We start from the raw sequence: 57,671 nt of genomic DNA on the forward strand, positions 1-57,671 counted from the left end.
TGGCGGCGTTGACGGTCTCCGACGAGGTGCAGTTGATGGCCGGGAACGCGTACGCGTTGTCCTTGGCGCGTCCCAGCATCTCGGCGTAGACCTCGGGGGTGGCGATGGGCATGAATTCCTCCTGAAGACTTCAGTTGCCTCAGTATCGCAACTCGACGTTGACGGCGGGCAGCCCCCCGGGGGCCGGTATGTTTCACGTCATGAGCACCGCCGTGATGGCCCTGCCGAACATCCTCGACCCGATGTTCTGGATCGGCCCCCAGGGCCTATTCGCCTCGGCGGTGCTGCCGACCATCCTCGTCATCGTCTTCGTCGAGACCGGACTGCTGTTCCCGCTGCTGCCGGGCGAGTCGTTGCTGTTCACCGGCGGTCTGCTGGCCGCCCACGGCACGCTCAACATATGGGTGCTTTCCCCGGCCGTTGCGCTGGTGGCGATCCTGGGCGACCAGACCGGCTATTTCATCGGCCGCCGTATCGGGCCCGCGCTGTTCAAGAAGGAGGACTCGCGCTTCTTCAAGCAGCACTATGTGACGGATTCGCACGCCTTCTTCGAGAAGTACGGGCCCTGGGCGATCATCCTGGCCCGGTTCATGCCGTTCATCCGCACGTTCACCCCGGTGGTCGCGGGGTTGTCGTACATGCGTTATCCCGTGTATCTAGCCTTCGACATCGTCGGCGGCGTGCTGTGGGGCGGCGGCGTCACGCTGGCCGGCTACTTCCTGGGCAACGTGCCGTTCGTCCACCAGAACCTGGAAAAGATCATCCTGGTCATCCTGTTCGTGTCGATGCTGCCGGCGTTCATCGCGGCCGGGCGGGGTTACCGGGCGCGGCGACGCCGAACCAAGGAGGGCCCCGAGCCGATACGGGTTCCCGACTGATCGGCCGGCGCCTGAGAATTCACGCGACGAGGAAATCGCAGCCGGTTTTGGCCCGGACATCGGCGACCGTCACCTCAGGGTGCAGTTCGGTGAGGATGAGTCCGCGCTCGGAGTCGACCTCGAAGACGCACAGATCAGTAATGATCATGTCCACCACACCTTTTCCGGTGAGAGGCAGCGTGCATTGCTTGAGGATTTTGGGACTGCCATCTCTCGCGGTGTGATCCATCACGACAATCACTCGCTTGACCCCCGACACCAGGTCCATCGCGCCGCCCGGACCCTTGACCATCTTGCCCGGGACCATCCAGTTGGCCAGGTCGCCATTCTCGGCCACCTCCAGGCCACCGAGGATAGCCAAGTCGATGTGGCCGCCGCGGATCATCGCGAAGGAGTCGGCGCTGCTGAAGAAGCTGGAGCCGCTGATCGTGGTGATGGTCTGTTTGCCGGCGTTGACGAGGTCGGGATCCACTTGATCGTCGAGCGGATATGCCCCAATGCCGAGCAGCCCATTCTCGGATTGCAACGTCACGCTGATGTCGTCGGGGATGAAGTTGGCGACCAGCGTCGGAATCCCTATGCCCAAGTTCACGTAGTAGCCGTCGCGCAGTTCTTGGGCGGCGCGCTTGGCCATGAGCTCGCGGATGGGGCTGTCCTTCCCGACCACGGCGCCGTCGCTCGTGGTGCGGAATTCGATCCGCTTCTCGTAGCCGCGGCCCTCGGTGATGCGGTCCACATAGATTCCGGGGGTGTGGATCAGGTCGGGAGCCAGCTCGCCGACGTCCACCAGCTCTTCGACCTCGGCCACGGTCACCTTGGCGCAGGTGGCGATCATCGGGTTGAAGTTGCGCGCCGTCTTCCGATAGACGAGATTGCCCGCCGTGTCGCCCTTCCATGCCTTGACGATCGCAACATCGGCCCGGATGCCTTCCTCCAGAACATATTCGGTGCCGTCGAAGACCCGCATGTCCTTGCCTTCGGCGAGTTGGGTGCCGAAGGCGGTGCGCGTGTAGAAGCCGGGAATCCCTGCGCCACCGGCACGTAACTTCTCGGCCAGGGTGCCTTGGGGCGTGAGTGTGAGGTCCAGCTCGCCGGCCAGCACCTGGCGCTCGAATTCCTTGTTCTCCCCGACGTACGAGGCGATCACCTTCTTAACCTGCCGCCCTTTGAGTAACAGACCCATGCCGAAATCGTCGACGCCGGCGTTGTTTCCGACGATCGTCAGATCTTTGACGCCGCTGTCCACCAAGGCCTGGATCAGGTTCTCGGGAATACCGCACAGCCCGAATCCCCCCGCGGCGATCGTGATGCCGTCCCTCAGCAGGTCTCCCAGAGCCGACTCGGCGTCGGGACGGACTTTGCCGCCGGAAAGGGTCATCGAAAGCTCCTCTCAAAGCTAAGACTGCCACCGCCGTCGATGGCTCGAGACTGCCAGGACCGCGAGCCAATCACCCGTTACCTGATGTCACGGCGGTGACGTTACAGGCGGCCTCCATCAGCATCCACCCCGACAGCTGCACCGACAGGTCCCGCTCGGGAGTCTCGGAAGCGTTCACCGCACCCCCGACGAATTGCGCCTGGGCGCCGCCCGTCGTCGGCAGCTCCGCGTCGCGATCCCAAAACGCCCCGAACAGCGGCAGCCCGTCCACCGTCTGCCGGTAGTCCCACGCCGATTTGGCGCTGGACAACACGATCGCGCGGGCGGTGTCGCGGGCGACGGCATCGTCGGGGGAGTCGCCCGGCAGGTCGGTGGCAACCAGCGCGAGATAGCGCGCGGTGATGCCGGCGAACAGTCCGCCGTCGCCGCCGCCGGTACCCTTCAGCACGCCCGACGGCGCCATGTGCTCGTTGACCGCGGCGACCAGGCTGTGCACCCGCGTCGCATGCCGGGCCCGGACCTCGGCGCCGGTGCGCTTGGCGAGCTCGGTTTCCAGCCCGAGCACCACACCCTGGCAATAGGTGTACTGCGCGCGGACCAGCGAGCCGGCCTTGATGCCGTCGAACACCAGGTGCGTCTCCGGGTCGATCAGAGTGCGGTCGATCCAGTCGCCCATCTGCTCGGCGCGCTTGAGGTGGTCCCCATAGCGGGCCAGAAAGAGTCCCGCCGGCCCGTTGCCGGGAGCATTGAAGAACTGGTCTTGCTTGCGCCACGGAATGCCGCCGCCGTCCTCGGGAACCCACGCCTTGAGGAACTGGTCGGCAAGCTTGGGCAGGGCGCGGCTGCGCTGCACGCCGGCAATCCGGCCGGCACGTTCCAGCGCCAGCGCCAGCCACGCCATGTCGTCGTAATAGCTGTTGGTCCAGCGAAAGTTGTTGCGCAGCCGGTGTGCACGGACCTGCCGGTTGATCTCGGTGTGCCGCTGCGGCTGCGGGTCGCGCTGCTGCGCGTCGACGAGGCAATCCAGCAGATGCGCCTGCCACCAGTAGTGCCAGGTGCCGAACAGCCGGTCCCGCCGCGTCGCCGGCCAGGCCACCACGCCCAGCTGGGTTCCCGGCAGCGCCCACAGCCGTTTCAGGTGTCGTTGCGCGACAGCGGCTTCGGAGCTGGCCGCTCGGTTGGCCCATAGCTGATCCATACCTGTCGATCCTGCCTCATCCGCGCCACCGCCTGGCCTACTGTGAAATATGCGCTACCGGCAAACCATCTCGGGGACCACCTACGCGTTTGACGGGCTGGTCGATGTGATGGCAAAGGCAACACCGTTGCGCTCCGGTGATCAGCTGGCCGGTTGCGCCGCGGAATCGGACGCCGAGCGGGCCGCGGCCGCCTGGGCGCTCGCCGACATACCGCTGCCGACGTTTCTCACCGACGTGGTCGTGCCGTACGAGACCGACGAGGTCACCCGGCTCATCATCGACAGCCACGATCGCGAGGCGTTGCGCCCGATCGCGCATTTGACGGTGGGTGGCTTCCGCGACTGGCTGCTGGATACGGCGTCCCGTGAGGACAGCGCGGCGCGGATCGCCGCTGTCTCCCCCGGGCTCACCCCGGAAATGGTTGCCGCAGTGTCAAAGATCATGCGCAACCAGGACTTGATCCTGGTGGCCGCCGCCACCACGGCTACCGCGGCGTTCCGAACCACGATCGGATTGCCGGGCACGCTGGCCACCCGGCTGCAACCCAACCACCCCACCGATGACCCCCGCGGGATCGCCGCAGCGATGCTCGACGGTCTGCTGATGGGCTGCGGCGACGCGGTGATCGGCATCAACCCCGCCACCGACTCGCCGCACGCGGCGTCGGACCTGCTGCACCTGCTCGACGATATTCGCCAGCGGTTCGCCATTCCCGTGCAGTCCTGCGTGCTGTGCCACGTCACGACCACGATGGAACTGATCGAGCGGGGCGCGCCCGTCGACCTCGTCTTCCAGTCGATCGCGGGCACCGAAGGCGCCAATGCGGGCTTCGGCACCTCCATCGCGATGCTGAGGGAAGCCAACGAGGCCGCCCGATCGCTGCGCCGCGGCACAGTCGGTGACAACGTCATGTATTTGGAGACCGGGCAGGGTTCGGCCCTGTCGGCGGGGGCCCACCTCGGCGTCGGAAACAAGCCGGTCGATCAGCAGACGCTGGAGGCGCGGGCCTACGCGGTGGCCCGGACGCTGCAGCCGCTGTTGATCGACACCGTGGTCGGATTCATCGGACCGGAGTACCTCTACGACGGTAAGCAGATCATCCGCGCCGGGCTCGAAGACAACTTCTGCGGGAAACTACTCGGCCTGCCGATGGGGGTCGACGTCTGCTACACCAACCACGCCGAAGCAGACCAGGACGACATGGACACGCTGCTGACCCTGCTCGGCGCGGCGGGCACCGCGTTCGTCATCGCCGTTCCCGGCGCCGACGACATCATGCTCGGCTATCAGAGCCTGTCGTTTCACGACGCCTTATACGTGCGAAAAGTGTTGGGGCTGCGGCCAGCACCCGAATTCGAAGCCTGGTTGGCCAGCCTGGGTATGGCCGACGCGAACGGCCGGATCCTCCCCGTCGACCTCGCGACGTCGCCACTGCGCGCACTGGCAGCCGGTTGATGAACACCCCAAACCTGCCGGCGGACAACGACATTTGGGCGCCGCTGCGGACCACTACGCAGGCACGCATCGGACTCGGGCGTGCCGGAAACTCGCTGCCGACCCGGCATGTCCTGGAGTTCCAGGCCGCACACGCCGCGGCGCGCGACGCCGTCCACGACCCACTCGACATCGACCAACTCGTCGAGCGGCTGCACGAGATCGGCATCGACGACCCGCTGCGGGTTTGCAGCCAGGCAACCTCGCGCAGCGAGTACCTGCGCCGGCCCGATCTCGGTCGCAGCCCCGCCGACCTGTCCGTTCTGCCAAAGACGAAGGCGGACATCGGCTTTGTCCTCGCCGACGGCCTCTCGCCCCGTGCCCTGACCGACCACGGCGCGGGCATGATCGACGCGCTGGTCGGAGAATTCGACGACCGCTACCGCATCGCCCCGCTGGTCATCGCAACCCAGGCACGCGTCGCGCTCGGGGACCACATCGGTCAAGCCCTCGGCGTCGAAACGGTGCTCGTGCTCATCGGTGAACGCCCGGGGCTCTCGGTCGCCGACAGTCTGGGCATCTACTTGACGCATCGACCGGCGCCGGGGCGCACCGACGCGGACCGTAACTGCGTTTCGAATATCCATCCGCCCGACGGCCTCGATTACCCGACGGCCGCGGCAGTCGCCGCCGCGCTCGTCGCCGGAGCACGCAAACTCGGCCGCTCGGGCATCGCCCTCAAAGACTCCTCCCGCGCCGGACTGGCCGTCGACGGGTAATCGACTGCACGTCTACGGCTTTGGTTGTGCTACTACGGCGTTGGATGTGCTTCTACGGCGTTGAATGTGCGGTAGCGGCGGCATTTCGGCGATTTCTCCGCCCTGAGCGCACACTCAACGCCGTGGACGCACACTCGCCGCTGGCGAGGAGCGAGGGCGGGTTACCAGGCGCGGGTGAGGTCTCCATGCTGGCGGATCCAGGCATGCATCGCGATCCCGGCGGCGACGCCGGCGTTGATGCTGCGGGTCGAGCCGAACTGTGCGATCGACACCGTGATCGCCGCACCCAGCCGAGTATCGCCGGTGATGCCCGGCCCCTCCTGACCGAAAACCAACAGACACTCGCGCGGCAGCGAGGTTTCCTCCAGGCGCGCCGCCCCCGGCACGTTGTCCACCGCGACCACGCTCAAGCCGCCGGCGGTCGCGAAATCCAGCAGCTCGGTGGTGCTGTCGTGATGGCACAACCGCTGATAGCGATCGGTCACCATGGCGCCGCGGCGATTCCAGCGTCGCCGCCCGACGATGTGGACGGTGTCCACGGCGAACGCGTTGGCGGTGCGCACCACCGAACCGATATTGGCGTCGTAGCCGAAGTTCTCGATCGCGATGTGCAGCGGGTTCCTGCGGAGGTCGATGTCGGCGATGATCGCGTCCCGGGTCCAGTACCGGTAAGCGTCGACGACATTGCGAGTGTCGCCGTCGCGCAACAGATCTGGGTCATACCGCGGGTCGTCGGGCAGATCCCCTGCCCAGGGTCCGACGCCGGTGGCGGGCGCTGCCCATTCGGTGGGCCCGGGTTCGCTCATCGCTGCGTCCATACACCGGCGTGGGTTCCGACGATCGCCACCGTCGCATAGAGCAAAGCCTGGCTGATTTCGCCCTGAGTGCACAACGACGCGGCGACGTGCACCGCGTCCCGCGATGCGTCGGGCAGGATCAGCACCGACGACCCGTACGCCGCACAGGCCGGGTTCAGGCCGGGGCCGGGCAGCGTCGGCGCCGCGAGCAGCATCATCGGGCCACCGCGACGGGCGGAGTCGTCGCGGTACCGATCCGCAATCGCGTCGGCTTCCAGCCCTAGCAACATGTAGCCGTTGCCGGTGAACGCCGTGGGGTCACCGAGTTGGGCCTGGGTCACCGGTTTTCCGTCAGCACGCCATGCCGACAGGCTGGTGGTCTTGACCACGAGGCCGGTGTCGTTGACGTTGGTCGGCATCAGCCCCACCGGAAACGCCGCCGGATAGGCCGCCGAGGTATCCGAGATCCGGTCCCGGGTCGAGTAGCTGTACACCCCGCGCACCTGACTGCGGTCCTTCAACGGGCCCAGGCACACGGTGCCGGTCAGCCGACCGGGAGGCGCCGAAAGCGGCGAGGCGATATCGCGCACACTGGCCATCGCGGCGTCGCAGCTGCCCAATCCGGCCGATTCCATCGGATGGGCGAGCGCGCCGTAGAGCCCGAAGCGAATGTCCTCGGGTTTGGCATGCGGCGCTTTCGGATCCGACGGTGAGGCGTCGACATCGATCAACACGTAGTCGCCGTCCCAGCGCAGGTTCGACACCGCCATGTTCCAGCCCAGCAACGCCAGCGATTCGCCCAGCCGCGCGCCCTGGGCGCCGTAGGGCGCAGCGGCGTGGCTGGACCCCGAGCAGCCCACCAGGCAGGCGGCCAAGCAGGCGACTATCGCAATGAAAGTGCGCACAGCGATAACGGCCTAGCCCAGCCCCAGATCGGCCAGACCCAGCACGCTGCGATACAGCAGTCCCTCGGCTTGGATGGCCTCGGCGGCACCGGTGGCGCGGTCCACCACGGTGGCCACGCCGACCACCTCGGCACCCGCGTCCTGGACGGCGTGCACCGCCGTCAGCGCCGAGCCGCCGGTGGTGCTGGTGTCTTCGACTACCAGCACCCGTTGACCGGAAACCTCTGACCCTTCGATAAGACGTTGCAGGCCATGGGCTTTCGCGGACTTGCGCACCACAAATGCGTCGATCGGGCGCCCGGGCGCGTGCATGACGGCGGTCGCGACCGGATCGGCGCCCAGGGTCAGACCGCCGACGACCGCGTAATCCCAGTCTTCGGTGAGTTCGCGCATCATCGTGCCGATCAGCGCCGAGGCCCGGTGGTGCAAGGTAGCGCGGCGCAGGTCGACGTAGTAGTCGGCCTCTTTGCCCGAGGAGAGCGTGACCCGGCCGTGCACCACCGACAGGCGGCGCACCAGCTCGGCCAGCTCCGCACGGTTAGATTCGGACACGGCTTTGTGTACCCTTTATTTGTCTACCGTTGCAGCGCAACAGATTTCAGTGGTGGAAGTTCGTGGCCTGCTGGCCGTTGCGTCCGGTCGACGGGGGGCGCCGCACGGCTTCGGTGCGGCCCTCTTCGCGGTGGGCCGGCTCCGGGGCACGGCGGTTGGCGTCTCCGAGCAACCCGGCCACATCCTGGCCCGAGCGCCGGGGCGGCAACTCCGCCCTGCCGGCCGGGGCCAACGGACGGCTGGGTGCCGCGGTGCGGGGTCCCGCCGGGTCGTCGCTGTCGGCAGGTACCGGCGGCAACACCCGCAAAAGGTCGTTGAACTGGCGCACCGTGCGCAGACCCTCGTCCCACTGGGTGCGGGTGCTGGAGACCGGCAGCGCGACCAGCGTCCAGTTCTGCTCGTTCCACATGATCTCGGCGCAGTCCGGCGCGGTATGGGCGAAGGTGACCATGCGCCGGTCGCAGGCCCGTCGGGCCGCGTCCAGATTGGTCGAGTACACCATCCGCGGGCCGATAGCACCCAGTAGCCAGATGTCGCTCTCGCGCGGCTCTTTGAGTCCCTTGAGCCGCAGGTCGACCACGACGTTGGTACCCACCTTGCGGTGCAGCGCGATCACCGTGGCGACTTCCTCGAGATCGAAGATGTACACCGCCTCGCCGCGGATCTGCCCCAGCACGACGTTGTGGGCGGGGACATCCCCCACCGTCGACATCACGCCGCGCTTCCAGCGCTTGAGAATGTCGGTCGATTCGCGCTCGTAGTCGAACCCGTGCGAGCGTGCCCACGATTTACGACGTCTGCTGCGCCCCCGGCGTCGATCCACGTCGACGTACAGCAACACCACCGCGCCGACGAAGCACAGCGCGGAGAGCGTGAACCATAGGGGGACCATCCTAAGTAGCGTATCTGCTATCAGACCCGAACCGAGAATGCGACCTGGTCACAACCACATTAAGACTCGGCTCCCGTAGGGTTCCGCGCATGGTCTACGAGGGCTACCAGCTGATTCGCGTCGCCGCCGCTGACGGAGTTTGCCGGGCGACGATCGACAACCCACCGATCAACCTGCTGGACGTGCCGCTGCTCTCGGAGATCGACCGGCTGGCGCGCGAGGTCGCGGCCGACGACGACGTGCGGGTGCTGATCGTCGACTCGGCCGACCCGGAAGTCTTCATTGCGCACGCCGACGTGGGGCTGATCTTGCACCTGCCGCCCGACGACATCGGGCCGCACGACGAGCTGTCGTTGTTCCACGCCGTGACCGAGCAGGTCCGGACGCTACCGAAGGCCACCATCGCGGTCATCGACGGCGTCTGCCGTGGTGGCGGCTGCGAGTTCGCGATGGCGTTCGACATGCGCTTTGCCGCGCTCGGCGCGACCGTCCTGGGCCATCCGGAGCTGGCGGTGGGGATCATCCCGGGCGGCGGCGGCACGCAGCGGCTGCCCCGGCTCGTCGGCCGGGGGCGAGCCCTCGAAGTCATCCTCGGCTGCATGGACATCGACGCCGCGACCGCCGAAGCCTGGGGATACGTGAACCGCGCGCTGCCGGCCGATCAGCTGCGGCGGTTTGTCGACAAGTTGGCCGCCCGCATCGCGTCGGCCCCCGCCGTGGCCATCGCGAACGCAAAACGTGCGGTCGACGCCGCCGCAGGCGATTTGGCGACCGGCTTGCGCATCGAGGATCAGCTGTTTCGCGAAACCCTCGCCCAGCCGGCCGCCCGCCAACTGCTGCAGGCAGTGATCGACGCCGGCGCCCAGACCCGTGACTTCGAGCTGGGCAACCGGCGCCGGTAGAGCTAGCCCAAGATCAGGCCGTCGCCGTCCGGGCTGACGTTGACCGGAATGGTGTCGCCGTCATGCACGTCGCCGGCGAGCAACATCTTGGCCAACTGGTCACCGATGGCTTGCTGAATGAGCCGGCGCAACGGACGCGCGCCATACACCGGGTCAAACCCGCGCTGCGCCAACCAATTCTTGGCCGGCGACGACACCTCCAGCAGCAACCGCCGCTGGGCCAGCCGTTTGCCCAGCTGCTCGAGCTGGATGTCGACGATCTGCACCAGCTGTTCGGGGTCCAGGCCCTCGAAGATCAACACGTCATCGAGCCGGTTGATGAACTCGGGCTTGAACGCGGCGCGCACCGCCGCCATCACCTGCTCCTCGCTGCCGCCCGAACCGAGATTGGACGTCAGGATCAGGATCGTGTTGCGGAAGTCGACCGTGCGGCCCTGCCCGTCGGTCAGACGGCCCTCGTCGAGCACCTGCAGCAGCACGTCGAACACGTCCGGGTGAGCCTTTTCCACCTCGTCGAACAGCACGACGGTGTAGGGCCGCCGGCGCACCGCCTCGGTCAGCTGGCCGCCCTGGTCGTAACCGACGTAGCCGGGAGGAGCGCCCACCAGCCGGGCCACCGAGTGCTTCTCGCCGTATTCGCTCATGTCGATGCGAACCATCGCCCGCTCGTCGTCGAACAGGAAGTCGGCCAGCGCTTTTGCCAGCTCCGTCTTGCCGACGCCGGTGGGACCGAGGAACAAAAACGATCCGGTCGGCCGGTTGGGGTCGGCGACCCCGGCCCGGGTGCGGCGCACCGCGTCGGAGACGGCCTGGACGGCCTTCTTCTGTCCGACCACGCGCTTGCCCAGCTCGTCTTCCATCCGCAGCAGCTTGGCGGTCTCGCCTTCCAGCAGCCGTCCGGCCGGGATGCCCGTCCACGCCGACACCACATCGGCGATGTCGTCGGGACCGACCTCCTCCTTGAGCATCACGTTCTCCCGGGCCGCAGCCTGCGGCAGCGCCGCGTCGAGCTTCTTCTCCACTTCGGGGATACGCCCGTACCGCAGCTCGGCCGCCTTGGCCAGGTCTCCGTCGCGCTCGGCGCGCTCGGACTCACCGCGCAGCGTGTCCAGCTGCTCCTTGAGTTCACGGACGCCGTCGATGGCGTTCTTCTCGTTCTGCCAGCGGGTGGTCAGCTCGGCCAGCTTCTCCTTGTGATCGGCCAACTCGGCACGCAGCTTCTCCAGCCGCGCCTTGGATGCCTCGTCTTCTTCCTTGGCCAGCGCCATCTCTTCGATCTCGAGCCGGCGCACCAGCCGCTCGACCTCGTCAATCTCGACGGGTCGCGAGTCGATCTCCATCCGCAGCCGGCTGGCCGACTCGTCGACCAGGTCAATGGCCTTATCGGGAAGGAAGCGGGCGGTGATGTAGCGGTCCGACAGTGTGGCCGCGGCCACCAGCGCGGAGTCGGTGATGCGCACACCGTGGTGCACCTCGTAACGGTCCTTCAGCCCGCGCAGGATGCCGACGGTGTCATCCACCGACGGCTCGCCGACCAGCACCTGCTGGAAGCGGCGCTCCAGCGCGGCGTCCTTTTCGATGTACTTGCGGTATTCGTCGAGCGTGGTCGCACCGACCAGCCGCAGCTCGCCGCGGGCCAGCATCGGCTTGATCATGTTGCCGGCGTCCATCGCGCCTTCGCCGCTCGCACCGGCGCCGACGATGGTGTGCAGTTCGTCGATGAACGTGATGATCTGTCCGGCGGAGTTTTTGATGTCGTCGAGCACGGCCTTAAGCCGCTCCTCGAACTCGCCGCGGTACTTCGCGCCGGCCACCATTGATCCGAGGTCCAGGCTGACGACGGTCTTGTCCCGCAGGCTCTCGGGCACATCGCCGGCAATGATGCGCTGGGCCAGGCCCTCGACGATCGCGGTCTTGCCCACGCCGGGCTCGCCGATCAACACCGGGTTGTTCTTGGTTCGACGGGAGAGCACTTGCACGACGCGGCGTATCTCGTTGTCCCGCCCGATAACCGGGTCGAGTTTGCCTTCGCGGGCAAGCTCGGTCAGGTCGGTGGAGTACTTCTCCAGCGCCTGATAGGTGGCTTCGGGGTCGGCACTGGTGACCCGGGCGCTGCCGCGGACCTTGACGAACGCCTCCCGCAATGCCTGCGGGGATGCGCCGTGCCCGGTCAGCAGCTTGGCGACGTCGGAGTCGCCGGTGGCCAGGCCCACCAGCAGGTGTTCGGTGGAGACGTATTCGTCGTCCATCTCGGTGGCCAGCTGCTGGGCGGTGGTAATCGCGGCCAGCGATTCGCGGGCCAACGGTGGCTGCGAACTGGCGCCGCTGGCCTGGGGCAACCGGTCGAGCAGGTGCTCGGCCTCGGTGCGAATGGTCGCGGGCTCGACGCCGACAGCCTCGAGCAGCGGCGCGGCGATCCCGTCGTTCTGCGTCAGCAGCGCCAACAACAGATGCGCGGGCCTGATCTCGGGGTTTCCGGCAGCGGAGGCCGCCTGAAGGGCCGACGTCAAGGCCGCTTGCGTTTTGGTGGTCGGGTTGAAAGAGTCCACGACACCTCCGTTCGGGTACGTAGGGAAAATGCTTGTCGCGTTATTCAACGCCGTCAAGGTTGAGTCTGTTCCGCTCAAGTTTAGATTTTATGGAAGCATTTTGCCTAATGGGATCCGTTGACCCCGGTCTCGCGCCGCCGCCGCGCAGGATTCCGGTTGCTTTCCGGCTGGCCGAGGTGCTGCCGTTTCGCTGGTGGTACGTGTGGACGCTCTTCATGGTCGCGATCGCACCGATCGCGCTGTGGATCCAGCTGCCCGTCGCCTTCGCCGCGGCGGCGGTGCTCACCCTGGCCGGGGTCTATGCCGCGCAACTGTGGGGCGCGCGCATCCGGATCGGACTACTCAAGTGGGGCCGGGTCGCAACCGTCACCGGAGCCGAAACGATTTCGCGCGCAACGTATTACAGCGGAACGACCTGGTACAACGTCAACCTTCCGATGGCACACGGGTGGACCGTCACGCGGCAGCGTTGGAGCGGACCCAACATCAAGACCAGGGTGTCCTACGCGCTCGACGGCCACCGGGGAGACCTCGTGGTGCGCGGGCGCGAATACGCCGATGGGGTGATCCTGGCCGACGAGCGCAATCCGGCGCGGGCCCGCTGCGTGACCGCTTTTGCCTATGACCTCGACCGCGACGAGACCGGGAACTGGGTCGGGAAGGTGCGCCCGCGCCTGCGGGTGGGGATGGCCTGCTGGTTGGTCATCGTGCTGGGCTGGCTCGTCCTGGCCGGCCTGGCGGCCACCGGGTCGCGAACGACCCCCACCGGCGACAGCCCTGCTGCGCCCGTGCCGCAGGCCGGTACGTTGCAGGTCAGCGGGACGCGAACGACGAAAATGGTCCCCTGCAACGGGGGTTACCTCTCGGTGAGCGGCGTGGACAACACCGTCACGGTCACCGGCCACTGCACCAGCGTCAGCGTCTCCGGCAAGGGAAATCGCGTCACGATCGACAGCACGGACGCGATCAGCAGCTCGGGCACTGGCAACGTAGTCATCTACCACTGGGGCTCGCCGCAGATCGCCAACGCGGGAACGTCGAACACCGTCCAGCAGGGCTGACGCGGGCGCTGTCTACCTGGGGGAGCTTAGAATCGGGCTCCGTGGGCTTAGAGGACTCCGATGCGCTGCGGGTGCTGCGCGACGCCTTCGCCCCGGACGACTCGGGTGCCGGCAGCGAACTCGTGCACCGCTTCTACGACCACTGGTTTGCCCTCGACGTCTCGGTACGCGACCTGTTTCCACCCGAGATGAGCGCTCAGCGAGCCGCTTTCGGCCACGCAGTGCACTGGGTTTACGACGAGCTGGTAGCGCAGCGTGCCCAGGAGCCGGTGACCTTTCTCGCCCAGCTCGGCCGTGATCACCGCAAATACGGTGTGCTGCCAACCCATTACGAATCGTTGCGGCGCGCGTTGCATGCGACGCTGCGCACGCACCTGGGCGATGCCTGGACCGACGCCGTCGACGACGCGGCCGGTCAGTCGCTCAACCTGATCACCGGGGTGATGAGCGGCGCCGCCGACGCCGAACAAGGACCCGCCTGGTGGGACGGCACCGTGATCGAACACCATCGGGTCTCACGCGACCTCGCGGTCGTTCGGCTGCGACTGGACCGCCCGATGCACTATCACCCCGGTCAGTACGTCAACGTCCACGTTCCGCAATGCCCGCGCCGCTGGCGATTTCTCAGCCCGGCCATTCCGGCCGACCCCGAGGGCGGGATCGAGTTTCATGTCCGCCAGGTTCCCGGCGGCCTGGTCAGCACCGCCATCGTCAACGAGAGCCGAGCGGGTGACCGGTGGCGGTTATCCAGCCCGCACGGTGGCCTGCACGTTGACCGCGGTGGCGGCGACATCCTGATGGTGGCCGGCAGCACCGGCCTGGCGCCGCTGCGGGCGCTGCTGATGGACCTCAGCCGCTATGCGGAAAACCCACGAGTGCATTTGTTCTTCGGCGCGCGCTATCGCTGCGAGCTCTACGACCTGCCCACGCTGTGGCGGGTCGCGAGCCACAACCCCTGGCTATCCGTCTCGCCGGTGTCGGAATACAACAGCGACCCCGCATGGGCCGCCGACTACCCGGACGTGACGCCGCCGCGTGGCCTGCACGTCCACCAAACCGGTCAGTTACCCGACGTGGTGACCCGATACGGCGGTTGGGGCGACCGGCAGATTCTGATCTGCGGCGGGCCGGCGATGGTCCGCGCCACCAAGGCAGCCCTGATCGCCAAAGGTGCCTCGCCGGAGCATATTCAGCACGACCCTTTGTCACGCTAGGCCGGATTATCCGGGCTAGGCCTGATGGCGGCGACCCGCTTCGCCCGGCTACGCCGCGCTTGCGATCGCCGCTAGGCTAACCTCGTGCACGTCGTCACCCTGCGCGACCCGTCATCATCGTTAGCCGCGCAGTTCGTGCCGGACGGGGGCATGATCGGCAGCTCGCTGACCGACTCCGGAGTGGAGTTGCTTGGTCAGCGGCGCGGACTGGATGCCTACCTCGAAGCCGGCAAGACGATGGGCATACCGATTCTTTATCCCTGGGCAAATCGTTTGGGCAGCAACACTTATACCGCCGAGAACGTGACCGTTGAGCTGACGCCGGGCGAAAACGGGGTGCGCGCGGACCCCAACGGGCTGCCCATCCACGGCACCCTGGCCGCCTATCCGGGCTGGCGAGTGGTGGCCGAGTCAGGCAACGAACTGACCGCCGAGGTGGACTTCGGTGCCGAGCAGCGGCTGCTGGCCAGCTTCCCGTATCCGCACCTGCTGACGGTGTCCGTGCGGCTGGCCGAACGGACACTGACGGTGCGCACCACCGTCACCGCGACCGGCGATACCGCGGTGCCGCTGTGCTTCGGTTTTCATCCCTACCTGCAGGTGCCGGACGTGGCACGGCGCGAGTGGATCATCGAGACACCGCCGCTGCGGCATTTGAGCCTCGACGAGAGGGGCTTGCCCACCGGCGAATCTTCCGGGCAACTCGCTAAGACTGATCCCTTGGGCGACAACACTTTTGACGATGCCTACGACCAGGTGGCCGATGGCGCGGTGTTCGCGGTGTCCGGCGGCGGACGCCGGCTGGAAGTGCACTTCGAGCAGGGGTATTCGGCGGCTCAGATCTTCGCGCCGCCCGGCGAGGACGTGGTGTGCTTCGAGCCGATGACCGCCCCGACCGATGCCCTGAGCCGCGGCGGCTACCGCAGCGCGCGTCCCGGCGAGCCGGCGGTTGCGGTGTTTTCGATCAGGGCCTGAGCTAGCGCCGCTTGCGCGGTTGCCACACCACCAGCGCGGTGCTCTTGGGCACCACCGCGATATCACGGCGCTGGTTGCCGCGCAAAATAGCTATCTCCTCGGCCATTTCCTTCAGGCGCGACTGCAGCGCCTCGACCTGGTTGGTCAACTCGATGACGCGCTTGATGCCGGCGAGGTTGACGCCCTCGTGCTGTGAGAGCCGCTGGACCTCGCGCAGCAGATCCACGTCGTGCTGCGAATAGCGGCGTCCCCCACCGGAAGTGCGGCGCGGGGTGACCAGCCCGAGGCGATCATAGGTACGCAAGGTCTGTGCGTGCATGCCCGCCAGTTCGGCCGCCACCGAAATCAAAAAGGTCCGGGCATCGTCTTTCGGGTGCTTCGCCATCAGCGATTACCCGCCCATCCTGCCCGTGGGTTGAAACCACTGGACCGCTCGGCCTCCGCGTACGCCTCCAGCGCTTCCTGCGCAGCACCCTCCAAGTTCGGCGGCACAGCGACTTTCACGGTGACCAGCAAGTCCCCGCTGCCGCCGCTACGCTTGGGCACGCCACGCCCGCGCACCCGCAGGATGCGCCCGTCGGTGGTGCCTTTGGGCACCCGGACACCAACCTTCCCGTCCAGCGTGGGCACCGAAAGTGTTGACCCCAAAGCTAATTCGCTGAAACTGACCGGAACGGTCACGGTGAGGTCGTCGCCGTCGCGGCCGAAGACCTTGTCCGGCCGGACATGCACCGTCACGTACAGGTCGCCCGAGGGGGCACCCCGCAACCCGGCCTCGCCCTGCCCGGGCAGCCGGATCCGTTGTCCGTCATCAACACCCGGCGGTATCCGCACGTTGATGGTGCGGGTGCGGGTGGTGACGCCGGTACCTTTGCACTCGTCGCAGGGGTGCTCGATGATCGAGCCGCTGCCCCGGCAGTCGGTGCACGGCTCAGAGAATCCGAACGCGCCCTGGTTGCTGCTGACCACACCGGCGCCGTTACAGGTGGGACACACCTTCGGGCTGGTGCCCGGACGCGCGCCGCTGCCATGGCAATTGGTGCATGGTGCCGGACTGGTCAGCCGCAGCGGCATCGCGACACCTTGGGCGGCCTCGACGAAATCCAGCTGGGTCTCGGTTTCCAAATCGTTGCCGCGTCGCGGCCGGCTGGGACGAGCACTCGCGCCGCGTCCGAACAAGCCGCCGAACAGGTCACCGATGTTGTTGCCCCCGCTGCGGCCTGCGGCGTCGAACAAATCGTTGAGATTGAACTCGGCGCCGTCGCCCCCTACGTTGAAGCCGCCGGTGTCGAACCGTCGACCACCGAGGCCCCCGCCGGCGAAGAGCCGGCGGGTCTCGTCATACTCCTTGCGCTTCGTCGCATCCGAGAGCACGTTGTGTGCCTCAGACACCGCCTTGAATCGTTCACCGGCGGCGGGGTTGTCGGGATTCGCATCCGGATGCAGATCACGCGCCAACTTGCGATAGGCGCGCTTGATCTCCTCGGGGCTGGCGTCGGAGGAGACGCCCAGCTCCTTGTAGAAGTCCTTTTCGACCCATTCACGCTGGGCCATGTCGCGTCACCTCCTTTCACCTTCCGCTATTCCTGTTGTGCTGATTCTGTGCCCTAGTGACCGAAGGTGTCCGCGTTATCGTCGGTGTCGCCCGGTTGGGTTTTGGCCGCGCTTTCGGCATCGACGGTGGTGACGGCTGCTGCATCGTTGCCCGCGACCGTGTCGACGACGCCAACCAGGGCATGACGCAGTACGTTTTCGCCCAGTTTGTAGCCCTCGCGCATGACGGTGCCGATCACCGGTTTGGAGCCCTGGCCGCCGTCACCCTCGTGCTGGACGGCTTCGTGCAGTACCGGGTCGAAATCTTCGCCTTCAGCGCCGAACGCCACCAGACCGAGCCCGGTCAGTGCGCTCATCAGCTTGTCGGCGACCGACTTCAGCGGGCCCGACTCCAGATCACCGTGCTTGCGCGCCCGATCGAGATCGTCTAGCACGCCCAGCAATTGGCTGATGACGGTGGCCTTCGCCCGATCCGCCGCGGCCTGCTGGTCTCGCAGCGCCCGCTTCCGGTAGTTGGCGAAGTCGGCCTGCACCCGCTGCAGATCGGCGGTCAGCTCAGCAACCTTGTCGTCGCCTTGCTCCGCCGCGGAACCCGCCGGAGCGGTCCCGCCCGGCGCCCCTTCTGCTTGGGGGCCGGGTGGGACCTGCCGTACTTCTCCGGTCTCGGGATCAATCCGCCGCTTGTCGGTCACGGTCACCGGTTCCTGCGGATTGCCTTCGGTCACTTGGACTCCCGGTCGTCGTCGTCGACCACCTCCGCGTCCACGACATCATCAGCGGAGCCGGGTGAGCCGCCGGACTCGGGGCCGCCGGGCTGCGGGCCGGCCGCCTGGGTGGCTTCGTAGATCGCCTGACCCAGCGCCTGAGATTCCTGGCCCAGCTTCTCCATCGCCGACTTGATCGCCGCGATGTCGGTGCCGCCCAGCGCCGACTTGGCATCGGCGATCGCGGCGTCGACCTTGGACAGCGTCTCTTCGGGAACCTGCGACCCGCCCTCGGCCTCGCGCTGCTCGGTGACGAACTTCTCCGTCTGGTAGACCAGCGATTCGGCCTGGTTGCGTACGTCAGCCTCTTCGCGACGCTGACGGTCCTCGTCGGCGTGCGCCTCGGCATCCTTGATCATCCGGTCGATCTCTTCCTTGGAAAGGCCGGAGCCCTCCTGGATCTTGATCGTGTTCTCCTTGCCGGTGCCCTTGTCCTTGGCCGTGACGTGCACGATGCCGTTGGCGTCGATGTCGAAGGTGACCTCGACCTGGGGCACGCCGCGCGGAGCCGGCGGCAGACCAGTCAGCTCGAAGCTGCCGAGCAGCTTGTTGTGCGAAGCGATCTCGCGCTCACCCTGATAGACCTGGATCTGCACCGACGGCTGGTTGTCATCGGCCGTGGTGAAGGTCTCCGATCGCTTGGTCGGGATGGTGGTGTTGCGTTCGATGAGCTTGGTCATCACGCCACCCTTGGTCTCGATACCGAGACTCAGCGGTGTGACGTCAAGCAGCAGAACGTCTTTCACCTCACCCTTGAGCACACCGGCCTGCAGGGCGGCACCGACCGCGACGACCTCGTCGGGGTTGACACCCTTGTTGGGCTCCTGGCCGCCGGTCATCTCCTTGACCAGCTCCGACACCGCGGGCATGCGGGTGGAGCCACCGACCAGCACGACGTGATCGATATCGGACACCGGGATACCGGCATCCTTGATCACCGAATGGAACGGGTTGCGGGTGCGGTCCAGCAGGTCCTGGGTGATCTTCTGAAACTCGGCGCGGGTGAGCTGCTCATCGAGGAACAGCGGGTTCTTGTCCGCGTCGACAGTGATGTAAGGCAAATTGATCGAGGTGCCCTGGCTGGAACTCAGCTCGATCTTGGCCTTCTCGGCGGCCTCACGCAGCCGCTGCATCGCCATCTTGTCCTTGGTCAGGTCAATCCCGCTGGTGCCCTTGAACTTGTCAACGAGCCATTCGACAACGCGGTCATCCCAGTCGTCGCCACCGAGGTGGTTGTCACCACTGGTGGCGCGGACCTCGACCACGCCCTCACCGATCTCGAGCAGCGAGACGTCGAAGGTGCCGCCGCCGAGGTCGAAGACCAGGATGGTCTGTTCCTTCTCGCCCTTGTCCAGGCCGTAGGCCAGTGCCGCGGCAGTCGGCTCGTTGACGATGCGCAGCACGTTCAGGCCGGCGATTTGGCCGGCTTCCTTGGTCGCCTGACGCTGGGCGTCGTTGAAGTACGCCGGCACCGTGATCACCGCGTCGGCGATGTCCTCACCGAGGTAGCTTTCTGCGTCGCGCTTCAGCTTCATCAGCACGCGAGCACTGATTTCCTGGGCCGTGTAATTCTTGTCGTCGATCTCCACTGACCAGTCGGTGCCCATGTGTCGCTTGACCGAACGGATGGTGCGGTCGACGTTGGTGACCGCCTGGTTTTTGGCGGGCTGGCCGACGAGCACCTCGCCGTTGCGCGCGAAGGCGACGACGGACGGGGTGGTCCGTGAGCCCTCTGAGTTGGCGACGACAACTGGGTCCCCACCCTCGAGAACTGCGACGACCGAGTTGGTGGTCCCGAGGTCGATACCGACCGCACGAGCCATAGTGGTTCCTCCTGATTGAGTAGAGCTTCTTCTTTTTGGTGGCACTATGCTGAGTGAACCTCGCTCAAGCCTGCCCCGGAGGGTGTTGGCCTGTCAACCCAGTATTGAGTCTGGGTCACTCAACTTGCCGATCATGCTAACGATTGGTGTCGGGAGCTTGTTCCCGGGGGCCTTACGATTTCTTTGACGGTCTTGGCTCCGGCGGTGACCAGGCGAGATGGCGCCTCAACCCAAATTCGCCGTGTCGCCAAAATGACGTTCTCGTTAATTACACCTGCGTAGATCAACTAAGAAGTACCGTCAGCTCTGTCCAGTACACGTGTCCCGGTTCCTCCCCGAGAAGGGCGAAGCGTTATGACTGCTCCGTGGGTCGTCGTTGCGCTTCGCGCAACCCCAGACTGTTGCTCTTACCCGCGATGAAGGCCAGCCGCTCGCCGTCACGATTTTCCTGGTGGCACGAGTGGGCCGCGCCCCTCTGGATCGGTTGCAACTTCTCCGCCTGGACGCGCCTGCTGATCCATAACCGCTTCGCCGTGCACTGGAGCCGCTGGCACTACGCGGTGCTCTACACGGTTCTCAGCGTCGTCAATTCGTTTCTGGGGATGTGGCAAAGGATCGTGTTCGACAGGCGAGTCGCTAACACGGCGATTGCCGATGCGCCGATCTTCATCGTGGGGCACTGGCGTACCGGGACAACCATGCTGCACGAGATGATGGTCCTCGACGATCGCCACACTGGTCCCACGACTTACGAATGCATTGTGCCGCACCACTTTCTGCTGACCCAGCGGTTTGCCCGATGCGCGGAATTTCTGACGTCGAAGCATCGCGCCATGGACAACATGGACTTGAGCATGGCGCATCCGCAGGAAGATGAGTCTGCGTGGTGCATGCTGGGGCTGCCATCGCCCTACCTGACCATCGCGTTCCCGAACCGGCCCACCCAGGACGAGCGGTATCTGGACATGGACCAGCTGACATCGCGAACTGGAAACCTGGAAACGGACCCTGCACCGGTTCGTTCAGCAGGTGTACTTCCTCCGCCGTAAGGCAGTGATACTCAAGAGTCCGACGCATAGTTTCCGGATCAAGGTGCTGCTGGAGATATTTCCGCAGGCGAAATTCGTACACATCGTCCGGGATCCGTTCGCCGTGTACCCGTCGACCGTCAACCTCTTCAAAGCGTTCTCCCTGGTGCACGGCCTGCAACGGCCGACCTTCCAGGGATTGACCGAAAACGTGCTGTCCACCTACGTCGACCTGTATCGGAAGTTGGACGAAGGGCGCGAATTCGTAGACCCGTCAAGGTTTTACGAACTGCGCTACGAGGATCTGATCGGCGATCCCGAGGGGCAGTTGCGCAAAATGTACGAGCACCTGGACCTGGGCGACTTCGAGCGCTACCGGCCGCGGCTGCGGCAGTATCTTGCCGACAAGTCGGCCTACCGGACGAACACCTACGAGATGACGCCCGAACAGCGCGCGATCATCGCGGAGCGCTGGGGCGAGTTCATCGATCGTTACGGTTATGGGGCGGCGGCCGAGGATACGATCCTCGCGTGTGAGAAGGCACCCGTCGCAGTGTGATTCAGCGGGCTGCGATTTCCTCGATCAGCTCAAGGACTGCGCGGGTGGCCGCGCTGGTCGACCGGGCCGCAGACGTGGTGACGAACAACCGCCATTCGAGGTTGTAGTCGCTCACCCGGAGCGTGGCCAGGCCGAAATCGTCAATCTCATCGAGAATGGTCCAACTCAGAAAGCCGATGCCCAGACCGTTTCGGATGTAGGTCGCCGCCGTGCCCAGGTCGGCCACCTCCACCGCGACGGTCCGTTCGACGCCGGCGGCGGTGAATGCGTTGTCGATCACGGTTCTGGTGCCGTATCCCGGTGGGCTGTCGACGAACGACATTCCGGCCAACTCGGCCAATGGCACCGAGTCGCGTTGGGCGAGTGGGTGGTCGGCGGGGACCACCAGGAGCAGGGGGACGGCGGCAACGAGTCGGGCGGTCAGGTCGGCCGGCGGAGGCCCCGTGAAGACAAGAAAGGCGACGTCGAGATCGCCGTCGCGGAGTTGGGTGGCGAGTCCCGCCGATCCGGCGGCGGCGGCACGCAAGTGAACCGTCACTTCGGGATGCCGGCTGTGCAGTTCGGACAGCACCGAGGGCATGTCGATCACGCTGATCGACGTCAGAATCCCGACCGTGACGGTGCCGCGAACAGAACCGCGGGTGGCGTTGACGGCGTCCTTGGCCGCGCGGGCGGCGTCCAGGGTTTCGCGGGCGCGGGGTCGCAGCTCCTCTCCGGCCGGCGTCAGCTCCACGCCGGCCGAGCCACGGACAAATAATTCCGCGCCGAGCTCCCGTTCCAGGGCCTTGATCGTCGCCGAGACACCCGATTGGACGACATGCAATTTCTTCGCCGCCTCGGTGAAGCTTCGGTTGTCCGCGACGGCGAGAAAATACTCAAGATGGCGAAGCTCCATCCAGCTATTATCACAGCCCGTGCTAACGGCCATCAGAACATGTCGTTGGCCCTGATGCCGCAGGTCATCGTAGCGTCGACCAGGTCGGCCGGGTCTGACCGTCCGTCGACCATCCCAACCGCCGACTGTGCTGGACGTGCCAATGACTCTGCAAGCTCCCGCCCTCACCAGGACCAGAACGCGCTGGTCGTCTGCCTCCACCGATGACCAGTTCGTCGTCGAGAACCCCGCCACCGGCCGGACCGTCACCGTGGTCCAGGGCGCGGGACCCAACGAGGTAGACCAAGCGATGCGCAAAGCCCACGCCGCACACCTGCGCTGGAAGCAGCGGCCGGCGCGCGAACGTGGCGGCTACCTGCGTGAGATCGCCGCAGTCATCCGCGCCCACGCGGATGAGCTCGCCATGCTCGAGTCACGGGAAATGGGCAAACCCATCGTCCAGGCGCGCGAATTCGACATCGAAGCCGCGATCTCCATCTTCGAATACTTCGGCAGCATGGTGGAGGCCTTGCCGAACCAGGCGCGCGACTACGGCGCTGTCCTCGACGTCACCACGCTGGAACCGTACGGGGTGATCGCCGCCATCGTGCCGTTCAACTGGCCACCCATCCACACCGCGGGAAAGATCGCGCCGGCACTGGCCGTCGGTAACGCGGTCGTGCTGAAACCACCGGAGCAGACTCCCTCGGTGGTGCTGCGCATGGTGGAACTGATCCAATCGGTACTCCCGGACCGCGTGGTGCATGCCGTGCCCGGCCGGGGCGAGGTGGGTGCCGCTCTCGCCGGACACCGGCTGGTGGGCAAGGTCTCTTTCACCGGATCACCGCGGACGGGCTCGGCGGTAATGCGCAATGCGGCCTGCAACCTCACCCCGACGCTGATGGAGCTGGGCGGAAAGAACCCCCTGGTCGTCTTCGACGACGCCAACATGCACGAGGCGCTGCTGGCCGCCGTCGACGGTGGCTTCTTCAACCAAGGCGAAGCGTGCACAGCGTCGTCGCGAATCCTGGTGCAGGACACGATCTATGACGAGTTCGCCGCGAAGCTGTGCAAGGCGGTGAAACGGCTGCGGGTGGGCGACGGCGCCGACCCCACGACCGACGTCGGGCCCTTGGTCACCCGGGCGCAGCAGAAACAGGTCCTGGACTACCTCAAGCTGGGCGTGGCCGAAGGCGCGCATATCGCCGCCCAAGCGGCGCTGCCCGACGATCCCCGGCTGGCCGACGGCTTCTACGTCGCGCCGACCGTGCTGACCGACGTGACTCCGCGCATGCGGATAGCCCGGGAAGAGATCTTCGGTCCGGTAGTCACCCTGATCCCGTTCACCGACGAAAGTGAGGCGGTGCGGATCGCCAACAGCACCCCGTTCGGGCTGGTTGCGGCGGTGTTCACCCAGGATGGCGATCGCGCACTGCGGGTCAGCCGGCAGATCCGGGCCGGCGCCGTCTTCGTCAACAACTACGTACGGATTGCCATCGGCACCGGATTCGGCGGGGTCGGCCACAGCGGTTTCGGCCGCGAGCATGCCGAGGAGACCCTGGCGGAATACGGGTACACCAAGACCATCCGGTGGGCCGCCAAGCGCGACGAGCTGCCGTACTGGACCGCCGCCACCCGAGTGCTGGAGAGCTAAGGACACCCATTTGCGGACCATCGCACTCGAAGAGCATTACGCCACAGCGGGATTTCTGCGCGGGCCAGGCAGCTGGCTCGCGTCGCGCGCGGGCGTGATCGAGGCTATCGCCGATCTCGGTGACGGCCGCATCGCGGCGATGGACGACGGCGGCGTCGATCTGGCGGTGCTGTCGCTGGCCGCGCCTGGCGTCGAGCAGCTGGACGGGCCGAAAGCCGTTGAGCTGGCCCGCGAATGCAACGACGAACTCGCCGCGGCGATCAGCCGGTACCCCGATCGGCTGGCGGGCTTCGCGACCGTGCCGATCAGCGCACCCGACGAGGCGGCCGACGAGCTGGAGCGAGCGGTGCGCACGCTCGGCTTCCCCGGCGCAGTTATCAACGGGCACAGCCAAGGTCGCTACCTGGACGACGCCTTCTTCGAGCCGATTCTCGACCGCGCGGCCGCGCTCAACGTTCCGATCTACCTGCACCCCACGATCCCGCCGGCGGCCGTCATCGAGTCGAGCTACGCGGGGTTTTCCGCCGAGGTGACGTTTGCGCTGGCGACAGTGGGCTGGGGTTGGCACATCAACACGGCCACACACGTGCTGCGATTGATTCTCGGCGGCGTATTCGACCGCTATCCGGAGTTGCAGATCATCATCGGGCACATGGGCGAAGGGACGTCGTTCATGCTGCCGCGGTTCGACGCCACGCTGAAGCCGGAACTGACCGGGCTCAAGCACCCGGTCAGCACCTACCTGCGGCAGAACCTGCACTACACCTTCGCCAACTTCAACGACGAAGCGATGTACGCCAATCTGGTTTCACAGGTGGGTATTGAGCGGGTGGCGTTTTCCGCCGACTACCCGTTCGGGTCGATGAAGACCGCTACCGCCTTCCTGGACAAGCTCCCCCTGACCGACGACGAGCGGGCGCGCATCAGCCACCGCAACGCCGAGAAGCTGCTCGGTCTGTGACCCGCGGGTGCCCGCCCATCCGTAACACTTTGCTATCGGCGACATTTCAAAAGCGCGTCGCCGCGGTAGCTTGCCCCACCTCGTGCGTAATCTACGTCTGACATCTCAGATCTGGGGAGCGACGCGTGCTGTTATCCCGAAATGCACGGCGGGGCCTGGCGGGTGGTTCGTTGGTGCTCGCGGCCCTGCTGGCTAGTCCCGTGCTGATTTCGGGCTGCAGCTCCGTCATCGAGGGCAGGCCGGTCGCCACACCGGGCACCGGACCGACCGAACCTTCGTTCCCGACGCCGAGGTCGAGTACCGCGCCGTCGCCGTCGAACCCCATCGCGGCCCCTCCGACCTCTCCGGCGAGCCCGACCGTGCCGGCCGGTGTCATTCCGCTGCCGCCCGACCAGAACGGCTACGTCTTCATCGAGACCAAGTCGGGCGTGACTCGCTGCCAGATCAACAAGGACAGCGTCGGCTGCGAGGCACCGTTCACCGACTCCCCGCTGCAGGATGGCGAGCACGCCAACGGTGTCCACATCACCTCCGGCGGCTCGGTCGAGTGGATATTGGGCAACCTGGGCGCCATCCCCGCCGTACCCATCGACTACAAGACCTACGACGCGCAGGGCTGGACGATCGTCGCTTCCGAAGCCGGCACCCGCTTCACCAACGCAAAAACTGGGCACGGCATGTTCGTCAGTCTCGAGAAGGTCAACACGTTCTGAGCCGCCGCAAGGGCGATGCGGGTAGGCGCGTACGCGAACGGCTAGTGGTGGCCGCCGCTCTCGCTGCCACCGCTCGAGCTGCTGGAACCACCCGAACTACTCTCGCTCCCACCGCTAGAGCTGCTGCTGCCACCGCTACTCTCGCTGCTGCCACCTGAGCTGCTGGAACCACCAGAGCTACCGCCGCTCTCGCTGCCGCCACCGCTCGAGCTGCTAGAACCACCAGAGCCCACCGGCCCACCACCGCCGGAGGGTTCGCCACCGCCTGCAGAGCTGCCGCTTGCGGGAGGCCCACCTCCGCTGGGGGTTCCGCCACCACCGACCGGCCCACCGCCGCCAGAGGGTTCGCCACCGCCTGCGGAGCCACCGCCACCGCCGGGGCCACCACCACTAGGGGCTCCGCCGCTGGGGGTTCCGCCGCCACTGGGACCACCGCCGGATGGTGTACCGCCCTGGGGCGGCCCGTCACCAGGAGTCCCGCGGCCCGGAGCCGGGCCGCTACCGGGCCCGCCACTTTGCGGCCCACCACCGCCAGGATTCCCGCGGGTGGGGCCGGGGCCGTTGGCAGGCCCACCGGGCCTGCCGCCAGGGCCGTCAGGGCCGTCAGGGCCGCCCGGATTGGTCCATGGCCCTTGCCCCGGGGGGGTTTGGTGGGGTGGCGGCGGGACGCGGACCGGCGGCGGGACGCGGACCGGCGGCGAGACGTGGATCGGCGGCGCCTCGACCACGGGCGGACTTGCCGGCGGGTCGGGCAGGTAAACCGGCGGCACGGGAATGGGCGCTATCGGCGGGAGCACCACCGGAACCGGCACGGCTGGGGCTGCGGGAAGCGGAGCTACGGGCGGTGGGGCTGGGGGAACCGGGGCCGCGGGCACCGAAGCTGCCGGCGGTCCGCCTGCGGGCGGGCTCAGGGGCTTGGGTGGTCCCGCCTTCGTAGCCGCCACTGGCCCGAGTTCAGGCACGAGGACCTCCTGGACCGGGGCGATGAGGTCGTGGATCGGGGCGGGCAGCAAACCGACCGTCGTCCGGATGCCGAGGCTCAAAGCGACCTCTAGTGCCAGCGCCGCGCTAAAGCCCGCGACAGCCAACAGAGTCCCGACTAGAAGGGCCGGCCTGCGTCGCGGTCCGCTCTCACCCGGAGCGCCGATGACGACAGTCGGGGCATTGGCCTCGTCGTCTGCCACTGCGCTATAGGCGAGGTCCTCATCGCCTTGCGCGGCGCCCGTGAAGCTCAGATATTCGGGTAGGGCAGACATGTCGATCGAGCCCGTGCCGGGGTCTTGTGCGTAGGCCATCACGCCAGTCGACGACGCAAGCACGTTCGCGGACGCCAGGGCGGCTCCTCGGGCCAGAGCTGTCTCGGGCTCCTCCGGCGCGTTCACGGTAAGCGACGTCGCCTCTTCCAATTGCGGCTTGATCGGCGCGATGTCGACACCGCAGCCGATCACAAACAGGCCGCCGGGGCGCGTTGGCAATTCGTCGAGCCCGGCGACCATCTCCATCAGCTCAGCGGTGGCAACCTGACCGGAAGCGCTAATCACGTGTTCTTCGTGGACATCGGCGATGGAACCGTCGGAGGTCTCCACAACGGCCAAAGTCGCAGTGCCGGGCTCCAGGAAAAGCACCGCAGTACGCTCGTAACCCATTGCCCCGCCGACAAATTGAGTCAGAGCAGTCGCAGCCAGGAACGCAGAGACCAGCATGACGTTCTCAACTTTGTGGGCGGCCAGCGCGTCGCGTAAAGCTGCCGCTTCGAGTTGGTCGGTGCAGGCCACTCCGACCGAGGACAGGTCAAGGCCGGCGCCGGCCGCATCTTCGCGGGTGCCCAGGATGGCGGCGACCACTCGATCCGACGCACTGACGGTGGGTGCGTCGTCGGCAGCGGCGACGGCGAACTCGTTCTCGTCTACCGTGGCGCCGTCAGCATTTTCGCCTTGCAGCAGGACGATCTGAACCGAGGCTGGCGCCATCGACACTCCAAGCACGATGTCCACTACCCACGCCTCCCAAAATCTTGGCGGCCAGCCATGGCCAGGGCGGAGGAAAGACCACGTGGACCGCTAACTGATCGTCGCCGGGGAAGCTGTGCCGGAATCCTGCCGCAGTTGTGTAGGCCTTATGAGTTCAGGTAGTGACGAGACGGCATGGACTCCACAGGGCGCAGTCGACGACTTCTGCACCGGACTGACAGCTGATGTCAGTACGATCGGTGCCGTGGTAGGCCCCCCGGACGACTTCGACAATCAGCCGACCCGGCATCGAGATGTCGGCAGGGGCGATCCTCCGCCATCCGGTGAACCGCCAGCTCCCGCTCCCGAGCAATTCGAGCCCCCCGAATCACTGGATCCTTTCGACGAGGAGACCGAGCCCACCGAGTGGTATCGCAGGCCCGTGGTGCTCATCGGCTGGGGCTTGATCGTTCTGATCCTGATCGCGCTGATCGTTTACGGCATCATCGAGCTCATCGGAGACCAGGGCACCGGTACCACCCCGAGCAGCACGACCACGCCGTCGACCACCACCTCCACGACGCCACCCACCACGACGACCACGACCACGACCACAACCCCGCCGTCGACCACCACCACGACCATGGCGCCGCCCACCAGCAGCGCCGTCCAGCCGCCCGCCCACCAGCCGCCCCAGGAACCTACGCATCGGCATCACTGGCCGTCGTGGCTACCGACGACCATCCCCGCCTTGCCCTAACGAGCCGGTTGCAATGAGGTCAATGTTTGGCGGCCGATCGGAAGCTGCGCGTGTGGAACCCGCGTCCGCCTCGCCCTCGCCAGTAGTCTCGGCGACCATGGCAAGGCAAGCGCCGGCGGACTATTTCGTCGACGACGACCCGACCGTCTACATCCATTACGGTGACGACGAATCCGGCAGCGCAGCGCCCGAGCCCGACGACCCGATTCCGGGTTGGCGCAAACCAATTCCGTTGGTCGGGTGGGGCACCCTCATCGCGGTGCTCATCGCCCTGATCGTCTGGGGCATCCTCCAGCTGATCCACGGCGCCCCGCCGCAGGAACCAATCATCCCGACCCCAGCGATCACGCGGCCGTCGAGTGCCGCGACCACGACTCCGACGGCCCCGCCGTCGAGTGCGGAAACGACTCCGACGGATGCGCCGACGGCATCCACCGAGGACTCACTCACGTCGACCGCCCCGACCGCCCCGACCACACCGACCACCCGGACCACACCGACCACCCGGTCGAGCGAGGCGTACCCGTTCCCGCAACTGCCGTCGGTGATCACGCTGCCCGCGCTGCCTGGGCTACCCACCGAGATCACGTTGCCGCCCGGCCTGTGAAAAGGGCTCCCACCTAGACTCTCGGGAACCCACAGTCACAGTTACGACAACACACAGGGGTATGCCAGATGAGCGAGTCGATCGGTTTGTCGATCGGGGTTGCGAACCTGGTCGCGGCCCGCGCGGGTGGCGATGCGGTGACTCGCAGATCTGTTCTGACGCTGTTCGATCAGAGCGCATCCGAAGTCGGTCTGCCGGAAGAAAATCCGGACCCGGCCGGAGCCGGCCTGGTGATGCGGGGATTCGTCGAACGGGTGGGTGACCGAACCCCATTGGTGGCAGCCGACGGGACGAAGTATCTCGGAGATGCGCTGACGGTCGAAGCGCTCGAGGCGATGGCGCGCGCTGTCGACTACGGGACGCCGGTCACTATCGCAGTCCCCGCGTATTGGTCGCAGGAGCAGTCCGCGGCGCTACGTGAGGAGTTTTTTGCGCAGCCGGGTCTGGCGCCCAACGGCGTGCCGCCGACGCTGATCTCCGACGCCACCGCGGCGCTCACGGCCCTGCGTGCCGGGGCAGACTTCCCGGCCAACGGCGTCGTCGCTTTGTGCGACTTCGGCGCCAGCGGCACCTCCGTGACACTGAGCGATGCCGGGTCGGACTTCCGGCAGATCGGCCCGTCGGTCCGATACCGCGAATTCTCCGGCGACGCGATCGACGAGCTCCTCCTCGACCACCTGCGCGAAGGCGTTCCGACTGACACCAGCGGCGGCCTGGCCAGCACGACGCGGATGGGGTCACTGGCCCGCCTGCTCGATCAATGCCGACGCGCCAAGGAGGATCTGTCGGCAGCGACGGTCACCACGGTCCCGGCGGTGACCGGTGAGGATGTCGAACTGTCCCGCAACGACTTCGAGGAACTGATCTCCGGACCGCTGGACCAATTCGTCGCGACCGTCGAAGACGTCCTGCGCCGCAACGATATTCCGAAGTCAAACCTGGCCGCTGTGGCCATTGTCGGCGGCGGCGCCGCTGTCCCGCTGCTCACCACCCGCCTTGCCGAACGTCTCGAGGTGCCGATCCACACCGCGCCGCAACCTGGGTTCAGCGCCGCTATCGGAGCGGCCACCTTCGGTCAGCAGCACCCCGCGGCACGCGTGGCTGCCAGTCCCCCCGTCGAGAACCCGACGCAATTGGCGAGCGCTGCGCCAGCCGACATGACTCAAATGCTCCCGGGCGCCCGGATCGAAGAAGAGGGCCCCCTGGCGTGGTCGGAGGACGAAGAAGAGGACGATCCCGTCCCCTACACCGGACCCGAACACAGCGGCCAATACGTCCGGGACGCAATGGAATTCGAGGACGCGGACGACGATCCTTACGCCGAAGCCACGCCGCTGCCGTGGTACAAGCGCCCCGCCCTGATCTTGAGCCTGGCCGCTGCGGGCGCTGCAATACTGATCGCCGTCGTGTTGGCGTTGACCCTGGGCGAGGAGAGCCCCAGCCCGGTCCGGACCCCGCCGAGTCAACCGACGGCACCGCCGCCGGAGCAGACCGTGACCATCACCGACACCCCCACCGGGACGCTGACCGCACCACCACCGCCACCACCGTCGACGACCACCACGCAGGCGCCCGTGACGACCACCGAAGTGCCTACTACGACATATCAGCCGCCGCCCACCACGACGTATCAACCGCCTGTCACCACGACACCACCGCCGCCCACGACGACCTTTACGCCACCCGTGGAGCCCACCCGCGAGCGGCGCTGGCCGTGGCGGCGCTACTGAGGCTGGACGTTGGACATGTCGTAGCCGTGCGCGGCGAAGTCGGCCACCATCGCCTCGGCGCTGCGCACCGCGGCGCGGCACGCCTTGGTGGTGAACGGATCGTTGAGCGGATGCTCGGCGCGGCGTCGCCAGCGTTGCGCCGCAGCGAATGCGGCCCGCGGGCCCTCGCGCGGGACGGCGTGGGGATCCTCGGGATTCAGACCCAGCCTGCTGGCCGGCCGGGTGCCCGATCCGCCGACGATGCGGCGCAGTGAAGCGATCTCTTCCTCATTCAATGTCGTTGGGCGAGAATGTAATTGGCCGAGCAGGCGAAGCTCCTCGAAAGCATGGGTGTCGCCCAGCAACGGGTCGATATCGGCGATGACGTAGGGCGTCGCCACGATCGGGAACGCCTCCACGAACCGGCGCAACGACACCAGCGCGGTGTGCGCCTTGAGCATGTCGGAACGCTGCGCGAATTGCTGATCGATGACCGCACGCAGCGCGACCAGCCCACTGCGCTCCAGCAACTCGTCGGCCAGCCCCGCTGCGTCGCTGACTCCGGCGGCCAGCACCGCGATCGAAATCCGTAGGCCGAACATGCCGAACCGCTCCAGCAGTTGGGCGCGGGTTGCCGCGTCCACGGGCAGCGGGCTGTCGGGCCGGACGAAGCGATCCACACTCAACATGGCCTTGCCGAGCTCGGCCTTATCGGCGGCGGCGAGCTTCTGCAGCGCGATGAACTCACTTTGCCGTAGCGTGCGCGCGGTCAGCGCCAGCAGCCCGGACACCGGCACCACGGCCTGGCAGATGCCCGTCTGATTCATCTCCTTGGTGAATCGCTGCGCCACATCGGCCGCCGACAGCATCGCGTCGATCCGGCCCGCGCCGATCTCGTCGGCCCGCGAGGCCACCCCGACGATGCCCAGCGCGCCCGCCGACCCGCCGACGAGTTGCCCGATCTGCTTGAGCAGGGCGACATCTGCGGCGTTGAGGGTGCGTAACAGGAACACCACCGCATCCACCCGCGGCACCCCGTCCGGCGGTACCAACAGCCGCAGCGTGCGTTCGGAGGCCTCGCGCGTCAACGACGACGTTCCCGGGGTGTCGATGATGGTGGTATCGACAAGCTCTTCGGCGGGCCATTCGACGTCCAGGTCGGCCACGTCGGCGGGGTTGAGCCTGCGGAAGTCGAAGCTCAGCCCGCCTTGTGGTCCAGCGCTGTGGCTGATCGGCACATTGGAATGCCTTCCGCCCCAATGGTTGGCGGTGACCTTCGGGGTGGGGCCGTGCCGGAACCACGTCACGATCCGGGTGGCCTCGGTGGCATCGGTCGGGGCGATGTCTTGTCCGACCAAAGCGTTGAGCAGAGTGGACTTGCCGGCCTTGAGCGTGCCGGCCAGTGCGATGCGGATCGGTTCGTTCAGCCGCGCGCCGATGCGATCCAGTTCGTAGAAAACCTCGGGCCGTTGCCGGTACGCCGGCTCACCGCGGTAGGCCTGGATAGTCCCGCCTAGAATTGCACGGACTCGATCGCTAGTGCTCACACCCGTCCTACGGTCACCTGTGGCGTCAGTTTGTCCACATTGTCGGTGACTTGGTTCAGGATATTCAACTGCCGCTCGAGTTCACGGACCTTGTTGTCGCGTTCGGCTTCTTCGATATGCGCCGCGGCGACGGTGGACTGCAGCGATTCGTTGAGCGAACGGGTGATCTCGTTGGCGATGTCGCGATAGTGGTCGCGCAGCGTGCGATGGATGTCCTTGAGCCGGTCGCGAGATTCCTTGCCAACCACGAACGAGATGTCGTCGACAAAGCGTCGCACATTCGTCTTGGCCTCGGCACGCGCCCGCAGCAGCCGGTTCTCCTTGTCCTCCTTGTAGGCCATGCGGCCAAGGATCAGCCCGGCGCCGACGGACAACGGGTTGAACAGGCCCAGTCCCGCTACCGAGGACAACATGCCGATCATCACCACACCGCCGTACGAACCGCGCAGCCCGCTAACCACTTTCTGGCCTTTGCCGGCCGGCTTGGACTCCAGTTCGGACAGCGACTTGAGCCGGCCGAAATCCTCGCCCATCGCGTGTTGGCTCAGCTCGGGAGTCAGCACCGAATCCAGTCGCGAGGCGGCGAATGAACGTGCCACGTCGTCGGCCAACTCCTCGGCGCGTTGGTAGGCCCACACGAAGTTGTCCCCGACGGCGGTGGCGACCGCGTCTTCCACGTCGCTGCCGATCTCGGCCCAATGCCGAGTCGGGTCACACGAATCGATCTGGCGTTCGATGTCCTCGGTGAGCGAGCGGAAGCGGGCCCGCATGTCGTGGTCGACGTCGGTGCTCAAGTCGGTGAATCCATCGTTGAGCACCTGCTGCCACAGGGCCGTCTGTTCCAGCGCATCCAGCGCGTCGCGCTTGCGTCGCTCCAGGTCGTCGCCAAGTCGGTCTCGAAGCCCCGGATCGTTGACGACCGCGAGCTCTGAGCCCACAGACATCGTCAAATGCTTTGCAGCCGAACGGATATCGAGGAGTACCTGGTCGCGCGTCCGGTCGGTCTCGCGGGAGAGCACTTTCTCGCTGAGAAATTTGACGATCGCCGGGAAGTTGGACTCCTCGTTGAGTTCGGTGTCGTTGAGCGTGACGGCGTGGCTCCGCAGCAGCGACGAGACCGGCAGAATCGGCATCGGTACGCCGGCGCGCTGCAAGTGCGCGGTGTTCGCGCCGACGATGTCGCGCCAGTGCGGATAGAGGTCGGTTTTGGTGGCCGCCAACACCCCGACCGGGCAGATCCGGTGTGCCTGCCGGATGAACCACATCTCCGGTTCTGTCAATTCCTGGCTGGTGTCGCTGACCATGATCAGCGCATCCGCGTTCGGCAGCAGACCAAGGGTCGCCGACAAGTGCGGCTGCCCGTGACCCCCCACCCCGGGGGTGTCGATGAACGCCAACCCACCTTGCAGCAGCGGGCTGGGCGCACCGATCTCGACGCGCAGCACTTCGCGGCTGCCGGCTTGCGGCGCTCGTCGCAGATCGGTGTTGATGTCGTCGATCGGGATGTCGACGGCCGCGGATTCGCCGTCGGGCCCTGCTGCCACGACCAGCCGGGCCGACGGCGGCTCGCCGTGGCTGACGACGGTGATCACCACGGTGGCCTCGTCGTCGCCTACTCGCGCTACCGGCAGGTTGAGCAGCGAGTTGAGCAGCTGACTCTTGCCCTGTTTGAGCTGCCCGGCGATCACCACCCGGATCTGCGGGTCGGTGATGCGCTCGCGGGCGCGCGCTAGTCGCTCCGCGAGGTCATTGCGGTCGTTGAGCTCGGCGATGGCGATGGTGTGGTCGATCAACTCGACGATCACGCTGACCCGTCTCGGGTCACTGGGTTGAGTCACCGCGCTGCCCCACTTTCTCGCATCTGCGCTTACCGTATGCGCGCGAATCGGCGGGGATCAAAAGGTCCCCGCCGATTCTCTCTAACAATCAGTTATCCGTGCGGGCCGCCGACGTGCGAGGGCGCGGGATGCGGCGCCGGCGCGGGCGCGTGCACCGGGGCCGGCGCGTGCGGAGTCCCCTCGAACACCGACGGGCTGTGCGGTGCTGGGGCCGGCGCGTGCTCGACCGGTGCAGGCGAGTGCTGAACCGGCGCGTGCTCGACCGGAGCGGGCGAATGCTGAACCGGGGCGGGCGAATGCTCGACCGGAGCCGGCGAGTGCTGAACCGGGGCCTGTTGCGCCGGTTCGTGGATCACCGGTGCGCCTGCGCCGCCATGCCCGGCAGGACCGCCGGAGCTGGCAGGCCCGCTGGAGCCCCCACCCTGGATAACGGAGCCCGGGTTGGACGGTGGCGTCGCGTGACCGCCAACCGAGCCCCCGGCACCGCCGCCGCCCTGGATTACGGGGCCCTGTCCGGCCGGACCGGTGGGGCCGTGCTGAGCTGCGACGCCGCCGACGGCGACATTGCCACCCCCGCCCAGCGTGGCGCCTTCCTGGCCGAGGATGCCGCCGTGAGCTCCACCGCCAGCGCCCCCACCGATGCCGCCGCCGGCAGACCCCCCGCCCGGGACGGCGCCGCCGATCGCCGCGTTGCCGCCGGCGCCCACGTGGCCGCCCATACCCGCACCACCCGCAACTGCGGGAACCGCGGATTGCGGCGTCGCGTGGCCCAACGCGGTGCCCTCGCCGCCCAACATGCCGGTGCTGCGTGCACCCCCGATGCCAAGGCCAGCGCCGCCAGCAGCGGCGGCACCGCCTTGACCACCGACGCCGACGCCTCCGAGCGGGCCCGCCACGTGAGGAGCGGCCGCACCGTTCAGCGCAGCGCCTTCGCTAGCGATCAACCCCGCCTGACCGCTTGCTCCGGCACCCAGCGCTGCATTACCCCCCGCGCCGGCGAGTGCTCCGACATTGCCGGCACCAGCGAGCTGGCTGCTGGCGCCGAAACCGGCCTGCCCACTCAGACCAGCCTGAGCACCAGCGCCGCCGAATGCACCGACGTTCTGAGCGCCAGCACCGAATCCCCCCTGGCTCGCCAGACCTGCCTGGCTGCCAAAGCCGGCTTGACCGCCCAGACCTGCGTTGCCACCAGCGCCAAAGCCAACACCAGCTTGGCCACCCAGGCCAGCCTGACCACCGGCACCGAAACCACCACCAGCCTGACCACCGGCAAGTGCACCGGCGCCGACCTGGCTACCCGCGCCAAAGCCACCGCCGACCTGGCCACCAGCACCAGCACCAAAACCACCACCGGCACCGACGGCGGCCTGACTACCAGCATCGAAGCCACCGCGGCCGCCTATACCCCCGCCAGCTTGACCACCCACGCCAGCCTGACCGCCAGCACCGAAACCACCACCGACACCGGCGCCGACCTGACTGCCAACACCGAAGCCACCGCCGACCTGGCTACCCGCGCCAAAACCACCGCCGACCTGGCCACCAGCACCAAAACCACCACCGGCTTCACCCGCCAGGCCAACGCCAGCGTGACCGCCAGCGCCGCCGCCGAATCCGCCACCGGTCTGACCGCCGATGCCTCCGCCCAGACCGGCGCCGGCGCGGACACCCCCGCCAAAGCCGGCATTGACCTCGCCGCCCAGACCAAACCCGCCGCCGAAGCCACCGCGGCCACCCAGGCCGGCCTCACTGGCCAAGCCGAAGCCGGTGTGTCCGCCCAAGCCGGCGCCGCCACCGAGACCCAAGCCAGCGCCGCTCTCGCCGCCGAAACCGAGACCGGCCCGGCCACCAAAACCGGTTTGGGCATTTAAGCCGAAGCCAGTCAGGCCGGCACCGCTGAGACCGAAGCCCGTGTGTCCGCCGAAACCACCACCAAGACCAAGCCCCAAGCCGGCATTGACCTCGCCGCCCAGACCAAACCCGCCGCCGAAGCCACCGCCAAACCCGGTACCCGGGCCGAACTCACCCACGCCAGGCCGGAATCCGCCCCAATCGGGGCCAGATCCAGTTCCGAAGCCGGGTCGCCCATCACCCCAACCGTGGTGAGACCCTCCCCAACCAGGCCGAGGGTCACCCCAACCGTGGTGAGACCCTCCCCAACCAGGCCGAGGGTCACCCCAACCGTGGTGGGACCCTCCCCAACCAGGCCGAGGGTCGCCCCAACCGTGGTGGGATCCTCCCCAACCAGGTCCGAAACCGGGGCCAAACTCGCCGGTGCCTGGTCCGAATCCACCCCAACCGGGCTGCCAGCCGAACCCGCCGCCGCCGAACCCACCGCCATACAGTCCGGCGTCGACAGCACCGAGAAGTCCGCCACCCACGTCGCCCACGATCGCGCCGCCAAGGCCGAGGACGGCACCGGCGCCGTCGACAACCGGGGCAATCGCGTCACCCACCAGGGCGCCCGCGTCCTGGGCAACCGCACCAACAAGGCCGGGCCCGTACCCGTAGCCCGGGTCGTACCCCCCGTAGCCGGGGTCATAGCCGCCATAGCCTTGGTCGTAGCCATAGCCCTGGTCGTAGCCTCCGTACCCCGGGGCATAGCCGTACTGGTCGGCCAGCACCTGCTGCAATCCGCCGATCGGGTCGCCTGGACCCAGGGGCACTCCCGGTAGGGCGTTGGCCACCGCGGACGAGAACTCGTCCGGTGCCACGTTGACCAGGCCGGCATCGGTCATGGCCTGCCCGGGACCCGAGACGAAAGCGCGGGCCGCGTCCGGGTTGGAAAACAAATCCAGGATGTATTGGATTAGCGAGTCCATGATCGATTCCCCTTCGATATCCCCTTCGCCGACTAACCGGCGTTCTGCAATACACGCTATGGATTCCGCCTGTGCTCGGAATCGGGGACGGATCCCCCAGCTGGCCGGGCCCCCACCGGGATACGCCAGACCCCCCCGTTAGGGGGTTAGGGGATTTGCAAGGGAACCCCCGCACAGCACCAAAGATGCCCCCATCAGGGGGCCATCAAAGCAGGTCAGGGCCACAATGGTCGACTGCGGACAGACAGATTTATCCGTGCAGACCGAAGTCGTGGTGATCGGGCTCGACGGGGTGCGGGTGGTCGACCGAGTGGTCCCACAGGCTCAGATCGTGCACCGGGAATGCCCCGTGGTCGATCGCACCATCGGGCGTCTCAGTGCCGGAGAGCTGCGCCGATGACCCAGGAAGGTCGATGCCTAGCGGGCGCGGATCGGCCGCCGGCTGAACCGGTGCCGGGATCGTCGGCTGATGGATCATGCTGCCCGCCGGACCGTGCGGATCGACCATCCCCGCGGGGGTGTGCGGCGCGAAGGCATCCAGGGCGGCTGCGGCCGCACCGCTTGCCCACACGTTTGCGTGATCGGCGGCGGGCACTCCTGAGGCAGGGCCGGCGGAAGTGGACATCGACAGCGAATCAGTCACCACGGGAATGAGATTGTTCACGTCGGCGCTGGTCACATCGGTAAGGTGGGCGTCCGCGATGGACTGCACGGGGTTGGTAGCGTAGCGCGCCGCGGCAGCGGGATCACGCACCAGCGAGATGACGAAGTCGAGCAATGAGTTTGCCATTGCGCACATCTCCTTGCCGCACTCTGCCCTTGCCGCTGCCGTTCACGGGGAACGCTCAGCCAATTACCACGATGTTATCGGCCCAGTGGGGCGCTGTGATCGGTGCGCAACCCACCTGCTCTCCGATTGCGTTAGGGGGAGCCACCTTAGGGGAACGGGAGGCTTACGGGGATGGCTACCCGGATACGGGGGTTGGTGCGGTTATGGTGGGAAAACCGCTCCCGAGCACCGGCGAAACACCTATTCAGGGGGTACGCGACATGAGTCCGGCTCCCACCCCGATCCCGGGAGAAGCCATCCAGGCCCTGGCCAACGCGTCGACGGTTCCGGTTAAGCTGTTGATCAGCGGCGGTATCGGGACCGGCAAAACCACCGCTCTCGCCGCAGCTCGCGAGGCGCTGCGGCAAGCCGGGCTGACCGTGCTCACACACTCTCCCCGCGCCGGCGATCCGACCGACGCCGCGCTGGTGATCGACGACGCCCACCTGCTGAGCGAGCCCGAGCTGCGCAGCCTCGCCGAGTGCGTGACCGATCTGCGCACCACCGTGGTGGTGGCCGGCGAGCCGCAGGAGCAGCTGTGCGACCTGACCGTGGCCATGGAACGGGATCGACCGCGCATATCGCTGGGCCCGCTGGCGGTGTCCGAGGACCTTGTGGGCTGCACGGCGGGGCTCGCGTTCCTGGTGCACGCCACGGCTGAAGGCGCACACGCCCCGGTCCAGGCGGCCATGTTCACGCTGATCGCGCGGTTGCGCCGGTTCGACGACCCCGCCCTGGACACCCTTCTGATCATGTCGCTGACCCAGGAGCTGGGGGCAGCCGATGTGGCTGTGGCACTGGGGATTTCGGCAACTGACGCGCACCGACTGGTCGATCGGGCGCGCGCCAGCGGACTGATCGAGCCGTCGCACAGCCCCGAATTCCTGCAGCTGGTGCACGACGCGATCGCCCAGATCGTCGGCAATGCCCACCACCGTGAGATCGAAACCGCGCTGCTGCGTTCACAACTCGACATGTCGACGGTTTCGCCGCAGCTCGCGCTGCGACTCGCCGAACACGGGCTAAAAGACGACCGATTGGCGGCCATTCTCACTCGGCAAGCCGCGGCCGCACTGGGCGAGTCCATCAGGGCCGCACGGCTTTACCAGGCGGCCGTCAACGCCGGCGCCGAAGGGCTGACGTCGCGCGTCGCCGACGCGCTGGCCCGCGCCGGAGACTGCGCCGCCGCGGCAGCACTGGCCGATGGTCTACTCAGCTCCCCCGAGTCCACCGAACGCGCCGCGGCGGTTCGGATCGCGGCCAGCGTCGCAGCCCATGAGGGCAACGCAAACCAAGCGGCGGAATTATTCGGCTGGCTGGGGCCCCAACCGGACGCGGTGGTCGGCGCCGCCGCGGCGATCGTGCTCGCCGCTACCGGTGACCTGGATACGGCACGTGACGCGCTGCGTCTCAAGGATTCCGGTCCTCCGAACATCGCCGCCCGCACGTCGCGCAGTCTCGCCGAGGGGCTGCTGCTGACCATGGACCAGCCGTATCCGGCTGCGATGACGAAACTCAGTCAGGCCGTCGCGGCCGAACAATCCATGAGCGAAGTCATTCCGGACAGCCCGGCGGCACTGGTGACGTTGGCCGCGATACATGGCGGCGACCCGGTCCGCGCCCGCAGCGTGATCGGCCGGGCGGTGCGCGCCGACGGTGACGCGTTGTTTCAGGCTCGGCACACATTGCTGTCGGGCTGGATCAAAATGCAGGACGGGCAGCTGGCGGCGGCCAGCGCGGATGCCGCCGCGGTCGGCTCTGCCGGCTTGCACCGGCGCGACGCATTGTGGGCAGCGGCACTGCAGACGGCGATCGCGCGGCGCAGCGGCGACACCGGCGCGCTGCAGAAGCATTGGTACGCAGGCATGGAAGTGCTCGCCGAGTACTCCGTCGACCTGTTCGCGCTGCTGCCGCTGGGCGAGTTGTGGGTGGCGGGCGCCCGGATACGCCAGGTCGAACAGCTGCGACACGCCCTGGATCAGGCGTTCACTCTGCTGGAATCGCTGGGCAACCCGGCGTTGTGGTCAATCCCACTGCATTGGGCCGGCGTGCACGCGGGAATCCTCGCCAACGTGCCGGAGTTGGTCGCCCCGCATGGACAAGCCCTCGGTGCGGCGGCCGGAGCCAGCACTCTCGCGCAGGCCCTCTCGGGCGCCGGCCGCACCTGGCTACACGTGCTGGCCAACCAGGTCGACGTCGACGAGGTCACCGCGTCGGCCCGGTCGCTCTCGCATGTCGGGCTGACCTCCGACGCGACCCGGCTGGCCGGCCAGGCCGCGCTGCAGACGCCCGACGGAAGAGTGTCCGGCACGATGCTGCAACTAGCCCGGGACCTCAAGTTGCGCGCCGCCCCGGGCGATGTCCCGAGCGAGCCACCCGCCGACGAACCGCAGGGCGCTACCCCGTCGCCACCACGGCAGCCATCGTCGGGATCGCCGCTGTCCCATCGCGAACGCGAAGTCGCTGAACTCCTGCTGCTGGGCCTGCCGTACCGCGACATCGGCGGGCAACTTTTCATCTCGGCGAAGACTGTCGAGCACCATGTCGCCCGGATCCGTCGTCGCCTGGGCGCCGGCTCGCGCTCGGAGATGCTCTCTATGTTGCGTGCCATGTTGGCACCGGAGAGCTAAGCCGCTGGTCAACGGCTTCGACGAACGCCAGTTAGGGGAACCTTTCTCGCGTCGATAGCGGCGCAGATGTCACTATGAGCTAGCAAAGATCGAACGAATATTCGCTGAGTGACGACGCATTGGGGAGACACCTGCTGTGACCACGCAGACGCTCATCAGATTGGTGCTGGGGCTGGGCTTGACCGCGGTCGTGGTCTTGTTTGCACTGAAACGCGTCTGGTGGCTGTTCCGGCTAATCATGTCCGGCCAGCCGGTAAGCGGACGTACCGACAACGTCGGCGCCCGAATCTGGGCGCAGGTCTCCGAGGTGTTCGGTCAGCGCAAGCTGCTGAAGTGGTCCATCCCCGGCCTTGCCCACTTCTTCACGATGTGGGGATTCTTCATCCTCATCACGGTTTACATCGAGGCCTACGGCACCCTGTTCCAACCCAACTTCCACATCCCGATCGTCGGCCGCTGGGACGCGCTGGGTTTCTTGCAGGACTTCATTGCCCTTGCCGTGCTGGCCGGCATCATCACATTCTCAATCATCCGATTGCGCAGCGAGCCAAAGGATTACGGTCGCCAATCGCGTTTCTACGGCTCACACACCGGCGGCGCCTGGCTGATCCTGTTCATGATCTTTATGGTCATCTTCACCTTCGCGATCTTCCGCGGAGCCTCGGCGAATACCGGAACCCTCCCCTACGGCAACGGCGCTTTCTTCTCGCACGCGATGGGCGCGCTCATGCATCCGCTGGGCACAACTGCCAACGAGTGGATCGAGACCTTCGCGCTGGTCGCCCACATCGCTGTGGCGCTGTTCTTCTTGCTCATCGTGCTGCACTCCAAGCACCTGCACATCTTCCTGGCACCCATCAATGTCACCTTCAAACGCCTGCCCGACGGCCTGGGCCCGCTGCTGCCGATGGAGTCCGGTGGCAAGCCGATCAACTTCGAAGATCCCAGCGAGGACGATGTTTTCGGCCGCGGCAAGATCGAGGACTTCACCTGGAAGGCGAACCTCGACTTCGCCACTTGTACCGAGTGCGGGCGCTGCCAGTCGCAATGCCCGGCCTGGAATACGGCTAAGCCCCTGTCGCCCAAGCTCGTCATCATGGACCTGCGCGACCACTGGATGGCCAAGGCGCCCTACATCCTTGGTGAGAAGACCGCCGAGCCGCTCGAGGGTCTGGATCTCGAGACGGTAAAAGAAGAGGGCCACCATGTCCCCGAGTCCGGCTTCGGCCGGATTCCCGGGCACGGACCCGAGCAGGCAGCCCGCCCGCTGGTCGGCACTGCCGAACAGGGCGGTGTGATCGATCCCGACGTGCTGTGGTCGTGCGTGATGTGCGGTGCCTGCGTCGAGCAGTGCCCGGTGGACATCGAGCACATCGACCACATCGTCGACATGCGCCGCTACCAGGTGATGATGGAGTCGGAGTTCCCATCGGAGCTGTCGGTGCTGTTCAAAAACCTGGAAAACAAGGGCAACCCGTGGGGGCAGAACGCCTCGGACCGCACCAACTGGATCGACGAGGTCGACTTCGACGTTCCCGTCTACGGCCAGGACGTCGAGAGTTTCGACGGCTACGAGTACCTGTTCTGGGTGGGCTGCGCCGGCGCCTACGACGACAAGGCCAAGAAGACCACCAAGGCCGTCGCCGAGCTGCTGTCCATTGCCGGGGTGAAGTTCATGGTGCTCGGCACCGGGGAGACCTGCAACGGCGACTCGGCCCGCCGGTCAGGCAACGAGTTCCTGTTCCAGCAGCTTGCCCAGCAGGCCGTCGAGACCCTGGACGGGGTGTTCGAGGGCGTGGAGACCGTCGACCGCAAGATCGTCGTGAGCTGCCCGCACTGCTTCAACACCATCGGTAAGGAATACCGCCAGCTGGGCGCCAACTACAGCGTGCTGCACCACACCCAGCTGCTCAACCGGCTGATCCGCGACAAGAAGCTGGTGCCGGTGACCCCCGTCTCGCAGGACATCACCTATCACGACCCCTGCTACCTAGGCCGGCACAACAAGGTCTACGAGGCCCCGCGCGAGCTGATCGGGGCCGCGGGAGCCAACCTCACCGAAATGCCCCGCCACGCCGAGCGCAGCTTCTGCTGCGGCGCGGGCGGTGCGCGCATGTGGATGGAAGAGCACATCGGCAAGCGCATCAACCACGAGCGTGTCGATGAAGCGCTGGCCACCAATGCCGCGACGATCGCGACCGCCTGCCCGTTCTGCCGGGTGATGGTCACCGACGGTGTGAACGACCGGCAGGAAGAGGCCGGTCGCAGCGGAGTCGAGGTGCTCGACGTCGCCCAGATCCTGCTCGCGTCGCTCGAGTACGACAAGGCGACGCTGCCGGAGAAGGGCACGGCCGCGAAGGAAGCAGAGAAACGGGCGGCGAAAGCCGAGCCCAAGGCCGCTGCTCCCGCCGCGACGGCACCCGCAGAGGCACCCGCTGAGACCGAGGAACCCGCGGCCGCCGAGCCGGAGCAGTCCACCCAGGCTGCCGCGGCGCCCGCGAAGGGGCTGGGTATTGCGGGCGGGGCCAAGAAACCGGGCGGCGCCAAGAAAACAGCGGCACCCGCCGCCGAAGCGCCGGCCGCCGAGCAGACCACCGAAGCCGCAGAAGCCAAAGCTCCCGCCGCACCCGCCAAAGGCCTAGGTATTGCGGGCGGGGCCAAGAAACCGGGCGGCGCCAAGAAAACAGCGGCACCGGCGGCCCAAGCACCGGCCGCCGAGCAGACCACCGAAGCCGCAGAAGCCAAAGCTCCCGCCGCACCCGCCAAAGGCCTAGGTATTGCGGGCGGGGCCAAGAAACCGGGCGGCGCCAAGAAAACAGCGGCACCGGCGGCCCAAGCACCGGCCGCCGAGCAGACCACCGAAGCCGCAGAAGCCAAGGCTCCCGCCGCGCCCGCTAAGGGATTGGGCCTGGCCGCCGGCGCCAAGCGACCCGGCGCCAAGAAAACAGCGGCCCCGGCCGCGCAGGCCGCGGAGCCACAGGCCGAACCAAAGGCCCCGGCCGCTGAGGAAGCCGCGGAACCGCAGGTGGAGGCCGCGGAGCCCAAGGCGCCGGCGGCCCCGGTGAAGGGATTGGGTATCGCCGCAGGTGCCAAGCGCCCCGGCGCCAAGAAAGCCGCGCCCCCGGCCCCGGCGGCCGAAGCCCCCGCGGCCGAAGCCAAAGCCGAGGCGCCCGCGCCCGACGAGCAAAAGGCGGACGCCAAACCGGAACCGAAGGCGGAGCCGGCCGAGGAGACCAACGGCGACGCGGCGCCCCCGGCAGCACCTGTTAAGGGGCTGGGCATCGCGCGCGGCGCCCGTCCGCCGGGCAAGCGCTGATCACAGATTGGCGTCTGTCAGCAAATTTCAGTGGACAGCAGTGGCACCATAGGTGACGTGACCACTCACCAGCTGCCCGTCCACAACGCCGGCCATATCCGGCAGCGGACGTTCGCGCAGTCGTCCAAGCTGCAGGACGTCCTGTACGAAATCCGCGGCCCGGTGCATCAGCAGGCCGCGCGGCTGGAGGCCGAGGGGCACCGCATCCTCAAGCTCAACATCGGCAACCCGGCGCCGTTCGGCTTCGATGCACCCGACGTGATCATGCGCGACATGATCCAGGCACTGCCCTACGCCCAGGGATATTCCGACTCCAAGGGCATCCTGCCGGCCCGGCGCGCGGTCGTCACCCGCTACGAACTGGTCGACGGCTTCCCGCGATTCGACGTCGACGACGTCTTCCTGGGCAACGGGGTATCCGAGCTGATCACGATGACGCTGCAGGCCCTGCTCGACAACGGCGATCAGGTGCTGATTCCCTCCCCGGATTACCCGTTGTGGACGGCGTCGACCTCGCTGGCCGGAGGCACCCCGGTGCACTACCTGTGCGACGAGACGCAGGGCTGGCAGCCGGATCTCGCCGACCTGGAATCGAAGATCACCGAACGCACCAAGGCGCTGGTCGTGATCAACCCGAACAACCCCACCGGCGCCGTCTACAGCCGCGAAGTCCTCACCCAGCTGGTCGAGCTGGCGCGTAAGCACCAGCTGCTGCTGCTCGCCGACGAGATTTACGACAAGATCCTCTACGGCGACGCCCAGCACATCAGCCTGGCCACACTCGCCCCCGACGTGTTGTGTCTGACCTTCAACGGCCTGTCCAAGGCGTATCGCGTCGCCGGCTACCGCGCCGGCTGGCTGGCGATCACCGGGCCCAAGGACCACGCCGGCAGCTTCATCGAGGGAATCAGCCTGCTGGCCAACATGCGGCTGTGTCCGAACGTTCCCGCCCAGCATGCGATCCAGGTCGCCCTCGGCGGCTACCAGAGCATCGAGGACCTGGTGCTGCCCGGCGGCCGGCTGCTCGAACAGCGCGACGTCGCGTGGACCAAGCTCAACGCGATTCCGGGAGTGTCCTGCGTCAAGCCGGATGGCGCGCTGTACGCGTTCCCGCGGCTGGACCCCGAGGTTTATGACATCGCCGACGACGAGCAGCTGGTCCTCGACCTGCTGCTGCAGGAAAAGATCCTGGTAACGCAAGGCACCGGATTCAACTGGCCGGCACCGGATCACCTGCGCATCGTGACCCTGCCGTGGGCGCGTGACCTGTCGGCCGCGATCGACCGGCTGGGCAACTTCCTGACGAGCTATCGACAGTAATCAGATTCCCGGCGCCTCTACGGTGGACCGGGTGACCCACTCGCACTCGCACAACCTGTCGGCAGGTCCGTCCCCATTTGGGCCACTGCCCGCCAAGATCGTGGTGGGGCTGCTGGCTGCGATCGGGATAGCCGTGATCGCCGCTGCGGTGTTGTTGTGGCCGAGCCGCGAGCGTGTCGACGTCCCGATGCCGTTTCAGAGCGCGACGGGCGGGGCGGTGAGCACCCAGCGCGCGCACGTACTGTCCAGCGGGCTGGGCGACTGCGGCAGCCCGTCGGCCAGTCAGGTACTCACCACAGCGCCGCAGCCGGGAGCTCCGGGCACCGGACGATGCGTGGAAACGCTGGTCGCCATCGATTCTGGGCCGAATGCCGGCGCGAAAACCCTGTTGGAGTCCTCCCCGGGTCCCGGTCAGCCGCAATTCAGGGCGGATGACCACATCCGGGTCATGCGGCAGGTCGACGCCCAAGGCGCCACCACCTATGCGTTTTACGACTTCGAGCGGGGCTGGTCGCTGGTCGCGCTGGGCCTGGCGTTCGCGGTGGTCATCGTGGCTGTGGCGCGCTGGCGCGGGTTGCTGGCTTTGGTGGGCATCGTGGTCGCGTTTCTGGTGCTGGTGGTGTTCTTGCTGCCGGCGCTGCGCGACGGTGCACCCGCGGTTCCGGTGTCCCTGGTGGCGTCGGCGGCGATCCTGTACGTCGTCATCTATCTGGCACACGGCGTCAGCCTGCGTACCAGTGCCGCCTTGTTGGGCACCTTGTCGTCGTTGCTGCTGGCCGCCGGATTATCTTGGGCGGCAATCGGACTGGCTCATTTGACCGGCCTGTCGGATGAACAGAACTCGACGGTCAGCGCGTATCTGGGCAGTGTGTCGATCAGCGGCCTGCTGCTCGCCGGGTTCATCATCGGATCGCTGGGTGTGCTCAACGATGTGACGGTGACGCAGGCTTCGACCGTCTTCGAGCTCGCCCATGTCGGCGGCGACACCTCCCGGCGAGCGATATTCCTGAGCGCAATTCGGGTGGGACGCGATCACATCGCCAGCACGGTGTACACCCTGGTGCTGGCTTACGCCGGCAGCTCGCTGCCGCTGCTGTTGCTCTTCAGTGTCGCCAACCGGTCGCTGGGCGACGTGTTGATCAGCGAGAGCGTGGCCATCGAACTGGTGCGCTCCGCGGTCGGCGGAATCGCGCTGGCGCTGTCGGTGCCGTTGACGACGGCGATCGCCGCGGTGCTGGCCAAACCGGGCCCCATTAGCTCAAGTCAGCCCCGTTCCATCAGCTCCAGCAGGTAGCTCCCATACCCAGACTTGACCATGGTGTGTGCGCGTTTCGCCAGCTGCTCGTCGGTGATCCAGCCCTGCACCCAAGCGATCTCCTCGGGAACGCCGACCTTCAGGCCCTGCCGACGTTCCAGGGTGCGGACGTAGTCGCTGGCATCCAGCAGTGAGTCGAACGTTCCGGTGTCCAGCCAGGCGGTGCCGCGGGTCAAGACCTCGACCGAGAGCCGGCCGCGGTTGAGGTAGATCTGGTTGACCTCGGTGATCTCGTACTCGCCACGGTCCGATTTCTTTAAGCCCTTGGCGATCTCGATCACGTCGTTGTCGTAGAAGTACAGCCCCGGCACCGCATACTTCGACTTCGGCGTTTCCGGTTTCTCCTGCAACGACAGCGCCATCCCGTCGTCGCCGAATTCGACGACACCATAGGACGACGGATTCGCCACCCAATACGCGAAAATGGCTCCGCCGCTGACGGATTGGAAGCGGCTCAGGTTGGTACCCAAACCCGGCCCGTAGAAGATGTTGTCCCCCAACACCAAAGCCGAAGAATCATTGCCGATGTGCTTGGCGCCGAGGACGAAAGCCTGTGCCAGTCCGTCGGGTTGTTCCTGCTTGACATAGCTGAGGTTGATACCGAATTGCGAGCCGTCGCCGAGGAGTCGCTGAAAGCCGACCGCGTCGTGGGGGGTGGTGATCACCAAAATGTCGCGGATGCCGGCCATCATCAACGTGGACAACGGGTAATAGATCATCGGTTTGTCATAGACCGGCAGCAACTGCTTGCTGATACCCATCGTGATCGGGTGCAGACGAGTGCCCGAACCGCCGGCCAAGATGATTCCACGCATGTAGGGCTCCTATGCCTCAATCCACGACGTCGGCGTCGGTGAGTTCGGTGGCCGCCAGCGCCGACGCCAAGTCCTGATGGCGGAATACCGAGGTGACATGATCGTGGACCACGCGGAACGCCAACGCCGTGTTGGTGACCACCCCGGGAGTGTCGGGGCTGCCGACCTTTTGTTCGACGACGACGACGCCGTCGTGCACATACATCCGGCCGAGCTCCGTGGTCGCCTGGCGGGAGGTGGCCCATCTGCGCAGCGCCTCGTGGCCCTGTGCGGCTCCGTGCGCCTCGCCCATGTCGATGTCGTCGCTGGACAAGGCAACCAGGGTGTCGAGGTCGGAAGTGTTGAGGGCATCGTGCCAAGCCATAACGGTGGCGAGCTCCGAAGTGGTCATGACTGCAAATTACCGTGTGCCCCTGCCTGGCACGTCATTTCCCCAGCGTTGCTAGAGAGGCGTGCGCTCCAGCCAGTTTTGCCACACGGTGTCGTCGCCGAATATCTCGATACCGGTCTCGGCGAGCGACGTTCGCCGCGCCATCGCCAGCAACAGCTCGGTGGCGCCGCCCCGTAACGCCGCACTGCCCTTGCCGTGCTCGTGTGACCAGGCGATGCCGGTGTCGGCGACGTTGATCGTCCATTCACCGGCTTCGCCGATTCCGGGGTCGGTCGCGTGCAGGTGCAGGGTTTTGCCGTCCTCGAGCGGCAGCGGGGCGCCATTGCTGCCGGCCCGGATCGCGATTCGCTCGAGGAACTCGGTGATCCCGTCCGCCGCGACGTCGGGGTCGAGGGTGAATTCGCGTCCGAGCGCGATGGCCCCGTCGGCCCGATGCACCGACGTTTCGTGCAGCCGGCGCCGGATCCACCAGTTCGCCGGGCGCTCCCCGAGAAAGGTCCACACCGGCGTCTCCACACCCGACAGCTCGACGGCGTCGAGCAGCCGCTGCGCTCCGCCGTGCAACCAGGAGATCGCGTCGGCCGGATCCGGCGGCGGCTTGCCGCCTTCGACGCTGCGGAGATCGGGCGGCTGGTCGACTCGATCCCGGACGATCTGCGCGGCCCAGCGATCGCCCCGGCCGACATGGCGGAACAGCTGCTTGAGGCTCCAGCCCGGGCACGTCGGCACCGGCTGGGACTCGTCGACATCGCGGAAAAGCTCCGAAAATGCGCGGTTTTCCTCCAAAAAGGCGGCCGCGTAATCCACGAAGTCAGGCTACCCGCCCGACTTAGGGCCGCCGCGCTCCGAGCCGGAACACTCGCCAGCCCGCCTGCGTCCAACGGTCGGCGTCCAGGCAGTTGCGACCGTCGACGACGACTCGCGCCCGCACCCCGTCGGCGAGGTCGTCGGGGTCGAGGTCGGTGAACTCCTGCCACTCGGTCAGCACCAAAACCGCGTCCGCACCCTCGCATGCCTCATTCACCGACACCGCGTAGTTCAGCGTCGGGAACAGGCGGCGCGCGTTCTCCAGGGCTTTCGGGTCGTAGACGTTGACCGCGGCCCCGTTGAGCTGCAGCTGGCCCGCGACGTTGAGCGCCGGCGAGTCGCGCACATCGTCGGACTCGGGCTTGAAAGCCACACCGAGCACGGCGATGTTGGCGCCCAGCAACGAACCACCACACGCCGCGGTGGTGAGCTCAACCATTTTGGTGCGCCGGCGCATGTTGATGCTGTCCACCTCGCGCAGGAACGTCAACGCCTGGTTGGCTCCCAGCTCGCCCGCGCGGGCCATGAACGCCCGGATGTCCTTGGGCAGGCAGCCACCGCCAAAACCCAAGCCCGCGTTGAGGAATTTGCGTCCGATCCGCGAGTCGTATCCGAGCGCGTCGGCCAGCAGCGTGACGTCGGCACCCGACGCCTCGCACACCTCGGAGATCGCGTTGATAAACGAAATCTTGGTCGCGAGAAAAGCGTTGGCCGCAACCTTGGCCAATTCCGCGGTCTGCAAATCGGTTACCAGGAACGGCACACCGGCGTCGAGGAGCGGCGCATACAACTCGCGGATCACCATCTCCGAGCGCGCCGAATCCTGCTGGATGCCAAGCACAATGCGGTCCGGCTCCAAGGTGTCGTGCACCGCGTGCCCCTCACGCAGGAACTCTGGATTCCAGGCGATTTCGACATCGACTCCCGCAGGTGCCAGCGCAGCGGCCCGCTCGGCCAGCTCTGCGGCGGTGCCGACGGGGACAGTCGATTTACCGACCAGGACGGCCGCTCTGGTCAGCCGCGGTACGAGATTGTCGATGACGGCGTGGACATGGCTCAGGTCGGCGCCGTATTCGCCCTTCTTTTGCGGCGTGCCGACGCCCAGGAAATGCACGTCGGCGAAATCGGCCGCCAAGTCGTAGTCAGTGGTGAACCGCAGTCGCCCGGCAGCCAAGTTTTCGGTCAGCAGCTCTCGCAGACCCGGCTCGTAGAAGGGGATGTCACCCGCGGCCAGCTTGGCGACTTTCCCTGGGTCGATATCGACACCGATGACCTCGTGCCCCAGTTGCGCCATCCCGACTGCGTGCGTGGCGCCCAGATAGCCAGTGCCGAAGACGGTGCATCGCATACGTCCGGTGTAGGTGGCCGCCATGAGCTAATTGCATCGCGCCGCTGAGCGGGAGGCAAACGGAAGGTGACAGGTGGCCGCTGGCGAGTTACCGGTGACCACCGCCGCCGTGACCGCCACCGAAACCACCGTGGCCGCCGCCACCTGGGAATCCACCACCGCCGGGGAAGCCACCACCACCGTGACCGCCACCGGGGAAGCCGCCACCGCCGGGGCCACCGGGGAATCCGCCGTGGCCACCGGGACCCTGGTTACCGGGGAAACCGCCGTGGCCACCGGGACCCTGGTTACCGGGGAACCCGCCACCACCAGGGCCGAACGGCCCGCCGATGATCGGGGGTATGGGCAGTGGGATCGGGATGGGAATCGGCGCCACCGGCGCGGGAGCTGGGGCCTCCGGCACCGGAATCGGAGCGGGAGCGTCGGGTATTGGTGCAGGCGCCGCCGGCAGCTGGACAGGGATGGGCGCGGGCGCGTCGGGGACCTGGACAGGAGCGGGGGCCTCAGGAACAGGCGCCGGAGCGGGAATCGGGGCCGCCTCAGGGGCTGGAGCCGCCGGTGCCGGAGCTGCCGGCGCCGGGATCCCCTGGGCGGGGGCGACGATGTTGTGGCCTGGAACGGGTTTCACACCGGCCGTCGGCCGGATCGCGATCGCCAGCGAAACGACCAGCGCCGCCACCCCGACGATGAAGACCGCGGCCACCGCGCTGCCAACCAAGCCGAAGGACCTGGGTTCGTGATAGTCAGCAAGCTCAGTCGCGGCGGTGTGCTCACCGGTATAGGTGTCGGCATAGTCATCGGGGATCGCGCTGTACGCCAGCGCGTCCTCGCCGGAATCCGGGATGTCGAAGTAGCCGGGGGCGATCGCGAACGGGTCAAGGGCGCCGGTCCCCGGGTCCTGCGCGTATGCCCGCGCGGCGGTCGACGACACGAATAGCGGCGCATTCGCCGACGCCAGCGCCGCTCCGCGAGCCAGCGCGGTGTCGGGCTCCTCGGGCATCGTCAGCGGGAGCGTGGTTGCGGCCTCCAAGGCCGACTTGATCAGCGGAAGATCGACGCCGGAGCCGACGACGAACACGGCGCCTGGGCGCGTTTCCAGCGCCTCCGCTTCCGAGACCATCGTTGCCAGCTGGGCCACCGCCGCGTCGTCGTCCTCGGGCAGGGCCTGGCGGTGCACGTCGCCGATCGACCCGTCGGCGGTGTCGACGAGCGCCAACGTCGCGGTGTCGGGTTCGATGAATAACAGCGCGGTCTGCGCGTAGTTGGTCTCGTTGCCGACAGCCTGCGCCAGGGCGGCCGCGGCCAGGAAGGCCGAGACCAACATCACATTCTCGACCTTGTGCGCGGCCAGCGCATCGCGCAGCGCGGCAGCCTCGATGGGATCGGTCCAGGTGACTCCCGTCGACGTCAGCTGGTAGCCGCCTTGGGCAGCACCCTCCTGGGTTCCCAAGATCGCCGAGACAACTTGGTCCGCGGCAGAGGTCGTTGCGGCGTCATCGTCGGACGCGACATCGAAATTGTCTTCATCGACGGTGGCGCCATCGCCATTTTCGCCTTCGACCAGCACCATCCGGACTGCTGTCGGCGCCATCGACACGCCAAGTACGGTGTCCAAAGCCCCTCCATCGTCTTTTGCTTACCACTGGTGCGGGATTCGACGTCATCGCAGGCTCCGGCCACCTCGAGACGTTGTGAATCCCCGTCCTGTATTCCCCCGGCGCCACGATTTTACGCGCGTTCCGCGGGCCGTGTCCGCGACGAGACGGCTAGCGGTGCCCGAATCCACCGAATCCGTGGCCACCCCCGAAACCACCAAATCCATGCCCGCCGCCGAACGGACCATGACCACCTCCGAAGGGACCGTGACCCCCGCCGAACGGGCCATGACCGCCGCCAAAGGGTCCACCTCCAGACGGACCATGCCCGCCCCCGAAGGGTCCACCTCCGAACGGGCCGTGACCGCCACCGAACGGACCACCTCCAAACGGGCCGTGACCGCCGCCGAACGGACCGCGGGGACCGGGTCCTCCGCCGAAGGGTCCACGGGGTGCTGGAGGCCGGAGAACAGGCACGCGGGGAACGATCACCGGCGGAACGATCACCGGCGGCGCAAGCACCCGCGGCGCCGCGGGGATCGGAGCCGGCACGTTCATCGGATGGGGTATTGCGACGGGCGCCGGCGTCGCGACTCTCGGCTTCGGGACCGAAGCCGCACGCGGCGGTGCGGAATGCGCTGGGACGACGATGTTTTCGTTGGGATCTGGCCGCAAAGCGACCGTCGGGCGGATGCCTATTGCCAGCGCAATCTCCAGCGCCACCACCGCGGTGATGAATATCACCGCCAGCATGCTGCCCACCAGCACAATGGATTTGCGGCGTTGCGCGTCCTCATCGAGACCGATGACGGTCTGGGCATCGGCGTCCTCATCCCGCACGGCACTGTAGGCGACGTTGCCCGGGCCTTTGCCGGCATCGGCGGCGGCCGCGGCAGCCGCTCGGTATTCGGGCAGATACCCGGGGAGGAGTCCCGGCGACTGTCCGGCGAGCGCCAACGGATCCATCTCGCCGGTGCCGGGGTCGAGCGCGTAAGCCAGCGCCGCGGTGGAGGAGGCGAACAACGGCGCATTCGCCGACGCCAGCGCCGCACCCCGCGCGAGGGCCATCTCCGGCTCGTCGGGTACCGATAACTCGAGCGAAGTCGCGGCCTCCAACGCCGGTTTGATCAGCGGGATGTCGACGCCCGAACCGACGACGACGACGCCCGCCGGGTCCATTTCGAGCGTTTCAGCGCCGGCCACCAATTCGACGAGCTCGGCCACCGCCTGGCCTTCGTCGTCAGCGAGAACTCTGCGATGGACATCGGTGATCGAGCCGTCAGCGGTGTCGACCACAGCCAGGGTGGCGGTATACGGCTCGACGAACAGCAGCGCGGTACGTGCGTAGTTAGTGGCGTCGCCGACTGCCTGGGTCAGCGCGGCCGCGGCCATGAAGGCCGAGACCAGCATGACGTTCTCGATCTTGTGGGCGATCAGCGCATCGCGCAGCAACGCGGCCTGGACGTGATCGGTCCATGTCACCCCGCTCGCTAGCAGCTGGAAGCCGCCGCCGGTGGCGCTTTCGCGAGTGCCCAAGATGGCCGAGATGACCTGAGAGGGCGCGCTGAAGGGCGCCGCACCGGCGACGTCGAAGTCGTCCTGGTCGACAGTGACACCGTCGGCGCTTTCCCCTTCGACGAGCACCATGCGGACCTTCGTCGACGCCATCGAGACGCCGAGGACGATGTCCACCACCGTGTTGAAACTCCCCCTGAGTTAATTCGCTGCGCTGCGGTCAATTGCTCGGCCGCGACGATTCGACCCTACTCGCAGATCGTTAGGCGCGGTAACGACCTAGTGGTGACCGCCACCACCGCCACTGTGGCCGCCACCGCCGCCACCACCGCTGTGGCCGCCGCCAAAGCCGCCACCGCCGCCGCCACCACCGAATCCGCCACCACTGTGGCCACCGCCGCCGAACCCGCCACCCGGAGCCCCGCCACCGCCAATGGGCCCGCTCGGAGCATGGCCACCTCCACCGAAGCCGCCACTTGGAGCTCCACCTCCGCCAAAGGGTCCGCCACCGCCAATGGGCCCGCTCGGAGCATGGCCACCACCGCCGAACGGCCCACCCGAAGGCCCACCACCGATAGGTCCGCCGCCTCCGAAGGGCCCGCCACCGCCGGGTCCGCTCGGAGCATGGCCGCCTCCGCCGAACGGTCCACCTCCGATGGGCCCACCACCGATGGGACCGCTCGGAGCATGGCCACCACCGCCGAAGGGTCCACCCGAAGGCCCACCGCCGATGGGACCGCCGCCACCCTCACCACCGGGACCGCCGCCGGGAAGGTGAACGGGACCACCGCCTTCGGGCCCGCCGGGACCCGTGCCAGGAAGGTGACCAGGGCCGCTGCCGGGACCGCCCGGACCCGAGCCGGGCAGGTTGCCGGGACCGCCGCCATTGGCGCCACCGGAACCCGTGCCCGGAGGGGGAACATGCCCGCCACCCTGGCCGCCAGGTCCAGTCGGCTTGGGCGACGGGCCCGACTCTGGAGGAGTTTGATGCGGGGGCGACTGCGGGCTTGTGCCCCAGCCGGGTTCCGGCGACTGCGGCTCGGGGATATGGATGGGCGGCTGCTGCAGCACGGGTTGCGGCGGCACCAAGCGCGGCGGGCCCTGGATCACCGGCGGGCTCATGACCCAAGCCGGAGTAGGTACGTGCACGGGAATCGGCAGCACCGGAGGAAGCACGACCGGTACCGGCACAGGGACCGGGGCCGGGGCCGGGGCCGGGGCCGCCGGCAGGGGCGGAGCCGCGGGAAGCGGGGCCGCCGGCAGCGGCGCTGCAAACGCCGGATTCATCGGCTTAGGCGCGGCCATCGGCCGGGGCGCACTGATTTCCGGCTTCGGAGCGGACGCCTGAACCGGTGGCGGCGCGGGGGCCGGTTGGGTTGGGACGATGAGGTTTTCGCGCGGGGTGGGCTGCAGCGCTATGTCCGTCGTACGGATACCGATCGCCAGTGCGATCTCAAGGGCGACCACCGCGCTGATGGCAACCACCGCCATCCCGCTGCCGAGCAGCAGCACCGGCCTGCGACGCGGTTGGGCCTCGCCCGGATCGACCAGGTCAATCGGGTTGATCACGACGGTTGGAGCGTCGGCGTCCTCGTCGGCCAGCAGGCTGTAGGCGAGTTCGTCGTCGCCCCGCCCGGCGCCTCCGGGAAGGTAGGAGACGCCGAAGTATTCGGGCATCGCCGACGGGTCGACGGCACCGGTGCCCGGGTCTTGCGCGTAAGCCAGCGCCGCGGTCGACGAGGCGAACAACGGGGCATTCGCCGACGCCAGCGCCGCCCCGCGGGCCAGCGCCGTCTCGGGCTCTTCTGGCGCGCTCACAATAAGTGAGGTCGCGGAATCCAATGCCGGCTTGATTGCGGCGATGTTGACGTCCGAGCCGACCACAAACACCCCACCGGGAGCCGATTCCAGCTCGTCGAGCCCCGAGATCATCCCGGTCAGTTGTGCGGTGGCCTCGTCGTCGGAGTCCGGATCGAGCTGTTCTCGGTAGACCTCGGCGATGGAACCATCTGAGGTCGCGACGACAGCCAACGTCGCGGTGTCGGGCTCCACGAAAAGCACCGCGGTGCTGTCGTAACCCATTGCGCCGCCAACGGATTGGCCGAGCGCAGCAGCGGCCAGGAACGCCGAGACCAGCATCACGTTCTCGAGCTTGTAGGCGGCCAGCGCGTCCCGCAGCACGGTCGCATGCAGCTCGTCCGTCCAGGTCACCCCGATCGAGGACAGCTCAAGGCCGGCATCGGCCGCGCCCTCGCGGGTGCCCAGGATTGCCGAGATCACCCGATCGGGCACGGCGGTGGGTTCTGTGTCATCGGTCTCGCCGACGTGGAACCCGTCCTCTTCGACCAAAGCGCCGTCGGCATTTTCGCCTTCGACCACGACCATCTGGACCGACGCCGGTGCGATCGACACCCCGAGCACGATATCCAAAACCAACCCCCTCCAAAGGTGTTGCTGCCGAGCATGGCTCGGGCGGAGGAGAAACCATTGACTACCTAATAATCCCGCAGAAAGCCTGTGCGGGCACCCTGGCGAAGCTATGTAGTTCTTATGAAGTTCTCATAGGAGCGCGACGGCGTCGGTCCCCGCTGGCCCTGGTACTTCGAGCCGACCCGGGAACTGCCGTAAGGGTGTTCGGCCGGGCTGGTCAATCGCAGGATGCACAGCTGGCCGATCTTCATGCCGGGCCACAGGGTGATCGGCAGGTTGGCGACGTTGGACAGCTCGAGGGTGATGTGACCCGTGAAGCCGGGATCGATGAAGCCCGCGGTCGAGTGCGTCAGCAGCCCCAGCCGCCCCAGCGACGACTTCCCTTCCAGTCGCCCCGCGAGGTCATCGGCTAACCCGACCTGCTCCAGGGTCGAGCCCAGCACGAACTCGCCCGGGTGCAAGACGAATGGCTCTCCGGCGGCGGGTTCAACCAGCGTCGTCAGCTCGTCCTGCTGCTTGGCGGGGTCGATGTGGGTATAGCGGGTGTTGTTGAACACCCGGAACATGCTGTCGAGGCGAACGTCAACGCTGGAGGGCTGCACCAGGTCGTCGTCGAACGGGTCGATGCCCAACCGGCCGGCGGAGATTTCGGCCCTGAGGTCACGATCGGAGAGCAGCACGCGACGAGCCTATCTAGTTGCGCAACGCTTGTTGCCTCGCCCTCAGTCGGCGAGAAACATCTCCCCGCCTTTGGCGTAGCCGCCGCCGGTAGTCGTGACGTGGACATGGTCGTAGTGACCGAGCCGGCTCGCTTGGGACCCAGTGGGCGTGTAGTAGACACCGCGCCAAATCGCGTCCTGTATTCCGAATCGTTTCGCGTTCTTCAGCACGTACGCGACGATCTCGTCGCCCAGCGCGATGCCCTGCGGCGACGAGGGATTGGGAATCATCACATCCAACGCCAAGCCAAGGGGATGCCAGGGCAGCGGATCCGGTCGGACACCGCCGATTTCGTGAATCTCAGGGAACGTCACGCTGATACTGCGGGACACCAGGATCGTTCTCACCTGCAGACCCTGCTCCGACGCGAGCCCGACGGGCAAGAAGCGGGATCGGACGTGGTATCTCGATGCGGCCGGCTGACTATCGCGGAAACCCAAACCCGTCGCGCTATGCGGCAAATTCGATTCTGCCGCGACGATTTCCAAGTAGGACGGCGCAGCGTTGCTAATAACGGGCTTGGCTTGGGCGGGGGCGGCAAATGGACCGACATCTCCGGCCACCGCGAAGAACACTGCAGCGGGGGCCAGCACCGCAGCCAGGACTGCTGGTGACTTGCGCCGCTTCCTGGCTAATCTATGCCGACCCACCCAGAGCACATTACGACACAATAACGAAAGAATAAATGTGGGCTTTCTAAATTTGACGGAATAACCGTATTCCGGCGTCGCTGTTCAACTGTTTCGGCTGGTCCCGAGCTCGGGTGCTAGCCTTCTGGGGCAACCGCGCCGATGTAGTTCAATGGCAGAACATCAGCTTCCCAAGCTGAATACGCGGGTTCGATTCCCGTCATCGGCTCCACGACGAACTGCGACAACGCTGTTCGATTTGTTCGAAACTCCGGCTCGCTGTCACGACGTTGTCACAACCCGGTAGAAAGTGTCACGGCAGCCCCGCGGCAGCCCGGTCCGGTGAAGGTGTCGGACCGCGTGCAGCGGCACAGACGGCTGCCAAACCCCCAGGTCGACCGCGCGTGCACCCATGATGGTCGCTCTCGTAACCCGGACTAATGCGCACCAAAGTCCGATTTATCGACCTAACTCGGACTAACGCTATAGTTAGTCCGAGTTAGGAGACATCTATGCAACCCAGAGATGCGTGGCCTAGCCACAGCGCAGAGCGACGCCCGTGGGAACAGACCCAAAGGGGTGGCACCCGCGAGGACAGGACACTTCGTTCCGTCGCAGTGTCGCTTCCCCCCTACATCGCCAAGATCGACGCCAACATCGACGGGGATATCGCTGTCGAACTCGAAGCCGCCATGAGCGAGATTTCTCGACTCGACAGCACGCACGGAACCCACCTCGCAGCGCTCAGCACTCTCCTACTTCGAACAGAATCGGTGGCGTCTTCGAAAATTGAGCGCGTTGAAGCAAGCTTGGACGACTACGCGCGCGCGTTGCACGGCGGAAGAGGCAATTCGAGCGCGGTCTCGATGGTGGCGGCGACCACCGCCCTAAACGAAATGATCGCGAGCGTCGATCGAGATGCCCCCGTACAGACGTCCGCGATCCTGCGCGCACATGAGGCGCTGATGCGAGAAGATCCGACAGAGGGGCAGCACGCTGGTCAAATAAGGACTGTCCAGAACTGGATCGGCGGAAGCGACTACTCGCCGCGAGACGCGCTGTACGTTCCACCACCGCCAGACACGGTGCACGCGTACATGGACGACCTCATGGAGTTCGCGAACCGAACCGACATTCCCGTTCTGATTCAGGCCGCCATCGCGCATGCACAGTTCGAATCAATCCACCCCTTCACCGACGGCAACGGCCGCATCGGCCGGGCACTCGTCAACACCATCTTTAGGCGGAGGGGAGCAACAACGCGCCTCGTTGTCCCTCTGGCATCGGCGCTTGTTGCTCACCGAGAGCGCTACTTCGGCGCGCTCAACACATAC

The 57,671-nt window shown here is 66.9% G+C and carries 48 protein-coding genes, 1 tRNA gene and 2 pseudogenes (2 of these 51 cut by a window edge); 22 read left to right on the forward strand and 29 right to left on the reverse strand.

The features are described from left to right. Window positions 1-112: the beginning of a class II fructose-bisphosphate aldolase gene (gene fbaA / locus ACTXG5_RS03315; protein ID WP_445162343.1), read on the reverse strand. It extends 923 nt beyond the left edge of the window; only the first 112 of its 1,035 coding nucleotides appear in the window; its start codon is at window positions 110-112; its stop codon lies beyond the left edge, outside the window. An 88-nt stretch (window positions 113-200) separates the two neighbouring features. Between fbaA and ACTXG5_RS03320 the strand changes: the two genes are divergently transcribed. Continuing rightward, a complete protein-coding gene (locus tag ACTXG5_RS03320) occupies window positions 201-878 on the forward strand; it encodes a DedA family protein (protein ID WP_445162344.1) in 678 nt (225 codons plus the stop codon). A 19-nt stretch (window positions 879-897) separates the two neighbouring features. On the opposite strand, the gene ACTXG5_RS03325 is transcribed toward ACTXG5_RS03320, so the two are convergent. After that, a complete protein-coding gene (locus tag ACTXG5_RS03325) occupies window positions 898-2,256 on the reverse strand; it encodes a 3-oxoacid CoA-transferase (RefSeq protein WP_445162345.1) in 1,359 nt (452 codons plus the stop codon). 70 nt (window positions 2,257-2,326) lie between these two features. Next, on the reverse strand, window positions 2,327-3,454 hold the full coding sequence (locus ACTXG5_RS03330; protein ID WP_445162346.1) for a glycoside hydrolase family 76 protein: 1,128 nt from the start codon (window positions 3,452-3,454) through the stop codon (window positions 2,327-2,329). Between the two features lie 49 nt (window positions 3,455-3,503). Here ACTXG5_RS03330 and ACTXG5_RS03335 point away from each other — a divergent pair, with 49 nt between their 5' ends. Further along, on the forward strand, window positions 3,504-4,910 hold the full coding sequence (locus ACTXG5_RS03335) for an ethanolamine ammonia-lyase subunit EutB (protein WP_445162347.1): 1,407 nt from the start codon (window positions 3,504-3,506) through the stop codon (window positions 4,908-4,910). Further along, the gene (gene eutC / locus ACTXG5_RS03340; RefSeq protein ID WP_445162348.1) at window positions 4,910-5,668 is read left to right on the forward strand and encodes an ethanolamine ammonia-lyase subunit EutC; all 759 of its coding nucleotides are present in this window, start codon (window positions 4,910-4,912) and stop codon (window positions 5,666-5,668) included. The genes ACTXG5_RS03335 and eutC overlap by 1 nt, the downstream gene beginning before the upstream one ends. A 161-nt stretch (window positions 5,669-5,829) precedes the next feature. On the opposite strand, the gene ACTXG5_RS03345 is transcribed toward eutC, so the two are convergent. From ACTXG5_RS03345 to ttfA, 4 genes are read right to left on the reverse strand one after another with little or no spacing between them, the layout of a single operon-like run. Then, window positions 5,830-6,474, reverse strand: coding sequence for a TrmH family RNA methyltransferase (locus tag ACTXG5_RS03345; RefSeq protein ID WP_445162349.1), 645 nt, complete (start codon window positions 6,472-6,474; stop codon window positions 5,830-5,832). Beyond that, entirely contained in the window at window positions 6,471-7,370 is a 900-nt protein-coding gene (locus tag ACTXG5_RS03350; protein ID WP_445162350.1) for a hypothetical protein, read from the reverse strand. The genes ACTXG5_RS03345 and ACTXG5_RS03350 overlap by 4 nt, the downstream gene beginning before the upstream one ends. A 12-nt stretch (window positions 7,371-7,382) precedes the next feature. After that, window positions 7,383-7,922 (reverse strand): orotate phosphoribosyltransferase, encoded by a 540-nt coding sequence (gene pyrE, locus ACTXG5_RS03355; RefSeq protein WP_445162351.1) that lies wholly within the window; start codon window positions 7,920-7,922, stop codon window positions 7,383-7,385. Window positions 7,923-7,968: 46 nt separating this feature from the next. Continuing rightward, window positions 7,969-8,814 (reverse strand): trehalose monomycolate transport factor TtfA, encoded by an 846-nt coding sequence (gene ttfA / locus ACTXG5_RS03360; protein ID WP_445162352.1) that lies wholly within the window; start codon window positions 8,812-8,814, stop codon window positions 7,969-7,971. Window positions 8,815-8,903: 89 nt separating this feature from the next. Here ttfA and ACTXG5_RS03365 point away from each other — a divergent pair, with 89 nt between their 5' ends. Further along, window positions 8,904-9,716 carry an enoyl-CoA hydratase/isomerase family protein gene (locus ACTXG5_RS03365; RefSeq protein ID WP_445162353.1) on the forward strand — a complete coding sequence of 271 codons (813 nt, stop codon included), beginning with the start codon at window positions 8,904-8,906 and terminating at the stop codon, window positions 9,714-9,716. Between the two features lie 2 nt (window positions 9,717-9,718). Here ACTXG5_RS03365 and clpB read toward each other — a convergent pair whose 3' ends face one another. Further along, complete coding sequence (gene clpB / locus ACTXG5_RS03370) at window positions 9,719-12,265, reverse strand: ATP-dependent chaperone ClpB (protein WP_445162354.1); 2,547 nt, start codon at window positions 12,263-12,265, stop codon at window positions 9,719-9,721. Window positions 12,266-12,372: 107 nt separating this feature from the next. Here clpB and ACTXG5_RS03375 point away from each other — a divergent pair, with 107 nt between their 5' ends. From ACTXG5_RS03375 to ACTXG5_RS03385, 3 genes are all read left to right on the forward strand, one after another. Beyond that, on the forward strand, window positions 12,373-13,326 hold the full coding sequence (locus ACTXG5_RS03375) for a DUF3060 domain-containing protein (protein ID WP_445162355.1): 954 nt from the start codon (window positions 12,373-12,375) through the stop codon (window positions 13,324-13,326). Between the two features lie 41 nt (window positions 13,327-13,367). Further along, a complete protein-coding gene (locus tag ACTXG5_RS03380; protein WP_445162356.1) occupies window positions 13,368-14,540 on the forward strand; it encodes an FAD-binding oxidoreductase in 1,173 nt (390 codons plus the stop codon). Window positions 14,541-14,624: 84 nt separating this feature from the next. Further along, window positions 14,625-15,515 carry an aldose 1-epimerase gene (locus tag ACTXG5_RS03385; protein ID WP_445162357.1) on the forward strand — a complete coding sequence of 297 codons (891 nt, stop codon included), beginning with the start codon at window positions 14,625-14,627 and terminating at the stop codon, window positions 15,513-15,515. A 1-nt stretch (window position 15,516) separates the two neighbouring features. On the opposite strand, the gene ACTXG5_RS03390 is transcribed toward ACTXG5_RS03385, so the two are convergent. Genes ACTXG5_RS03390 through dnaK form a run of 4 tightly spaced genes read right to left on the reverse strand, consistent with a single transcriptional unit; the run spans window position 15,517 to window position 19,656 of the window. Further along, window positions 15,517-15,900, reverse strand: a complete 384-nt coding sequence (locus ACTXG5_RS03390) for a heat shock protein transcriptional repressor HspR (protein ID WP_445162358.1) — start codon at window positions 15,898-15,900, stop codon at window positions 15,517-15,519. Continuing rightward, window positions 15,900-17,069, reverse strand: a complete 1,170-nt coding sequence (gene dnaJ / locus ACTXG5_RS03395) for a molecular chaperone DnaJ (RefSeq protein ID WP_445162359.1) — start codon at window positions 17,067-17,069, stop codon at window positions 15,900-15,902. The genes ACTXG5_RS03390 and dnaJ overlap by 1 nt, the downstream gene beginning before the upstream one ends. A gap of 53 nt (window positions 17,070-17,122) precedes the next feature. Further along, complete coding sequence (gene grpE, locus ACTXG5_RS03400) at window positions 17,123-17,794, reverse strand: nucleotide exchange factor GrpE (RefSeq protein WP_445162360.1); 672 nt, start codon at window positions 17,792-17,794, stop codon at window positions 17,123-17,125. Continuing rightward, a complete protein-coding gene (gene dnaK / locus ACTXG5_RS03405; protein WP_445162361.1) occupies window positions 17,791-19,656 on the reverse strand; it encodes a molecular chaperone DnaK in 1,866 nt (621 codons plus the stop codon). The genes grpE and dnaK overlap by 4 nt, the downstream gene beginning before the upstream one ends. A gap of 416 nt (window positions 19,657-20,072) precedes the next feature. On the opposite strand from dnaK, the pseudogene ACTXG5_RS03410 reads away from it, so the two are divergent. Beyond that, window positions 20,073-21,243 (forward strand): annotated as a pseudogene (locus ACTXG5_RS03410) (sulfotransferase family protein). A gap of 1 nt (window position 21,244) precedes the next feature. Here ACTXG5_RS03410 and ACTXG5_RS03415 read toward each other — a convergent pair. After that, a complete protein-coding gene (locus tag ACTXG5_RS03415) occupies window positions 21,245-22,138 on the reverse strand; it encodes a LysR family transcriptional regulator (RefSeq protein WP_445162362.1) in 894 nt (297 codons plus the stop codon). A 142-nt stretch (window positions 22,139-22,280) separates the two neighbouring features. On the opposite strand from ACTXG5_RS03415, the gene ACTXG5_RS03420 reads away from it, so the two are divergent. The 3 genes from ACTXG5_RS03420 (at window position 22,281) to ACTXG5_RS03430 (ending at window position 25,445) form a co-directional block, all read left to right on the forward strand. Then, a complete protein-coding gene (locus ACTXG5_RS03420; RefSeq protein ID WP_445162363.1) occupies window positions 22,281-23,771 on the forward strand; it encodes an aldehyde dehydrogenase family protein in 1,491 nt (496 codons plus the stop codon). A gap of 10 nt (window positions 23,772-23,781) precedes the next feature. Further along, window positions 23,782-24,732 carry an amidohydrolase family protein gene (locus ACTXG5_RS03425; RefSeq protein WP_445162364.1) on the forward strand — a complete coding sequence of 317 codons (951 nt, stop codon included), beginning with the start codon at window positions 23,782-23,784 and terminating at the stop codon, window positions 24,730-24,732. Between the two features lie 125 nt (window positions 24,733-24,857). Beyond that, entirely contained in the window at window positions 24,858-25,445 is a 588-nt protein-coding gene (locus tag ACTXG5_RS03430; RefSeq protein ID WP_445162365.1) for a hypothetical protein, read from the forward strand. 41 nt (window positions 25,446-25,486) lie between these two features. Here the strand turns inward: ACTXG5_RS03430 and ACTXG5_RS03435 are convergent, their stop codons facing one another. Beyond that, window positions 25,487-27,439 carry a DUF7159 family protein gene (locus ACTXG5_RS03435; protein WP_445162366.1) on the reverse strand — a complete coding sequence of 651 codons (1,953 nt, stop codon included), beginning with the start codon at window positions 27,437-27,439 and terminating at the stop codon, window positions 25,487-25,489. 124 nt (window positions 27,440-27,563) lie between these two features. Here ACTXG5_RS03435 and ACTXG5_RS03440 point away from each other — a divergent pair, with 124 nt between their 5' ends. The 3 genes from ACTXG5_RS03440 (at window position 27,564) to ACTXG5_RS03450 (ending at window position 30,491) form a co-directional block, all read left to right on the forward strand. After that, window positions 27,564-28,154 (forward strand): hypothetical protein, encoded by a 591-nt coding sequence (locus tag ACTXG5_RS03440; protein ID WP_445162367.1) that lies wholly within the window; start codon window positions 27,564-27,566, stop codon window positions 28,152-28,154. Window positions 28,155-28,251: 97 nt separating this feature from the next. Next, window positions 28,252-28,761, forward strand: a complete 510-nt coding sequence (locus ACTXG5_RS03445; RefSeq protein ID WP_445162368.1) for an oligopeptide transporter substrate-binding protein — start codon at window positions 28,252-28,254, stop codon at window positions 28,759-28,761. A gap of 68 nt (window positions 28,762-28,829) precedes the next feature. Beyond that, window positions 28,830-30,491: an Hsp70 family protein gene (locus ACTXG5_RS03450; protein ID WP_445162369.1), complete on the forward strand. Its 1,662-nt coding sequence runs from the start codon at window positions 28,830-28,832 to the stop codon at window positions 30,489-30,491. Here the strand turns inward: ACTXG5_RS03450 and iniC are convergent. From iniC to ACTXG5_RS03465, 3 genes are all read right to left on the reverse strand, one after another. Beyond that, window positions 30,485-32,017: an isoniazid-induced dynamin-like GTPase IniC gene (iniC, locus tag ACTXG5_RS03455; RefSeq protein WP_445162370.1), complete on the reverse strand. Its 1,533-nt coding sequence runs from the start codon at window positions 32,015-32,017 to the stop codon at window positions 30,485-30,487. The genes ACTXG5_RS03450 and iniC overlap by 7 nt on opposite strands. Further along, on the reverse strand, window positions 32,014-33,855 hold the full coding sequence (locus tag ACTXG5_RS03460; RefSeq protein WP_445162371.1) for a dynamin family protein: 1,842 nt from the start codon (window positions 33,853-33,855) through the stop codon (window positions 32,014-32,016). Before ACTXG5_RS03460 ends, iniC begins: the two co-directional genes overlap by 4 nt. Before the next feature lie 92 nt (window positions 33,856-33,947). Continuing rightward, on the reverse strand, window positions 33,948-34,211 hold the full coding sequence (locus tag ACTXG5_RS03465) for a hypothetical protein (protein WP_445164633.1): 264 nt from the start codon (window positions 34,209-34,211) through the stop codon (window positions 33,948-33,950). Between the two features lie 102 nt (window positions 34,212-34,313). Here ACTXG5_RS03465 and ACTXG5_RS03470 point away from each other — a divergent pair, with 102 nt between their 5' ends. After that, on the forward strand, window positions 34,314-35,726 hold the full coding sequence (locus ACTXG5_RS03470; RefSeq protein WP_445164634.1) for a hypothetical protein: 1,413 nt from the start codon (window positions 34,314-34,316) through the stop codon (window positions 35,724-35,726). A gap of 11 nt (window positions 35,727-35,737) precedes the next feature. On the opposite strand, the gene ACTXG5_RS03475 is transcribed toward ACTXG5_RS03470, so the two are convergent. Continuing rightward, the gene (locus ACTXG5_RS03475) at window positions 35,738-36,031 is read right to left on the reverse strand and encodes a hypothetical protein (RefSeq protein WP_445164635.1); all 294 of its coding nucleotides are present in this window, start codon (window positions 36,029-36,031) and stop codon (window positions 35,738-35,740) included. A 52-nt stretch (window positions 36,032-36,083) separates the two neighbouring features. Here ACTXG5_RS03475 and ACTXG5_RS03480 point away from each other — a divergent pair, with 52 nt between their 5' ends. Beyond that, window positions 36,084-36,530 (forward strand): hypothetical protein, encoded by a 447-nt coding sequence (locus ACTXG5_RS03480; protein WP_445164636.1) that lies wholly within the window; start codon window positions 36,084-36,086, stop codon window positions 36,528-36,530. A 54-nt stretch (window positions 36,531-36,584) separates the two neighbouring features. Here ACTXG5_RS03480 and ACTXG5_RS03485 read toward each other — a convergent pair. Then, window positions 36,585-36,677 (reverse strand): annotated as a pseudogene (locus ACTXG5_RS03485) (hypothetical protein); the annotation flags it as partial. A gap of 250 nt (window positions 36,678-36,927) precedes the next feature. Further along, window positions 36,928-37,467, reverse strand: a complete 540-nt coding sequence (locus ACTXG5_RS03490; RefSeq protein ID WP_445162372.1) for an Rv0340 family IniB-related protein — start codon at window positions 37,465-37,467, stop codon at window positions 36,928-36,930. 260 nt (window positions 37,468-37,727) lie between these two features. Here ACTXG5_RS03490 and iniR point away from each other — a divergent pair, with 260 nt between their 5' ends. The 4 genes from iniR to ACTXG5_RS03510 all read left to right on the forward strand — a co-directional run bounded on the left by iniR (window position 37,728) and on the right by ACTXG5_RS03510 (window position 46,066). Further along, window positions 37,728-40,136 carry an isoniazid response ATPase/transcriptional regulator IniR gene (gene iniR, locus ACTXG5_RS03495; RefSeq protein WP_445162373.1) on the forward strand — a complete coding sequence of 803 codons (2,409 nt, stop codon included), beginning with the start codon at window positions 37,728-37,730 and terminating at the stop codon, window positions 40,134-40,136. Between the two features lie 136 nt (window positions 40,137-40,272). Next, window positions 40,273-43,452: a heterodisulfide reductase-related iron-sulfur binding cluster gene (locus tag ACTXG5_RS03500; protein ID WP_445162374.1), complete on the forward strand. Its 3,180-nt coding sequence runs from the start codon at window positions 40,273-40,275 to the stop codon at window positions 43,450-43,452. A gap of 30 nt (window positions 43,453-43,482) precedes the next feature. Then, window positions 43,483-44,772, forward strand: a complete 1,290-nt coding sequence (locus ACTXG5_RS03505; protein ID WP_445162375.1) for a pyridoxal phosphate-dependent aminotransferase — start codon at window positions 43,483-43,485, stop codon at window positions 44,770-44,772. 31 nt (window positions 44,773-44,803) lie between these two features. Continuing rightward, on the forward strand, window positions 44,804-46,066 hold the full coding sequence (locus ACTXG5_RS03510) for a YibE/F family protein (protein WP_445162376.1): 1,263 nt from the start codon (window positions 44,804-44,806) through the stop codon (window positions 46,064-46,066). Here the strand turns inward: ACTXG5_RS03510 and rfbA are convergent. From rfbA to ACTXG5_RS03555, 9 genes are all read right to left on the reverse strand, one after another. Next, entirely contained in the window at window positions 46,036-46,902 is an 867-nt protein-coding gene (gene rfbA / locus ACTXG5_RS03515; protein ID WP_445162377.1) for a glucose-1-phosphate thymidylyltransferase RfbA, read from the reverse strand. The genes ACTXG5_RS03510 and rfbA overlap by 31 nt on opposite strands. A 16-nt stretch (window positions 46,903-46,918) precedes the next feature. Further along, a complete protein-coding gene (locus ACTXG5_RS03520; protein ID WP_445162378.1) occupies window positions 46,919-47,293 on the reverse strand; it encodes a nuclear transport factor 2 family protein in 375 nt (124 codons plus the stop codon). A 51-nt stretch (window positions 47,294-47,344) separates the two neighbouring features. Beyond that, window positions 47,345-48,100 (reverse strand): maleylpyruvate isomerase family mycothiol-dependent enzyme, encoded by a 756-nt coding sequence (locus ACTXG5_RS03525; RefSeq protein ID WP_445162379.1) that lies wholly within the window; start codon window positions 48,098-48,100, stop codon window positions 47,345-47,347. Between the two features lie 22 nt (window positions 48,101-48,122). After that, window positions 48,123-49,448, reverse strand: a complete 1,326-nt coding sequence (locus tag ACTXG5_RS03530; RefSeq protein WP_445164242.1) for a UDP-glucose dehydrogenase family protein — start codon at window positions 49,446-49,448, stop codon at window positions 48,123-48,125. Between the two features lie 88 nt (window positions 49,449-49,536). Then, on the reverse strand, window positions 49,537-51,063 hold the full coding sequence (locus ACTXG5_RS03535; protein WP_445162380.1) for a DUF7159 family protein: 1,527 nt from the start codon (window positions 51,061-51,063) through the stop codon (window positions 49,537-49,539). 151 nt (window positions 51,064-51,214) lie between these two features. Next, window positions 51,215-52,738 (reverse strand): DUF7159 family protein, encoded by a 1,524-nt coding sequence (locus ACTXG5_RS03540; RefSeq protein WP_445162381.1) that lies wholly within the window; start codon window positions 52,736-52,738, stop codon window positions 51,215-51,217. Between the two features lie 99 nt (window positions 52,739-52,837). After that, the gene (locus ACTXG5_RS03545) at window positions 52,838-54,943 is read right to left on the reverse strand and encodes a DUF7159 family protein (protein ID WP_445164243.1); all 2,106 of its coding nucleotides are present in this window, start codon (window positions 54,941-54,943) and stop codon (window positions 52,838-52,840) included. 152 nt (window positions 54,944-55,095) lie between these two features. Beyond that, complete coding sequence (gene dcd, locus ACTXG5_RS03550; RefSeq protein WP_445162382.1) at window positions 55,096-55,668, reverse strand: dCTP deaminase; 573 nt, start codon at window positions 55,666-55,668, stop codon at window positions 55,096-55,098. 42 nt (window positions 55,669-55,710) lie between these two features. After that, window positions 55,711-56,358, reverse strand: a complete 648-nt coding sequence (locus ACTXG5_RS03555) for a hypothetical protein (protein ID WP_445162383.1) — start codon at window positions 56,356-56,358, stop codon at window positions 55,711-55,713. Between the two features lie 137 nt (window positions 56,359-56,495). On the opposite strand from ACTXG5_RS03555, the gene ACTXG5_RS03560 reads away from it, so the two are divergent. Together ACTXG5_RS03560 and ACTXG5_RS03565 are read left to right on the forward strand one after the other, a co-directional pair. Continuing rightward, window positions 56,496-56,569, forward strand: a tRNA-Gly gene (locus ACTXG5_RS03560). Window positions 56,570-56,954: 385 nt separating this feature from the next. Continuing rightward, window positions 56,955-57,671: the 5' portion of a Fic family protein gene (locus ACTXG5_RS03565; protein ID WP_445162384.1), read on the forward strand. Its footprint extends 378 nt past the window's final position; the window shows 717 of its 1,095 coding nt (coding positions 1-717); its start codon is at window positions 56,955-56,957; its stop codon lies beyond the right edge, outside the window.

The sequence above is a fragment of the Mycobacterium sp. Dal123C01 genome, from assembly GCF_052566995.1.

What these genes read in the sequence shown, in the direction of transcription:
- ACTXG5_RS03320 (WP_445162344.1), top strand. Translation starts at nt 201, where the DNA reads ATGAGCACCGCCGTGATGGCCCTGCCGAACATCCTCGACCCGATGTTC.
- ACTXG5_RS03325 (WP_445162345.1), bottom strand. Translation starts at nt 2,256, where the DNA reads ATGACCCTTTCCGGCGGCAAAGTCCGTCCCGACGCCGAGTCGGCTCTG.
- ACTXG5_RS03330 (WP_445162346.1), bottom strand. Translation starts at nt 3,454, where the DNA reads ATGGATCAGCTATGGGCCAACCGAGCGGCCAGCTCCGAAGCCGCTGTC.
- ACTXG5_RS03335 (WP_445162347.1), top strand. Translation starts at nt 3,504, where the DNA reads ATGCGCTACCGGCAAACCATCTCGGGGACCACCTACGCGTTTGACGGG.
- eutC (WP_445162348.1), top strand. Translation starts at nt 4,910, where the DNA reads ATGAACACCCCAAACCTGCCGGCGGACAACGACATTTGGGCGCCGCTG.
- ACTXG5_RS03345 (WP_445162349.1), bottom strand. Translation starts at nt 6,474, where the DNA reads ATGAGCGAACCCGGGCCCACCGAATGGGCAGCGCCCGCCACCGGCGTC.
- ttfA (WP_445162352.1), bottom strand. Translation starts at nt 8,814, where the DNA reads ATGGTCCCCCTATGGTTCACGCTCTCCGCGCTGTGCTTCGTCGGCGCG.
- ACTXG5_RS03365 (WP_445162353.1), top strand. Translation starts at nt 8,904, where the DNA reads ATGGTCTACGAGGGCTACCAGCTGATTCGCGTCGCCGCCGCTGACGGA.
- ACTXG5_RS03375 (WP_445162355.1), top strand. Translation starts at nt 12,373, where the DNA reads ATGGGATCCGTTGACCCCGGTCTCGCGCCGCCGCCGCGCAGGATTCCG.
- ACTXG5_RS03390 (WP_445162358.1), bottom strand. Translation starts at nt 15,900, where the DNA reads ATGGCGAAGCACCCGAAAGACGATGCCCGGACCTTTTTGATTTCGGTG.
- dnaJ (WP_445162359.1), bottom strand. Translation starts at nt 17,069, where the DNA reads ATGGCCCAGCGTGAATGGGTCGAAAAGGACTTCTACAAGGAGCTGGGC.
- dnaK (WP_445162361.1), bottom strand. Translation starts at nt 19,656, where the DNA reads ATGGCTCGTGCGGTCGGTATCGACCTCGGGACCACCAACTCGGTCGTC.
- ACTXG5_RS03415 (WP_445162362.1), bottom strand. Translation starts at nt 22,138, where the DNA reads ATGGAGCTTCGCCATCTTGAGTATTTTCTCGCCGTCGCGGACAACCGA.
- ACTXG5_RS03420 (WP_445162363.1), top strand. Translation starts at nt 22,281, where the DNA reads ATGACTCTGCAAGCTCCCGCCCTCACCAGGACCAGAACGCGCTGGTCG.
- ACTXG5_RS03440 (WP_445162367.1), top strand. Translation starts at nt 27,564, where the DNA reads ATGAGTTCAGGTAGTGACGAGACGGCATGGACTCCACAGGGCGCAGTC.
- ACTXG5_RS03445 (WP_445162368.1), top strand. Translation starts at nt 28,252, where the DNA reads ATGGCAAGGCAAGCGCCGGCGGACTATTTCGTCGACGACGACCCGACC.
- ACTXG5_RS03450 (WP_445162369.1), top strand. Translation starts at nt 28,830, where the DNA reads ATGAGCGAGTCGATCGGTTTGTCGATCGGGGTTGCGAACCTGGTCGCG.
- ACTXG5_RS03490 (WP_445162372.1), bottom strand. Translation starts at nt 37,467, where the DNA reads ATGGCAAACTCATTGCTCGACTTCGTCATCTCGCTGGTGCGTGATCCC.
- iniR (WP_445162373.1), top strand. Translation starts at nt 37,728, where the DNA reads ATGAGTCCGGCTCCCACCCCGATCCCGGGAGAAGCCATCCAGGCCCTG.
- rfbA (WP_445162377.1), bottom strand. Translation starts at nt 46,902, where the DNA reads ATGCGTGGAATCATCTTGGCCGGCGGTTCGGGCACTCGTCTGCACCCG.
- ACTXG5_RS03520 (WP_445162378.1), bottom strand. Translation starts at nt 47,293, where the DNA reads ATGACCACTTCGGAGCTCGCCACCGTTATGGCTTGGCACGATGCCCTC.
- ACTXG5_RS03530 (WP_445164242.1), bottom strand. Translation starts at nt 49,448, where the DNA reads ATGCGATGCACCGTCTTCGGCACTGGCTATCTGGGCGCCACGCACGCA.
- ACTXG5_RS03545 (WP_445164243.1), bottom strand. Translation starts at nt 54,943, where the DNA reads ATGGTCGTGGTCGAAGGCGAAAATGCCGACGGCGCTTTGGTCGAAGAG.